This window comes from Nordella sp. HKS 07, from assembly GCF_011046735.1.
GTDB lineage: Bacteria > Pseudomonadota > Alphaproteobacteria > Rhizobiales > Aestuariivirgaceae > Taklimakanibacter.
In genome coordinates this window covers 6,171,553-6,227,713 of the sequence record NZ_CP049258.1, presented here as the reverse complement: position 1 = coordinate 6,227,713, position 56,161 = coordinate 6,171,553, and the positions used below count along the sequence as shown (strand labels likewise).

56 protein-coding genes, 1 tRNA gene and 1 riboswitch (2 of these 58 running past the window's edge) are annotated in these 56,161 nt (G+C 61.8%); of the genes, 37 read left to right on the top strand and 20 right to left on the bottom strand.

Annotated elements, in window-relative coordinates; all coding sequences use genetic code 11:
• The 4 genes from rplQ to G5V57_RS29375 all read left to right on the top strand — a co-directional run.
• Positions 1-254, top strand: partial view of a 50S ribosomal protein L17 gene (gene rplQ / locus G5V57_RS29390; protein WP_165172036.1) — the 3' portion only. 178 nt of this gene lie to the left of the window's left edge; the window shows 254 of its 432 coding nt (coding positions 179-432); the start codon falls outside the window, past its left edge; its stop codon occupies positions 252-254.
• A 555-nt stretch (positions 255-809) separates the two neighbouring features.
• A complete protein-coding gene (locus tag G5V57_RS29385; protein ID WP_165174321.1) occupies positions 810-1,241 on the top strand; it encodes an Lrp/AsnC family transcriptional regulator in 432 nt (143 codons plus the stop codon).
• Positions 1,242-1,250: 9 nt separating this feature from the next.
• Positions 1,251-2,651 (top strand): DegQ family serine endoprotease, encoded by a 1,401-nt coding sequence (locus tag G5V57_RS29380; protein ID WP_165172034.1) that lies wholly within the window; start codon positions 1,251-1,253, stop codon positions 2,649-2,651.
• Positions 2,652-2,901: 250 nt separating this feature from the next.
• Entirely contained in the window at positions 2,902-4,215 is a 1,314-nt protein-coding gene (locus G5V57_RS29375; RefSeq protein WP_165172032.1) for a replication-associated recombination protein A, read from the top strand.
• 114 nt (positions 4,216-4,329) lie between these two features.
• Here G5V57_RS29375 and G5V57_RS29370 read toward each other — a convergent pair whose 3' ends face one another.
• On the bottom strand, positions 4,330-4,908 hold the full coding sequence (locus G5V57_RS29370; RefSeq protein WP_165172030.1) for a TetR/AcrR family transcriptional regulator: 579 nt from the start codon (positions 4,906-4,908) through the stop codon (positions 4,330-4,332).
• 115 nt (positions 4,909-5,023) lie between these two features.
• Here G5V57_RS29370 and G5V57_RS29365 point away from each other — a divergent pair, with 115 nt between their 5' ends.
• Entirely contained in the window at positions 5,024-5,755 is a 732-nt protein-coding gene (locus G5V57_RS29365; RefSeq protein ID WP_165172028.1) for an MBL fold metallo-hydrolase, read from the top strand.
• A gap of 69 nt (positions 5,756-5,824) precedes the next feature.
• Here the strand turns inward: G5V57_RS29365 and G5V57_RS29360 are convergent, their stop codons facing one another.
• Positions 5,825-6,559: an SDR family NAD(P)-dependent oxidoreductase gene (locus G5V57_RS29360; RefSeq protein WP_165172026.1), complete on the bottom strand. Its 735-nt coding sequence runs from the start codon at positions 6,557-6,559 to the stop codon at positions 5,825-5,827.
• A 475-nt stretch (positions 6,560-7,034) separates the two neighbouring features.
• The gene (gene uvrA / locus G5V57_RS29355; RefSeq protein ID WP_165172024.1) at positions 7,035-9,962 is read right to left on the bottom strand and encodes an excinuclease ABC subunit UvrA; all 2,928 of its coding nucleotides are present in this window, start codon (positions 9,960-9,962) and stop codon (positions 7,035-7,037) included.
• A 284-nt stretch (positions 9,963-10,246) separates the two neighbouring features.
• Between uvrA and G5V57_RS29350 the strand changes: the two genes are divergently transcribed.
• A complete protein-coding gene (locus G5V57_RS29350) occupies positions 10,247-10,606 on the top strand; it encodes a VOC family protein (protein WP_165172022.1) in 360 nt (119 codons plus the stop codon).
• A 473-nt stretch (positions 10,607-11,079) separates the two neighbouring features.
• Here the strand turns inward: G5V57_RS29350 and hisD are convergent, their stop codons facing one another.
• The 3 genes from hisD to gcvA are packed head-to-tail and all read right to left on the bottom strand — an operon-like array spanning position 11,080 to position 13,713.
• Positions 11,080-12,405, bottom strand: a complete 1,326-nt coding sequence (hisD, locus tag G5V57_RS29345; RefSeq protein WP_165172020.1) for a histidinol dehydrogenase — start codon at positions 12,403-12,405, stop codon at positions 11,080-11,082.
• Positions 12,402-12,779 (bottom strand): YkgJ family cysteine cluster protein, encoded by a 378-nt coding sequence (locus G5V57_RS29340; RefSeq protein WP_165172018.1) that lies wholly within the window; start codon positions 12,777-12,779, stop codon positions 12,402-12,404. The genes hisD and G5V57_RS29340 overlap by 4 nt, the downstream gene beginning before the upstream one ends.
• 7 nt (positions 12,780-12,786) lie before the next feature.
• The gene (gene gcvA / locus G5V57_RS29335; RefSeq protein WP_165172016.1) at positions 12,787-13,713 is read right to left on the bottom strand and encodes a transcriptional regulator GcvA; all 927 of its coding nucleotides are present in this window, start codon (positions 13,711-13,713) and stop codon (positions 12,787-12,789) included.
• A gap of 120 nt (positions 13,714-13,833) precedes the next feature.
• Between gcvA and G5V57_RS29330 the strand changes: the two genes are divergently transcribed.
• Entirely contained in the window at positions 13,834-13,977 is a 144-nt protein-coding gene (locus G5V57_RS29330) for a hypothetical protein (RefSeq protein ID WP_165172014.1), read from the top strand.
• Between the two features lie 102 nt (positions 13,978-14,079).
• Here G5V57_RS29330 and G5V57_RS29325 read toward each other — a convergent pair whose 3' ends face one another.
• Complete coding sequence (locus G5V57_RS29325) at positions 14,080-14,472, bottom strand: RidA family protein (RefSeq protein ID WP_165172012.1); 393 nt, start codon at positions 14,470-14,472, stop codon at positions 14,080-14,082.
• 187 nt (positions 14,473-14,659) lie between these two features.
• On the opposite strand from G5V57_RS29325, the gene G5V57_RS29320 reads away from it, so the two are divergent.
• The gene (locus G5V57_RS29320) at positions 14,660-15,151 is read left to right on the top strand and encodes a single-stranded DNA-binding protein (protein WP_165172010.1); all 492 of its coding nucleotides are present in this window, start codon (positions 14,660-14,662) and stop codon (positions 15,149-15,151) included.
• Positions 15,152-15,252: 101 nt separating this feature from the next.
• Here G5V57_RS29320 and G5V57_RS34650 read toward each other — a convergent pair whose 3' ends face one another.
• Together G5V57_RS34650 and G5V57_RS34645 are read right to left on the bottom strand one after the other, a co-directional pair.
• Complete coding sequence (locus tag G5V57_RS34650) at positions 15,253-15,429, bottom strand: peptidoglycan DD-metalloendopeptidase family protein (RefSeq protein ID WP_246737421.1); 177 nt, start codon at positions 15,427-15,429, stop codon at positions 15,253-15,255.
• Positions 15,426-16,223: a murein hydrolase activator EnvC gene (locus G5V57_RS34645; RefSeq protein ID WP_246737420.1), complete on the bottom strand. Its 798-nt coding sequence runs from the start codon at positions 16,221-16,223 to the stop codon at positions 15,426-15,428. Before G5V57_RS34645 ends, G5V57_RS34650 begins: the two co-directional genes overlap by 4 nt.
• A gap of 160 nt (positions 16,224-16,383) precedes the next feature.
• On the opposite strand from G5V57_RS34645, the gene G5V57_RS29310 reads away from it, so the two are divergent.
• From G5V57_RS29310 to G5V57_RS29265, 10 genes are all read left to right on the top strand, one after another.
• Entirely contained in the window at positions 16,384-16,935 is a 552-nt protein-coding gene (locus G5V57_RS29310; RefSeq protein ID WP_165172008.1) for a 6-phosphogluconolactonase, read from the top strand.
• The gene (locus G5V57_RS29305) at positions 16,932-17,174 is read left to right on the top strand and encodes a hypothetical protein (RefSeq protein WP_165172006.1); all 243 of its coding nucleotides are present in this window, start codon (positions 16,932-16,934) and stop codon (positions 17,172-17,174) included. Before G5V57_RS29310 ends, G5V57_RS29305 begins: the two co-directional genes overlap by 4 nt.
• Positions 17,171-18,109, top strand: a complete 939-nt coding sequence (locus tag G5V57_RS29300) for an ROK family protein (RefSeq protein ID WP_165172004.1) — start codon at positions 17,171-17,173, stop codon at positions 18,107-18,109. Before G5V57_RS29305 ends, G5V57_RS29300 begins: the two co-directional genes overlap by 4 nt.
• Positions 18,110-18,264: 155 nt before the next feature.
• Entirely contained in the window at positions 18,265-20,985 is a 2,721-nt protein-coding gene (gyrA, locus tag G5V57_RS29295; protein WP_165172002.1) for a DNA gyrase subunit A, read from the top strand.
• Between the two features lie 319 nt (positions 20,986-21,304).
• On the top strand, positions 21,305-22,801 hold the full coding sequence (locus tag G5V57_RS29290; RefSeq protein ID WP_165172000.1) for an HD domain-containing protein: 1,497 nt from the start codon (positions 21,305-21,307) through the stop codon (positions 22,799-22,801).
• A gap of 1 nt (position 22,802) precedes the next feature.
• Positions 22,803-23,336 carry a hypothetical protein gene (locus G5V57_RS29285; protein ID WP_165171998.1) on the top strand — a complete coding sequence of 178 codons (534 nt, stop codon included), beginning with the start codon at positions 22,803-22,805 and terminating at the stop codon, positions 23,334-23,336.
• Between the two features lie 359 nt (positions 23,337-23,695).
• On the top strand, positions 23,696-24,028 hold the full coding sequence (locus G5V57_RS29280; protein ID WP_165171996.1) for a hypothetical protein: 333 nt from the start codon (positions 23,696-23,698) through the stop codon (positions 24,026-24,028).
• Between the two features lie 64 nt (positions 24,029-24,092).
• Complete coding sequence (gene hutH, locus G5V57_RS29275; protein ID WP_165171994.1) at positions 24,093-25,583, top strand: histidine ammonia-lyase; 1,491 nt, start codon at positions 24,093-24,095, stop codon at positions 25,581-25,583.
• 110 nt (positions 25,584-25,693) lie between these two features.
• On the top strand, positions 25,694-26,329 hold the full coding sequence (locus tag G5V57_RS29270) for a LysE family translocator (protein ID WP_165171992.1): 636 nt from the start codon (positions 25,694-25,696) through the stop codon (positions 26,327-26,329).
• Positions 26,330-26,360: 31 nt separating this feature from the next.
• The gene (locus G5V57_RS29265) at positions 26,361-26,978 is read left to right on the top strand and encodes a trans-aconitate 2-methyltransferase (RefSeq protein WP_165171990.1); all 618 of its coding nucleotides are present in this window, start codon (positions 26,361-26,363) and stop codon (positions 26,976-26,978) included.
• Positions 26,979-27,754: 776 nt separating this feature from the next.
• On the opposite strand, the gene bluB is transcribed toward G5V57_RS29265, so the two are convergent.
• Entirely contained in the window at positions 27,755-28,462 is a 708-nt protein-coding gene (bluB, locus tag G5V57_RS29260) for a 5,6-dimethylbenzimidazole synthase (RefSeq protein ID WP_165171988.1), read from the bottom strand.
• A gap of 44 nt (positions 28,463-28,506) precedes the next feature.
• Positions 28,507-28,716: riboswitch (cobalamin riboswitch) on the bottom strand.
• 89 nt (positions 28,717-28,805) lie between these two features.
• Here bluB and G5V57_RS29255 point away from each other — a divergent pair.
• Together G5V57_RS29255 and ilvD are read left to right on the top strand one after the other, a co-directional pair.
• Positions 28,806-29,417 carry a LysE family translocator gene (locus G5V57_RS29255; protein WP_165171975.1) on the top strand — a complete coding sequence of 204 codons (612 nt, stop codon included), beginning with the start codon at positions 28,806-28,808 and terminating at the stop codon, positions 29,415-29,417.
• Positions 29,418-29,539: 122 nt separating this feature from the next.
• On the top strand, positions 29,540-31,384 hold the full coding sequence (ilvD, locus tag G5V57_RS29250; RefSeq protein ID WP_165171973.1) for a dihydroxy-acid dehydratase: 1,845 nt from the start codon (positions 29,540-29,542) through the stop codon (positions 31,382-31,384).
• 49 nt (positions 31,385-31,433) lie between these two features.
• On the opposite strand, the gene G5V57_RS29245 is transcribed toward ilvD, so the two are convergent.
• Positions 31,434-31,856 (bottom strand): VOC family protein, encoded by a 423-nt coding sequence (locus G5V57_RS29245; protein WP_165171971.1) that lies wholly within the window; start codon positions 31,854-31,856, stop codon positions 31,434-31,436.
• A gap of 86 nt (positions 31,857-31,942) precedes the next feature.
• On the opposite strand from G5V57_RS29245, the gene coaD reads away from it, so the two are divergent.
• From coaD to G5V57_RS29210, 7 genes are read left to right on the top strand one after another with little or no spacing between them, the layout of a single operon-like run.
• Entirely contained in the window at positions 31,943-32,446 is a 504-nt protein-coding gene (coaD, locus tag G5V57_RS29240) for a pantetheine-phosphate adenylyltransferase (RefSeq protein WP_165174320.1), read from the top strand.
• Positions 32,447-32,485: 39 nt separating this feature from the next.
• Positions 32,486-33,031 carry a peptidylprolyl isomerase gene (locus G5V57_RS29235; RefSeq protein ID WP_165171969.1) on the top strand — a complete coding sequence of 182 codons (546 nt, stop codon included), beginning with the start codon at positions 32,486-32,488 and terminating at the stop codon, positions 33,029-33,031.
• Complete coding sequence (locus G5V57_RS29230; protein WP_165171967.1) at positions 33,031-33,504, top strand: peptidylprolyl isomerase; 474 nt, start codon at positions 33,031-33,033, stop codon at positions 33,502-33,504. Before G5V57_RS29235 ends, G5V57_RS29230 begins: the two co-directional genes overlap by 1 nt.
• A gap of 7 nt (positions 33,505-33,511) precedes the next feature.
• A complete protein-coding gene (locus G5V57_RS29225) occupies positions 33,512-33,919 on the top strand; it encodes a hypothetical protein (RefSeq protein WP_165171965.1) in 408 nt (135 codons plus the stop codon).
• A 5-nt stretch (positions 33,920-33,924) separates the two neighbouring features.
• Complete coding sequence (queA, locus tag G5V57_RS29220) at positions 33,925-34,998, top strand: tRNA preQ1(34) S-adenosylmethionine ribosyltransferase-isomerase QueA (RefSeq protein ID WP_165171963.1); 1,074 nt, start codon at positions 33,925-33,927, stop codon at positions 34,996-34,998.
• Entirely contained in the window at positions 34,995-36,122 is a 1,128-nt protein-coding gene (gene tgt, locus G5V57_RS29215) for a tRNA guanosine(34) transglycosylase Tgt (RefSeq protein WP_165171961.1), read from the top strand. The genes queA and tgt overlap by 4 nt, the downstream gene beginning before the upstream one ends.
• A 37-nt stretch (positions 36,123-36,159) precedes the next feature.
• Positions 36,160-36,654, top strand: a complete 495-nt coding sequence (locus tag G5V57_RS29210) for a carbon monoxide dehydrogenase subunit G (RefSeq protein WP_165171959.1) — start codon at positions 36,160-36,162, stop codon at positions 36,652-36,654.
• Between the two features lie 3 nt (positions 36,655-36,657).
• Here the strand turns inward: G5V57_RS29210 and G5V57_RS29205 are convergent, their stop codons facing one another.
• From G5V57_RS29205 to G5V57_RS29185, 5 genes are read right to left on the bottom strand one after another with little or no spacing between them, the layout of a single operon-like run.
• Positions 36,658-36,852, bottom strand: coding sequence for a hypothetical protein (locus tag G5V57_RS29205; protein ID WP_165171957.1), 195 nt, complete (start codon positions 36,850-36,852; stop codon positions 36,658-36,660).
• Between the two features lie 6 nt (positions 36,853-36,858).
• Positions 36,859-37,674, bottom strand: a complete 816-nt coding sequence (locus G5V57_RS29200) for an ABC transporter permease (protein WP_165171955.1) — start codon at positions 37,672-37,674, stop codon at positions 36,859-36,861.
• Positions 37,664-38,614, bottom strand: coding sequence for an ABC transporter permease (locus G5V57_RS29195; protein WP_165171953.1), 951 nt, complete (start codon positions 38,612-38,614; stop codon positions 37,664-37,666). Before G5V57_RS29195 ends, G5V57_RS29200 begins: the two co-directional genes overlap by 11 nt.
• Positions 38,611-39,624, bottom strand: a complete 1,014-nt coding sequence (locus G5V57_RS29190) for an ABC transporter ATP-binding protein (protein WP_165171951.1) — start codon at positions 39,622-39,624, stop codon at positions 38,611-38,613. The genes G5V57_RS29195 and G5V57_RS29190 overlap by 4 nt, the downstream gene beginning before the upstream one ends.
• A 37-nt stretch (positions 39,625-39,661) precedes the next feature.
• On the bottom strand, positions 39,662-40,822 hold the full coding sequence (locus G5V57_RS29185; RefSeq protein WP_165171949.1) for an ABC transporter substrate-binding protein: 1,161 nt from the start codon (positions 40,820-40,822) through the stop codon (positions 39,662-39,664).
• 180 nt (positions 40,823-41,002) lie between these two features.
• Here G5V57_RS29185 and G5V57_RS29180 point away from each other — a divergent pair, with 180 nt between their 5' ends.
• The 7 genes from G5V57_RS29180 (at position 41,003) to G5V57_RS29150 (ending at position 47,568) form a co-directional block, all read left to right on the top strand.
• A complete protein-coding gene (locus tag G5V57_RS29180; RefSeq protein WP_165171947.1) occupies positions 41,003-42,340 on the top strand; it encodes an 8-oxoguanine deaminase in 1,338 nt (445 codons plus the stop codon).
• A 71-nt stretch (positions 42,341-42,411) separates the two neighbouring features.
• The gene (locus tag G5V57_RS29175) at positions 42,412-43,191 is read left to right on the top strand and encodes an ABC transporter ATP-binding protein (protein WP_165171945.1); all 780 of its coding nucleotides are present in this window, start codon (positions 42,412-42,414) and stop codon (positions 43,189-43,191) included.
• 113 nt (positions 43,192-43,304) lie between these two features.
• Positions 43,305-44,093: a transporter substrate-binding domain-containing protein gene (locus G5V57_RS29170; RefSeq protein ID WP_371744684.1), complete on the top strand. Its 789-nt coding sequence runs from the start codon at positions 43,305-43,307 to the stop codon at positions 44,091-44,093.
• A 62-nt stretch (positions 44,094-44,155) separates the two neighbouring features.
• Complete coding sequence (locus G5V57_RS29165; protein ID WP_165171943.1) at positions 44,156-44,866, top strand: ABC transporter permease; 711 nt, start codon at positions 44,156-44,158, stop codon at positions 44,864-44,866.
• Between the two features lie 9 nt (positions 44,867-44,875).
• Positions 44,876-45,565 carry an ABC transporter permease gene (locus tag G5V57_RS29160; RefSeq protein WP_165171941.1) on the top strand — a complete coding sequence of 230 codons (690 nt, stop codon included), beginning with the start codon at positions 44,876-44,878 and terminating at the stop codon, positions 45,563-45,565.
• Between the two features lie 135 nt (positions 45,566-45,700).
• Complete coding sequence (locus tag G5V57_RS29155) at positions 45,701-46,879, top strand: M20 aminoacylase family protein (protein WP_246737419.1); 1,179 nt, start codon at positions 45,701-45,703, stop codon at positions 46,877-46,879.
• 62 nt (positions 46,880-46,941) lie between these two features.
• Positions 46,942-47,568, top strand: coding sequence for a LysE family translocator (locus tag G5V57_RS29150; RefSeq protein ID WP_165171939.1), 627 nt, complete (start codon positions 46,942-46,944; stop codon positions 47,566-47,568).
• 94 nt (positions 47,569-47,662) lie between these two features.
• Here G5V57_RS29150 and G5V57_RS29145 read toward each other — a convergent pair whose 3' ends face one another.
• The 4 genes from G5V57_RS29145 to G5V57_RS29130 form a co-directional block, all read right to left on the bottom strand.
• Positions 47,663-49,474: a potassium/proton antiporter gene (locus tag G5V57_RS29145; RefSeq protein WP_165171937.1), complete on the bottom strand. Its 1,812-nt coding sequence runs from the start codon at positions 49,472-49,474 to the stop codon at positions 47,663-47,665.
• Between the two features lie 151 nt (positions 49,475-49,625).
• Positions 49,626-49,988, bottom strand: a complete 363-nt coding sequence (locus tag G5V57_RS29140) for a hypothetical protein (protein ID WP_165171935.1) — start codon at positions 49,986-49,988, stop codon at positions 49,626-49,628.
• 310 nt (positions 49,989-50,298) lie between these two features.
• Positions 50,299-51,594, bottom strand: a complete 1,296-nt coding sequence (locus G5V57_RS29135) for a murein L,D-transpeptidase (RefSeq protein WP_165171933.1) — start codon at positions 51,592-51,594, stop codon at positions 50,299-50,301.
• Between the two features lie 162 nt (positions 51,595-51,756).
• Positions 51,757-51,831: transfer RNA gene (locus tag G5V57_RS29130), tRNA-Lys, on the bottom strand.
• Positions 51,832-52,013: 182 nt separating this feature from the next.
• Here G5V57_RS29130 and glmU point away from each other — a divergent pair.
• From glmU to G5V57_RS29115, 3 genes are all read left to right on the top strand, one after another.
• On the top strand, positions 52,014-53,381 hold the full coding sequence (glmU, locus tag G5V57_RS29125; protein ID WP_165171931.1) for a bifunctional UDP-N-acetylglucosamine diphosphorylase/glucosamine-1-phosphate N-acetyltransferase GlmU: 1,368 nt from the start codon (positions 52,014-52,016) through the stop codon (positions 53,379-53,381).
• A 2-nt stretch (positions 53,382-53,383) separates the two neighbouring features.
• On the top strand, positions 53,384-55,210 hold the full coding sequence (gene glmS / locus G5V57_RS29120) for a glutamine--fructose-6-phosphate transaminase (isomerizing) (protein ID WP_165171929.1): 1,827 nt from the start codon (positions 53,384-53,386) through the stop codon (positions 55,208-55,210).
• Positions 55,211-55,303: 93 nt separating this feature from the next.
• Positions 55,304-56,161 carry the 5' portion of an SPOR domain-containing protein gene (locus G5V57_RS29115; RefSeq protein WP_165171927.1) on the top strand. The gene runs 513 nt beyond the window's last position, so 858 of the gene's 1,371 nt are visible here — the first part of the coding sequence; the start codon lies at positions 55,304-55,306; its stop codon lies beyond the right edge, outside the window.

Here is a 56,161-nt window from a genome sequence, read left to right as displayed (position 1 = left end):
TCGCGGCGCGCCGCCAGGCCATCGCTCAGATCGGCGACGAGGCCCAGGTCAAGAAGCTCTTCGACGTGCTGGCCAAGCGCTATGCCGAACGCAAGGGCGGCTATACGCGGGTGCTCAAGGCCGGCTTCCGCTATGGCGACTCGGCGCCACGTGCCGTGATCGAATTCGTCGATCGCGACGTCAATGCCAAGGGCCTCGATTCGGGTCCGACCATGAAGACGGGCGAAGAAGCGAGCGAAAGCGCCGCCGCCTGATCGACGGCACGTTACCGGAATGAATCAAGCGGGCCTTCGGGGCCCGCTTTTTTGTTGCAACCATCTGGGAAGGGTCACGAATGCCGATGCTAGTGTGCTGAACGCGAAGTTCCTGATATCAGGCGGCTCGCACCGACAGGAACTTCGCGTTCAAAAGCACACTAGAAATATTAGATTTTCTAGTGTCCTTCCGAATCCGAAGTTCGCTCGGAAGGTCACGCTGGCTGTGGCGAACTTCGGATTCGGGACACTAGATCACGATGAGTTGGATTGAAGCAATCCAAACTCATAAACGTGATCGATTCTTATATGTTGGCGCGGGATTCTTACGAAATATCGCTTGAGAGAGGGCCAAGAATCGAAAAGCGGACCAGCGGCCCGCTTTTCTCGCTTTTGCGCCATCACCGCCTTTATGGGCGGATCGCCCGGGCAGCGTGTTGCAAAACCTGGCCCATATGTCCTTCACGGTTGCGCCGGAACGCAGACGGCGTTATGCAGCCAAATGCCGGTTTTATCGTCGATTTGATCAGTTTCCCGGCAAGGTGACGGCACGTGATGTTTACCCAGAAGGACGAGGATCTCCTCGCTTTATTGCGCGTTAATGCGCGGGAGCCCGTGGCCTCTCTGGCCCGGAAGCTCAAACTTTCCCGAACGACAGTTCAGGACCGGATCCCGCGCCTCGAGGAGCAAGGCGTCATTGCCGGCTATGCCGTCCGGCTCGCCAGCGCGGTCGACAAGAGCGGCATTCGCGCTTATGTGACTATTGCGGTTGAGCCGCGCCGGCAGGTTGATGTCGGGCGGGCCCTGAGCAAGCTGCCGCAGATCGAATCCCTGCATACCGTGGCGGGCAAGTTCGATCTCGTGGCCTTGGCGCGTACCGCGACCGCCGAGGACATGGATCGCATGCTCGACGGTGTCGGTCTAATTCCCGGCGTAACGCGGACAGAATCTGCCATTATCCTGTCGACCAAAGTCGATCGGCGTTAGGACTTGAGAATGAAGTCGAAATTTCTTTTTGCTGCTGGCCTCATCCTTGCGAGCCTCGCGGCGCTGCCGGCGGGCGGCGCGCAGACGGTTCCGCAGTCGCGCAGCCAAATCCAGTTGTCCTTCGCCCCCGTCGTCAAGGAGACCTCGCCGGCGGTCGTCAACGTCTATGCCCGCCGTCTCGTCTCGCAACGCGACCAAGGGCTCTTCGCCGATCCGTTCTTCCGCCGGTTCTTCGGTGGCGAAGGGGCCTCCGGGGCGCCGCGCGAACGGGTGCAGAACTCGCTGGGTTCGGGTGTCATCGTCGATGGCAAGGGCCTTATCGTCACCAACAACCACGTCATCCTGGGCGGCAGCGACATCCGCGTCGTACTGGCCGACCGGCGCGAATTTGAAGCCAAGCTCCTGGTCGCCGACGAGCGCACCGATCTCGCGGTCTTGAAGATCGACCCCCAGGACGAGGAACTGCCGGCGCTCACCATGGGCGATTCCGACAATCTCGAAGTGGGCGATCTCGTGCTCGCCATAGGCAATCCCTTCGGCGTCGGCCAGACGGTGACGAGCGGCATCGTCTCGGCGCTGGCGCGCACCCAGGTCGGCATCACCGACTATCAGTTCTTCATCCAGACGGATGCCGCGATCAATCCGGGCAATTCCGGCGGCGCGCTCATCGATCTCAAAGGCAATCTCGTCGGCATCAACACGGCGATCTTCTCGCGCTCGGGCGGCTCGATCGGCATCGGCTTCGCCATCCCCGCCAATATGGTCAAGACCGTGGTGCAGTCGGCCGAGACGGGTGGGCGCATCCAGCGCCCGTGGATCGGCGCCGAGACGCAGGATGTGACGGCGGAGATCGCCGACTCTCTGGGCTTTGCCCGGCCGGAAGGTGCCCTGATCGCCGGGCTTCACCCGAAAAGCCCGCTCGCCGTCGCCGGCCTCAAGCGCGGCGATGTCATCCTGGGCATCGACGGCAAGCCGGTCGAGAACGCCAAGGAACTGACCTACCGGGTCGCAACCGCGCAGATCGGCTCCTCGGCGATCGTCGAGTATCAGCGCGGCAGCGAAAGGCGCGAGACGCGCATCGAGCTCATCGCCGCGCCCGAAACCACCGCGCGCGACGAAACTCTGTTGGGAGGCAATACGCCTTTCACCGGACTTGTTGTCGCCAACCTGTCTCCGGCGGTCGCCGACGAGCTGGGCCTGCCGTCCGGCTCGACGGGAGTCGTCGCGTCCGACGTCAGGGGCGGACCGGCGAAGCGCATCTTCCGCAAAGGCGATGTCATCCTGGAAGTGAACGGGGTGATCATCGACAACGTCGACACGCTGAATTCGGCGGTGAAGACCGGCGACGGTTTCTGGCAATTCGCGGTCAATCGTGGCGGCCGCGTCATTCGTATGCAGCTCGGCGGCTAGCGCGGGATGCGAAAAAGTGGGCACCGGTTTTTCGCAAGAATCCCGCGCCAACATATGGAAATCGATCACGTTAATGAGTTTGGATTGATTCAATCCAAACTCATCGTGATCTAGAGCGCTTCCCGCGAAAGTTGCTCGACTTTCGCGACAAGGAAGCGCTCCAGGTATATTTAATCGAGCCTCTTTATCCCGTTTTGATCGAATCCATTGATTCGATCAAAACGGGAAAGGCTCTAAACGACGGATCGGGATGGCCAATCTCTTCCAGGCGGCCGGATTGGACAAGGAAGCGCCGCGGCCGCTGGCCGATCGCCTCAGGCCGCAGAAGCTCGCCGATGTGGTGGGCCAGGAGCATATTACCGGTCCTGACGGCGTCCTCACCCGCATGATCGCCGCGGGCAGGGTGCCTTCAGTCATCTTCTGGGGGCCGCCCGGCACCGGCAAGACGACGATCGCGCGGCTGCTCGCTGGCGCCACCGGCCTCGTCTTCGAGCAGATGTCGGCGATCTTCTCAGGTGTCGCCGATCTGAAAAAGGCCTTCGATATGGCGCGGTCCCGGCGCGACCAGGGCAAGGGCACGCTACTCTTCGTCGACGAAATCCATCGCTTCAACCGATCACAGCAGGACAGCTTCCTGCCCGTGATGGAAGACGGCACGATCACTCTGGTTGGCGCGACGACGGAGAATCCCTCTTTCGAATTGAACGGCGCGCTGTTGTCGCGCGCGCAGGTGCTGGTACTCAACCGGCTCGATGCGGAAGCGCTCGAGAAACTCATTTCGCGTGCCGAGCTGCATGAAAAGCGGGCGCTGCCGCTCGATGCGGAGGCGCGCCAGGTGCTGGCCGGGCTTGCCGATGGCGATGGCCGCTATCTGCTCAATCTGGTCGAGGACATCTTCGCGACCGTGCCGGAGGGCGGCGGTGCGCTCGATGCGGCGAGGCTCGCCGAAGTCATACAGAAACGGGTGCCGCTTTATGACAAGTCGCAGGACGGCCATTACAATCTGATCTCGGCGCTGCATAAGACGGTGCGCGGCTCCGATCCCGACGCGGCGCTCTATTATCTCGCCCGCATGCTCACCGCCGGCGAAGATCCGCTCTACATCACGCGCCGCATGGTGCGCATGGCGGTCGAGGATATCGGTCTCGCCGATCCGCAGGCGCTGCAGCAGGCCCTCGCCGCGAAGGAGGCCTATGATTTCCTCGGCAGCCCGGAAGGCGAGCTCGCTCTGGCGCAGGCCATCATCTATCTCGCCACCGCGCCCAAATCCAATGCCGGCTATGTCGCCTACAAGGCTGCCATGAAGCGGGCCCGGGAGACGGGGTCGCTGTCGCCGCCCAAGATCATCCTGAATACGCCGACGAAGCTCATGAAGGAGCAGGAATATGGTGCCGGCTATCACTATGACCATGACGAGCCGGATGCTTTCTCGGGTCAAAACTATTTCCCCGAGCAGATGAAACGCGAGCGCTATTACGATCCGCCGGAGCGCGGCTTCGAGCGCGAGATCCGCAAGCGGCTCGACTACTGGAGCAAGCTCCGACGCGACCGCGGGGAGAGCTGACCCCGGTCAGGTAGCGCGGGATGCGAAAAAGTGGACACCGGTTTTTCGCAAGAATCCCGCGCTAACATATAAGAATCGATCACGTTTATGAGTTTGGATTGATTCAATCCAAACTCATCGTGATCTAGCAGCGGCGATGGCCTGGACCATCGTCGCGACAGCTTCGTCGCGCGGCAATTTGCTGTCCCGTGTCAACGTCCGCCAGGTGAAGAAGTCGAAAGCGAGGCCGAGCAGGGCGCGCTGCCGGGCATTCAGCCCTTGTCCCAGCACGTCTTGATAGACCGCCATGGGAGGCCCCATGCGCAGCTGGATGACCTCCTTTGTCAACGCATGATGTTCGGCATCGCGCAGCACGCAGCCGATCAGGCCGGCATTGCGCGCGTACCAGTCATAGAGGGCGCCAAGCCCGGCCTGGAGCCGTTGCCTGGGATCAGCCACGGACCGCCAAAGCTCCGCATCCGGCAAAGGATCGCGATCCGCGGCTAGGCCCGAGCAGGCCAGCAACAGATCCCGCTCCGTGGGAAAATGCGCATAGTAGGTGTGACGCTGAACGCCGGCACGTTCCGCCACCATGCTGATCGTGGTGAAAGCGGGGCCAACGCTGCCATGCAACTCGACCGCGGCTTCCACGATGCGTTGCCGGGTCTGGGCCTGCTGGTCGGCGCGGCGTTTAAGGGTGTAAGTTCGGTTCACGAGATTTTAATTGCACAGTAATGTGCGTCCAATATTGACGGAAGGCAAGAATTTCAGTACACACTATTGTACTTCTAAATCCCGTTCCTGTCGATCCCTGCCAATGGAGGATTTCATGGAAACAAGGATCAACGAGATCGCCGACGGCATTTACCGGCTCTCGACCTTCGTGCCGGATATCGCGCCTCCCGCCGGGTTCACCTTCAACCAGTTTCTCATCCTGGGCGAGGAACCTCTGCTCTTTCACACCGGCCTCAGGACCATGTTTCAGAGCGCTCGCAGCGCGGTCAGCCGGATCATCGCGCCAGCAGAGCTGCGCTGGATCGCCTTCGGACATTATGAAGCCGATGAATGTGGCGCGATGAACGAATGGCAGGCCATCGCGCCCAGAGCCCAGGTGGCGCATGGCCGGACCGGTTGCTACGTCTCTCTCAACGACATGTCGGACCGCCCGCCGCGTGTCCTCGAGCATGAAGAAGTGATCGGGCTGGGGAAGGGCAAAAGCGTGCGCTATCTCGATACGCCGCATATCCCGCATGGGTGGGACGCGGGCGTTCTCTATGAGGAAAGGAGCGGCACCTTGCTGTGCGGCGATCTCTTCACCCAGATCGGAGACGGCGCGCCGCTGACGGAGAGCGACATCGTCGGACCCGCCATCGCCGCCGAAGACATGTTCCGCTTTTCCAGCCTCAATCCCGGCATGGGCAAGACGATCCGCCGGCTGGCAGAGCTTGCACCGAAGACGCTGGCGTTGATGCACGGACCGTCATTTACCGGTGACGGGGCGCAGGCGCTGACGGCCTTGGCCGATGACTATGACCGCCGGATCCGTCTGGCCTTGAGCTAGAGCGCTTCCCGCGAAAGTTGTTCGACTTTCGCGACAAGGAAGCGCTCAAAAAAACGTAAGGAGGCGCGGTTACCAGGGGATCGCCTGGCCGTCGCGGAAGAAGCCGCCGGTCGGCCCGTCAGGCGGCAGCGTCGCCGCCCAGACGATGCCGGCCGCACCTTCCGCCACATCGCGTGTAGCACCTGGGCCGCCCATATTCGTCTTGACCCAGCCCGGGCAGACCGAGTTGACCAATATGCCGCGCGGCCTCAGCTCATAGGCAAGCGTGCGGGTGAACACATTGATGCCTGCCTTGGAGGCGCGATAGCCGTAATAGCCGGGTCCCATTTCGCCGAGCGAAGCCATGCTGGACGAAACGTTGACGATACGGGCGCCGCGCGCCAGGTGCGGCGCCAGCGCCCGGGTGACGCTCCAGGTGCCGATCATGTTGATTGCGATCGTGTCGGTGACGTTCTTCTCCGCACTTCTCAGAACGCTCGCCGTCGAGCCATATTCCGTCTGCGGATCACTGCCCTTGCCGGCCTCGTACATGACACCGGCGCAGTTGATCAGGACATCGATGGGTACGTCCTTTTTCTTCACCTCTTCTACGAGCGACTGGATCGACTGCGGATCCTGCATATCGAAGGCATGCGCGGTGACGAGACACCCGTCGGCGCGCAAGGACTGCGCCGCCTGCTCGAGACTAGGCGATGTGCGGCTGGCGATGAACAGGCGATAGCCGAGCCTTCCCATTTGTCGTGCGGTTTCAAAGCCTAGACCCCGCGAGCCGCCGGTGATCAAGGCGAGAGGCAAGTTGGACATGTAAAACGACATTCCTTCGGGAGTCAGACTTCTATTCAGCCAAGATGTTCCCGGTCAGGTGGCTGATACCCAGAATGGGTTCTACTCAAAAAGCGCTGAAAAGTTGCAAAGCTTTCCAAACAATTTTCTGTTAATTCGAAATGTATGATCAAATCAAGGAGTCTTGTCTCATTACACGAGTTTAATCTAGAGCATCGGACCGAAAAGTGCGAAGCGGTTTTCGGATAATCCGATGCGCAAATCAAAGAGTTAGAGCGCCGGCCCGATTCCATGTGAGCGTCCGGCGCTCTGGCGCCCAGGAAGGCCCGCCATGACAGATCCGTGTCAGGAGGAATTCGACCAATTGGTCAAAGTGACGTTACGATCAGCCCGGTCCTGGCCGTCGTCGCGCGTTAATCGCATCCCGCGCTAAGGCCATATCCGTTCCGTGCTGACCGTTCTCCTGGGCAGTAGCGTTTGCCGCAGGCCGGCGATCTCACTCCGCCGCTTCGGTCTTGGTCCGCGCCCGGCGCAGCACGTCCTTGAGGAACTGGCCGGTATAGGAGCGCTTCTCCCTCACGCAGTCTTCCGGCGTTCCGGCGAAGACGACCTCGCCACCGCCGTCGCCGCCTTCCGGACCCATGTCGATGATCCAGTCGGCCGTCTTGATCACCTCGAGATTGTGTTCGATGACGACCACCGTGTTGCCCTGTTCGACCAGCTCATGCAGCACTTCGAGGAGCTTGCGCACATCGTGGAAATGGAGCCCGGTGGTCGGCTCGTCGAGCAGATAGATGGTGCGTCCGGTGGCGCGCTTGGACAGTTCCTTGGCGAGCTTGACGCGCTGGGCCTCGCCGCCGGAGAGCGTCGTCGCCTGCTGGCCGATATGGATATAGCCGAGCCCCACGCGTTCCAGCGTCTCCATCTTGTCGCGCACCGACGGCACGGCGCGGAAAAACTCGGCACCCTCCGCCACCGTCATGTCGAGCACGTCGGCGATCGATTTGTCCTTGAATTTGATCTCCAGCGTCTCGCGGTTATAGCGCTTGCCGTGGCAGGCATCGCAGGTGACATAGACGTCGGGCAGGAAGTGCATCTCGATCTTGATGACGCCGTCGCCCTGGCAGGTCTCGCAACGCCCGCCCTTCACGTTGAAGGAGAAGCGCCCGGGCTCATAACCGCGCGCCTTGGCCTCAGGCAGGCCGGCGAACCAATCGCGGATCGGCGTGAAGGCGCCGGTATAGGTCGCCGGATTCGAGCGCGGCGTGCGACCGATCGGCGACTGGTCGATGTCGATGATCTTGTCGAGGAATTCGAGGCCCTCGATCCTGTCGTGCTCGAGCGGCTGCTCGCGCGTGCCCATCAGCTTGCGGGCGATGGCGCGGTAGATCGTGTCGATCAGCAAAGTCGATTTGCCACCGCCCGACACGCCGGTCACGCAGGTGAAGAGGCCGAGCGGGATTTCCGCCGTCACATCCTTGAGGTTGTTGGCACGAGCCCCCGTGACCTTGATGCGGCGGCCCTTTTCCGGCCGGCGGCGGCGTTGCGGCACGGGAACCTGCTGCAGGCCTACGAGATATTGCCCGGTGAGCGAGCGCGGATTGGCCATGATCTGGTCGGGGGACCCTTGCGCCACGATCTCGCCGCCATGGACGCCGGCGCCGGGGCCGATATCGACGACATAGTCGGCGAGCCTGATCGCATCCTCGTCATGCTCGACGACGATGACGGTGTTGCCGATGTCGCGCAGATGCACGAGGGTCTCGAGCAGGCGCGCATTGTCGCGCTGATGCAGGCCGATCGAAGGTTCGTCCAGCACATAGAGCACGCCGGTGAGGCCTGAGCCGATCTGCGAGGCGAGCCTGATGCGCTGACTCTCGCCGCCCGACAGCGAACCTGAGACGCGCGACAGATTGAGGTAGTCGAGGCCGACATCGACGAGGAAGCGCAGGCGGGCGCGGATTTCCTTCAGGATGCGTGCGGCGATCTCGCGGTCCTTCGGCTTGAGCTTGCCTTCGAGCTTCTCGAACCAGTCATTGGCGCCGTTGATCGACATGTCGGAGACCTGGCCGATATGCAGCTTGTCGATCTTGACGGCCAGCGCCTGCGGTTTCAGGCGATAGCCGCCGCAGGCATCGCACGGATGATCCGACTGGTACCGCGACAGCTCCTCGCGCATCCATTGCGAATCCGTCTCGCGCCAGCGCCGCTCGATATTGCCGATGACGCCCTCGAAGGTCTTCTTGGTCTTGTAGGTGCGAAGCCCGTCGTCATAGACGAAGGTGATCTCGTCCTCGCCGGTGCCGAAGAGAATGGCGTCGCGCGCCTTTTTCGGCAGATCCTTCCAGGCCGCGGTCATCGAGAATTTGTAAAACTTGGCGAGCGCCTCGAGCGTCTGGGTGTAGTAGGGCGAGGTGTTGCCGGTCTTGGCCCAGGGCAGGATCGCCCCGTCGCGCAGGGACAGCGTCGCATCGGGCACGACGAGCTCGGGCTCGAAGCGCAGCTCGGTGCCGAGGCCGTCGCATTTGGGACAGGCGCCGAAAGGATTGTTGAAGGAGAACAGGCGCGGCTCGATCTCCTCGATGGTGAAGCCCGATACGGGACAGGCGAATTTCTCCGAGAAGAGAATGCGCTCATGCGTCTCGTTCTTCGACTTGTTGGCGCTTTCCTCCGAGGTGCGCGACGGCGGCAGCGGCTTATCGGCATATTCGGCGACGGCGAGGCCTTCGGCGAGCTTGAGCGCCGTCTCGAAGCTGTCGGCGAGGCGGTTGCCGAGATCGGGCTTTACCACGATGCGGTCGACGACCACGTCGATATCGTGCTTGAATTTCTTGTCGAGGGCGGGGACAGCCTCGATTTCATGGAACTTGCCGTCGACCTTGACGCGCTGGAAACCCTTTTTCTGGAGCTCGGCCAGCTCCTTCCTGTATTCGCCCTTGCGGCCGCGCACGATCGGCGCCAGCAGATAGAGGCGGGTGCCCTCGGGGAGTTCCATTACCCGGTCGACCATCTGGGTGACCGTCTGGCTCTCGATGGGAAGGCCGGTGGCGGGCGAATAGGCAACGCCGACGCGGGCGAAGAGAAGCCGCATATAGTCGTAGATCTCGGTGACGGTACCCACCGTCGAGCGCGGATTGCGGCTGGTCGTCTTCTGCTCGATGGAGATGGCGGGCGAGAGGCCGTCGATCTGGTCGACATCGGGCTTCTGCATCATCTCGAGGAACTGGCGCGCATAGGCCGAGAGGGACTCGACATAGCGGCGCTGGCCCTCGGCATAGATCGTGTCGAAGGCGAGGGAGGACTTGCCGGATCCCGACAGGCCCGTGAAGACGATGAGCTTGTCGCGCGGCAGCTCGAGCGAGACGTTCTTCAGATTGTGCTCGCGTGCACCCTGTATCGAGAGGACTTTCTTGTGATCGGCCATGGCGGTTGACTAGACCAAATAGAGAACGCGGGCAAGCTCGATGAAGCGCCCGAAAGCGCCATGCTGCCCTCTTGAAGCGCCAGAACATGTCAGCAGCTTGACCGTTGCCCACATGGGTAGAAATACCGCTGTCCACAAGGGCAGAAATAGTGTCCATGGCGCCCACAGGAAAAGCGGATACCGGTTTTCCGTCCGATGACGCGCTGAACTTTAGATTTCGATCACGCCTATCACTTCGGGTCGAGCTGACCTCAGGTGATCGTGATCCAGGAGGAACTACCCAGATGCCATTGAACCAGATCATTCTCTACGCAAAAGACGTGGAACAAACCGTCGCCTTCTATGAAAAATTCTTTGGATTCAGGGCATCCCGCGAAGAGAGCGATCGGATCGTGGAACTCGTTGCGGCTGACGGCGGCGCCCGGCTGATGATCCATCAGGCCGGAAGGGCACAAAAAGCCGGCCAGTCACAGGTGAAACTGGTTTTCGACGTGGAGGATGTCGAAGCCTTTTGCGCGAACTGCAAGAGGCACGGGCTGGTGTTCAGCGCTCTTCATCAAGGCCAGGGTTATGTGTTCGCCAACGCGCGGGATCCGGACAAAAACTCCATCTCGGTCTCCAGCCGCGCCTATCGCAAATCGTGACGAATACGCAGTCCCTTTTGACTTGACATCACGGGGGATCGGACCAAGATATTTCTATCATCGGTCGCGAGATTGATGACAGAGCAAACAGAAAAGGAGGGAGGCATGAATCCACCGGGCTACCTTCTTCGACTGCGACAGGTTCCGCAGTCACGGCTCTGACAGCGCGCTGCAGCACAATCGACGCCGATCAGGCCGCTCATCTGAAAATCCAACACCACATGCGAGGGCGGACCGCCTAAGCTGGGCAAGTCCAGAGCCTCGAAAACATCCGGTATAACTACCGGAATAGACTTCGAAGAATATCGAATGAAATCTCGTAGGATCGAGTGCCCCGTCGGCGCAGATGAGCGCGGCGGGGTTTCGATTCGTGGATAGAGCATCGGCCCGAAAAGTGCGTGCGGTTTTCGGGCAAGCCGATGCGCAAGAACAAAGAAATAGAGCGCCGGACCGATTGGCCAAACTGTGACTGCTCAGGCCTTCAGATACTTCTCCCGCAACGGCGATACCGCATTGGCATGGGCATCGAAGCCTTCGTAGCGCGCGATGATGTGAGCCTCGCGCGCCAGCGCCGGATAGCCCTCGCGCGTCACATGGCCGATCGATGTGCGCTTCATAAAATCATAGACCGACAGCGGCGAGGCGGTCCGGGCCCAGCCGCCGGTCGGCAATACGTGATTGGGGCCGAGCACAAAATTGCCGAGCGTCGAGGGCGTGTATTCGCCGAGCAGGATCTCACCCGCATTCTTGAATGACGGCAGCCAGGCTTTGGGATCGCGGCTCAGAATCTGCAGATGCTCGGGCGCATAGTCATTGACGAAGGCGATGGCGCTTGCGGCATCGGGACAAAGCAGGATGCCGCCCTGCGGACCTTTCAGCACGGTGCCGGCGAAAGCGGCGCGATCGGGGCTCATCTCCTTCAGGAAGTGGGGCAGGGCATCGCGCGCCGCCTCGGCCACCTCCGGGACATGCGTCACCAGCCAGGCGGAGGAATCCGCACCATGCTCGGCCTCGATCAGAAGGTCGAGCGCGGCCAGACGGCCATCCACCGTCTCATCGGCGAAGATGATGCTTTCGCTCGGACCCGCCGGCGTGCCGGTGTCGATGATATCGGCGACGAGGCGCTTGGCGGCGACCACCCAGGGGCTACCCGGTCCGACGATCTTGGCGCATCTGGGGATCGTGCCGGTGCCGTAGGCGACGGCGGCGACGGCCTGGGCGCCGCCGCATTTGAAAATGTCGGTGACGCCCGCCGCTTCGGCCGCGACCAAAGTGGCGGCATCGACCGACCCGTCGGGCCCCGGCGGGGTGACGATGGCGATTTTCTCGACACCCGCCACCTTGGCCGGGATGCAGGTCATCATCACCGAACTCGGGAAGGAGCCCTTGCCCCTCGGCACATAGCAGGCGACGGAAGCGATGGGGCCGATGCGATCGCCGGCAAAGGCGCCGGGCGATATCTCGTGCAGCCACATTTCCTCAGGCTTCTGGTCCTGATGGAATTTCGTAATGTTGCGGGCCGCGAAGGCGATGGCCGCGCTGATGTCGGGTGCCAGAGATTTCCGGGCATGGCGGAAATCGTCCGGCGTCGCCGCCAGATTGTCGGCGGAGACCGGCGCCTTGTCGAACTGCCGGGTGAATCTCGCCACCGCCTCATCGCCTTCCTGCGCCACGGCCGCGACGATGGGCGCCGCTTTCTCGAGATAGGGCCCGAGATCGCTTTCGGTGCGCGCCAGACAGCGCCGGCGCTCGGCCGCAGTAAGCTCCGCCAATTTGAGGAAATTGGCGGGCCCGGTCATCTCTCGTTGTGGAAGGTGGTCGAGATGTAGTCGTCGTCTTCCTGCGCGTTGCGCTCGAAGGCGAGGAAGTCCCAATAGCCGCAATTGTCCTTGCCGGGATAGTCGCGGCAGGCCCAGGGCCTTGCTTCATAGATGGTGCAGCGGCGCGCCTCGGTGTCGAAGAACTGGCAGATGCGGCCGAAATGCTTGTCCTTCTTGCGCCGCATCACGCGCTTATAGCCGTAGGAAGACTTGAAGTACTTCTTCTCGGCGATCTGTAGGGGAATATCGAAATGCTTGGCGATGCGCGCCGCGTCGCGGTCCTTCACCTCGATGACAGGATAGGAGCAGCAATAGCCGGGGCACTTCAGGCAGTCATATTTCTTTCTGGGCATGGCAGGCCTATTTCTTCGTGGACGCGCTCTTGATGCTCGCGAACTTCCGCTGCGTTTCGGCCATCTCGGCCTGCAGCCACTCGCGGAAGGCGCGCGCCGGGGCTGATTCCTTAGACCCTTTTGCGCGTACGATGAAGTAGCCGCCATGATCCTTGATGTCGAGCGCGAAGGGGCGCGCCAGGCGGCCTTCGGTCATGGCGTCGGTGCACAGGATCATGTCGCCGAGCGCGAAACCCTGACCCGCTTCCGCCGCCTCGATGGCGAGATGGCCCTGGAAGACGGTGCCGCGCCAGTCCTCGACGCCCTTGATGCCCGCCGCGTGGAGCCAGTCGGTCCAATATTGTTTGCGGCTCTCATGCAGCAGATTGTAGTCGGCGAGATCGCCGGGGCTGAGGGGCCCCGCATCCTTGATGAGACGCGGGCTGCAGACAGGAAAAATCTCGACATCCGAGACGAGCTTCTGGATTTCGACATCGGGCCAGCGACCGAGGCCATAGCGGATGCCGAGATCGGCCTTGTCGGAGCGGAAGTCGACGAGACGGTTCTCGGGATCGATGTCGAGCTCGATATCGGGATGGAGCTCATTGAAGCGGCCGAGACGCGGCACCAGCCAGCGCGAGGCGATCGAGGGCTCCACCGAGACATTGAGCGTGCGCACTTTGCCCTGGGCCGCGGCTTCGATCGTCGCTTGCGCCATATTGTCGAAGAGGGGGGTGAGGCGGGCGCCGTAGCGGCGTCCCGCATCGGTCAGCTCGACGCCCCGGCCGGTGCGGTTGAAGAGATCGGTGCCGAGCCATTCCTCCAATTCACGAATATGACGGCTCACCGCCGCATGGGTCACGAACAGCTCGGCGGCGGCGTTCGTGAAGCTCTCATGCCGGGCGGCGGCCTCGAAGGCACGAAGGGCGTTGAGCGACGGCAGGCGCCGGGCCATGGGGTGTCCTGTAAGTTTTCCTTACAGATAGCGTAGGATAATGCCGTTTGTGGTGCAAGCGCGAATTGGCTATTTTCAGACCATACAGAGATTGCTTAGAACAAGAAAAGGAGATTGATCATGAACTGGATTTTCGAAGCTTATTCAAATGTTTACAACGCGGCTATGATGCAGGATCAGAAGCATCCGGCTCATGTTGCAACTGAGAAGACCGGCGCCGAGCCGAAGAGCTTCTCCTTGTTCAAGCCCTTCGTCCGCGGCTGATCTTCGACCTGACCTTGGATGCGGCTCCCGTCACGCGCCATACAAAGTTTTCGATCACGTTTATCGCTTCAGGCCCGAAGCCGGACCTGAAGCGATCGTGATCTATACCGGGGCCGCTGCAATGACGGTAACCTCTACGACCAGCCTGGGATCGGCCAGGCCCGCGACCACCAGCAAGGTCGCCGCCGCTTTGTGGCCCTTGAGCACCTCGTCCCGCACCTGCCGGTAGAGCCCGATCTGCGAACGGTCGGTGATGAAGACGCGGGCATCGACGATCGCTCGGTGGTCCATGCCGGCCGCCTTCAATATGCCCAGCACATTGGCCCAGGCGAGACGGTGCTGCTCCTCGGCGCTGTCGGGAATCTTTCCAGAGGCCGGATCGGCGCCTACCTGTCCGGCGACGAAGAGATGGCGAGCGCCCGGCGCCACCTCGACGGCCTGCGCATAATTGGAGAAGGGTTTCGGGGCCAGGTCGGTTTCGATCTGCTTCAGCATGGGAACCTCTTGTTTGACAGATCACCCCTTATACCGCTTGCGTTTGGAACATAAAGAGAACATATTTGCGGGGGATAACATTCGATCCGCAGTGGAACGGAAAGCGGGTTTGGGTGATCACCGTGCCTGAACAACAATCATGATTGGCGCGCAAGCGCTGGTGCCCGGAAAGCAAGGAGAAGCGGATATGGCCGGATCGGTGAACAAAGTTATTCTGGTGGGAAATCTCGGCAAGGATCCGGAGGTGCGTCACACCCAGGACGGCCGTCCGATCGTCAATCTGTCGATCGCGACGTCGGAAAACTGGAAGGACAAGCAGACGGGTGAGCGCAAGGAGCGCACCGAGTGGCACCGCGTCGTCATCTTCAACGAGAATCTGGCGAAGGTCGCCGAGCAGTATCTGAAGAAGGGCGCCAAGGTCTATCTCGAGGGCCAGCTGCAGACGCGCAAATACACCGACAAGGACGGGGTGGAGAAGTATTCGACGGAAGTGGTGCTGCAGCAATATCGCGGCGAGCTCACCATGCTCGATGGGCGCAGCGGCGGCGGCGACAGCGCCGGCTTCGGCAATGGCGACAGCTTCGGCCAGTCGAGCCCGATGGAGCGTCCGCGCAGCGGTGGTGGCGGCCGGCCGCAGCAGAATTTCGCCCGCGACCTCGACGACGAAGTGCCGTTCTGAACCGAAGGCCTGCCTGCGTTACCGCGGGCAGGCCGACTCTCTTGCTGGTGCAACGGTCCGATCATCGTCGATCCTCCGGTGGCCGACGAATTCCTGACAGATCAGGGCTTGGCCAGATACGCGGCCGGATCGACGGGCGCCGACTTCTTTCGCACCTGAAAATGCAGCATTGGCCGGGGGGCGTCACCGCTCTTCCCGGATTCGCCGATGACTTCGCCACGTCGGACTTGCTGTCCGCGCCGTACCTTTAGCTCGCGGAGATAGCCGTAGACGGTCACCAGGCTGTCCTCATGACGCACCAGAACCGTGTGCCCAGCGCTTTGAGTTCGCCGCCCGCATAGATCACGATACCTTTCGCGACCGCTTTGACTTTGGTGCCTTCCGGCATCGCGATATTGATGCCTTCGGTCGTTTTTGCGTCAAAGAGCTGCAGAACTTCGCCGCGCGCCGGCCACGGGAAATTTCCCGTCCAGACGATCTTCACATCGGATTTCTGTGGGAGTGCCGGAGAATCGGAGGAGGGCGTCTTCGAACTCTCGATCGCGTCTGTCTGGCTGGCGGGCTTTGCCTCGGCAGTGGCGACATCGCCGCAGGTGACGATGCGCGAGGCGCTTGAGCCTGGCCCAGGCATCACAAGTGCAGGGTCGGCGGGAACGCCGTCGCGCCGCAGTTCGAAATAGACGTCCTGCTCTTTCTCTGACGGCTCGGCCAGCATGCCGATCTCTTCACCGAGGCGCACCTTTTGTCCAATGGTCACGGACAACCGCGCGGCCCCGGCAACGACGGTCTGATATCCGCAGCCATGCTTGAGAATCAGCAGCTCGCCATAGTTGCGAAAAGGCCCGGCATAGACGACAACGGCATCCGCGGCGGCGCGGACGGCGCCTTTCTTCGGCGCAAGAGCAATGCCCTGCAGCGTGCCGCCTTCTGTATCGGGCGCGCCGAAACTGCGCTTGACGGCGCCGTCGACAGGCCACGCGAAAGTGAGGGTGTCCGGCGCGGACTCGGCCATCACGTACCATTGCGAGAAGAGAAGAAGCAGAGTTGCCAGCCCGTATGCCTTGGGGTTCATCTGATCCGACCGAAAATGCGACAAGTCTCCTCCGGCACTTTCGGCGCGGGACCTGAGTGCGGTTGCCCCCATCTGTAGCCGCAGAATTGATCTCGGCAAAGCGGTGCGAAATATCTATATCGTCTTGTCACCGAGATCCCTTCCGAGAGATGAGCCTTGCATGAACGCGATCACGCCGCAGATTTTCCATGATGTTGACATTCTGGGACGTGTTTTCGCGGAGCGGCTGCTCGCTCTCATCGATCAGGCGAAAGCGGCCGGCCGGCTCTTCCTGCTGGGCTGTCCGGGCGGCCGTTCGCCGCGACCCGTCTATCAGGCCATGGGACAGGCGCTCGCCAAGCGGCCCAGAGACCTCAGTCACCTGGTCATCGTGATGATGGACGACTATCTGGTCGAGACCGGCTCCGGGCTCGATCATGTGCCGGAGAACAGCCATTTCTCCTGCCGGCGCTTCGCGCAAGTGGAAATCGTCGGCGTACTGAACGAAGCGCTTGCGGAAGGGTTCCGTATCCCCGCGGCGCAAGTCTGGTTTCCGGATCCACGGGATCCTCAGGCCTATGATGCGCGGATAGCCGAGGCGGGGGCATCGACCTTTTCATTCTCGCCTCGGGAGCGAGCGACGGCCATGTGGCCTTCAATCCAAAAGGGAGCGCGCGCGACAGCCGTTCGCGCATCGTGCCGCTGGCCGAAGATACCCGGCGCGACAACATGAAGACCTTTCCCGATTTCCGGAGCCTCGACGAGGTGCCGCGGTTTGGCGTGACGGTCGGCATCGATACGATCGCACGCCACTCCAAGGCGGCTGCGATGATCGTCTGGGGCGACGGTAAGCGTCTGGCTTTCGAGAAGCTTGCAGCGGCGCACGACTACGATCCCGACTGGCCCGCCAGCGTGGTCTGCATATGTCGGGGAGCCGAAATACTCGCCGACACATCGGCAGCCGGAAAATGACGCGCTGGGCCATCGGCGCCGATGTAGGCGGCACCAAGATTGCTGCCGGCCTCGTGGAGCTCGATACCGGCCGGCTCATCGAGCGCATGGAATTGCCGACACCACGCGGGCAGGGCGCTCAGGCCGTGATCGCTGCCATCGGTGACGCCGTCCTGCGGATCGACGACGCGGCGACACGTTCGGATGTCCGGTGGCAGGGCCTGGGCATCGGCTTGCCGGAACTGGTCCGGCTCGATGGCACGCCGGCCAGCCAATGGATTGCCGACTGGCGTGGCGTCGACCTGCCGCAAGCCCTGTCCCGCTTCGCTCCGGTCAGGGTCGAGAGCGACGTGCGCCTAGCGGCCTTGGCCGAATTGCGGTACGGGCATGGCCGCTCATTGCCGAGTTTCATCTTTGTGTCGATCGGCACGGGTTTGAGCTGCGCGGTCTGCCGCGGCGGCCGCATCGAGCGCGGTGCTCGTGGTTTCGCGATCCATTTCGCCTCGAGCGATCTCGTTTCCTTTGCCGCGACGACCGGCCAGCGCACGACATTCAATCTTGAGGCCTTCGCCTCCGGGCTCGGCATGAGTGAGGCCTATGAAGCCCGCACCGGGCGTGCCGCCACCGCCCGCATGATGGTTGAGGCGGAAGCGGGGCCTGAAGGAGAGGCGCTGCTGGACGAGGCGACCACAGCGCTCGCCAGCGCCATCGGCCAGGTGATCAATCTGATCGATCCCCATGGCGTGGTGATCGGCGGGGGGGCTCGGCACGGCGCCGCGCTACTTCGCCATGCTCAAGGACAAGATACCGGCCTATATCTGGGCCGAGGAGTGCCGGGATCTCCCGGTTCTGTCGAGTCAGCTCAGAGCTTCCGCAGGGGTCGTCGGGGCAGCCGCCCTGCATGCTGGCGAGGCCGTCGCAAGGCCTTGATTTCAAGGCCTGATTCAGCCCCGTAAAACCGGTATTTTTGGCCCAGTTTTCATGTGCTTGGCATTGCTTCTGACAGGTCTGGGCGGCTAATATGCTTAGCCGCTCGAGATCGTTTCCAGAAACGAGGCCTCCCAGGCCTTCTCGGACGGTTTATGCAGAGCGTTATTCCTTCAGGATTCCCGTGGCCGACAACGACGACAAGAACGATCCGAATTCTTCCGGCAATCCGGGTGAAATCACGCCTATCTCCATCGAAGAGGAGATGAAGAAGAGCTATCTCGATTACGCGATGAGCGTGATCGTGTCGCGTGCACTTCCCGACGTGCGCGACGGCTTGAAGCCGGTGCACCGGCGCATCCTCTACACGATGCATGAGAACGGGTTCACGCCCGACAAGGCACATAAGAAGTCGGCGCGCGTCACCGGCGACGTGATGGGTAAGTACCATCCGCACGGCAATCTCGCGATCTATGACGCGCTGGTGCGTCTGGCGCAGGATTTCTCTTTGCGTCTGCCCTTGATCGACGGGCAGGGCAATTTCGGCTCCGTCGACGGCGATCCTCCGGCGGCCGAACGCTACACCGAAGCCCGCCTCGCCAAGGCCGCCATGCCCTTGCTCGACGATCTCGACAAGGACACGGTAAATTTCGTCGCCAACTATTCCAACGAATTCCACGAGCCGACGGTCCTTCCGGCGAAATATCCCAATCTGCTCGTCAATGGCTCGGGCGGCATCGCGGTCGGCATGGCCACCAACATGGCGCCGCATAATCTGGGCGAGGTGGTCGACGGCACCATCGCCACGATCGACAATCCCGGCATTACCATCGACGAATTGATGAACATCATCCCGGGACCCGATTTCCCGACCGGCGCCATCATCCTCGGGCGCGCCGGCATCAAGTCGGCGATGCATACCGGGCGCGGCTCGATCGTCATGCGCGGCAAGGTCACGACCGAGGAACTGCGCAAGGAGCGCGAGGCTCTCATCATCCACGAGATCCCCTATCAGGTGAACAAGGCGACGATGATCGAGAAGATCGCCGAACTGGTACGCGAGAAGAAGATCGAAGGCATCTCAGACATCCGCGACGAAAGCGATCGTCACGGCATGCGCGTCGTGGTCGAGCTCAAGCGCGACGCGATGGCGGACGTGGTGCTGAATCAGCTTTATCGGTTCTCGCCGCTGCAGACGACGTTCGGCGTGAACAATATCGCGCTGATCGGCGGACGGCCCGAGCTGCTCAACGTCAAGGACCTGATCCAGGCCTTTATCGGCTTCCGCGAGGAGGTCGTCACCCGGCGCACGAAATTCCTCCTGAACAAGGCGCGCGACCGCGCCCATATCTTGGTCGGCCTCGCCATCGCGGTCGCCAATATCGACGAGGTGATCGCGCTCATCCGCCGTTCAAAGGACGCCGCCGAGGCGCGCGAAGCCTTGATGGCGAAGGCCTGGCCCGCCAAGGACATGGCGCCGCTCATCGCGCTCATCGCCGATCCCCGCCACAAGCTCGGCGCCGACGACACCTACAAGCTCTCGGAAGAGCAGGCGCGTGCCATCCTCGATCTGCGCCTGCAGCGCCTCACGGCGCTGGGGCGCGAGGAGATCGCCGAAGAGCTGGAAAAGCTCGCCAAGGAAATCTCCGACTATCTCGACATATTGCGCTCGCGGGCGCGCGTCTTCGCCATCATCAAGGACGAGCTCACGGCCATCAAGACCGAGTTCGCGACGCCGAGGCGCACCCAGATCGTCGACAACGAAGGCGAGGTCGAGGACGAAGACCTCATCCAGCGCGAGGACATGGTGGTGACGGTGAGCCACACCGGCTATGTCAAGCGCGTGCCGCTCTCGGCCTATCGCGCGCAAAGGCGCGGCGGCAAGGGCAGGGCCGGCATGCAGACGCGCGAGGAGGATTTCGTCACCAAGCTCTTCATCGCCAATACCCACACGCCGATCCTGTTCTTCTCCTCGGCTGGCATGGTCTACCGCATGAAAGTGTGGCGGTTGCCCGTCGGCAACCCGCAGGCGCGCGGCAAGGCGCTCATCAACCTGCTGCCCTTGGCGCAGGACGAGCGCATCACCACGGTGATGCCGATGCCCGAGGACGAAGCGACCTGGGGAGCGCTGCAGCTCATGTTCGCCACCCGCTCGGGCAATGTCCGGCGCAACGAGCTCTCCGATTTCGAGAGCATCAACCGCAATGGCAAGATCGCCATGAAGCTCGACGCGGGCGACCAGATCGCCGGCGTCGATATCTGCACCCTCGCCGACGACGTGCTGATGACCACGGCGCATGGCCAATGCATCCGCTTCCCCGTCGAGGACGTGCGCATCTTCAAGGGCCGGGATTCGACCGGCGTGCGCGGCATCAGGATCGACGGTGACGATCACGTGATCTCGATGGCGATCCTGCGCCATGTCGAGGCCTCGGCTGACGAGCGCCTGGCCTATCTCAAGATGGCGCGCGCGGTTTCGGGCGACGAGGGCGATGAGAATGGCGCCTCCGAGGAAGAGGTGACGCAGGCGCAAGAGGCGATACTGACGCAGGAGCGCTACGCCCAGATGGGTGCCGCCGAGCAGATCATCCTCACCGTCTCCTCCAACGGCTACGGCAAGCGCACCTCGAGCTACGAATACCGCGTCACCGGGCGTGGCGGCAAAGGCATCACGGCCATGGCGGTCAATGACCGCAACGGCCCGCTGGTGGCGTCCTTCCCGGTCGAGGACGCGGACCAGATCATGCTGGTGACCGATGGCGGCCAGCTCATCCGCTGCCCGGTCCACGACATCCGCAAGGCCGGCCGCGCGACGCAAGGCGTGATCGTGCTCGACACGGCCGATGACGAGCATGTCGTCTCGGTCGAGCGCATCAGCGAGGAAGAGGAAAACGGCGAGGGGTAAGCCTTGCTCTATCCATTTCCTGAGGATCTGACGCGAAGATGGCGAATGCGCCTGAACTGACCTTTGTGCCGGGGAAGCTGTTCGTTGCATTTTTTTGAAGCGCCGCCCCGCACGCTCCGGTTAAGCCGGCGGGCGCCGAACGTCGTTTCGTTCCAGCTGCTTGCTGAACGCAATTGACTGCCAATTTAGGGAGTTAGCTACCCGCTGGTCCTTATTGATTATTCGTTGAGCAGAAATTGTTCGCTTTTTGTTCCGATTGCGATATAACGGCATTTCAGCCTGCAGTTTGGTGGCAACGTCCTGAAGTAAGAAATTTTCAATGCGCTCAACCCAATCATTTTCTATTCCAGATGAAGTAGAAATATCTGATTCGTTAATTGCTGGACGGGCGCTTGGGGGGATGAGCAGTCAGGTTAAGTCTCAGCGTATTCGCGATCCACTGCACAATCTGATCGAATTCGATGTCGATCAATTCGAGCAGACCATGTGGCGTGTCCTGCAAACACGGCCATTTCAACGTCTCCGGCGAATTCGTCAACTCGGCTTTTCAGAATTTGTGTTTCCGGGGGCAACCCATTCGCGTTTCGCGCATTCAGTTGGGGTATTTCATATCGCGCGGTCATTGATGACCATAATCGAGCGCGACCCTTCCAAGCGAACTCATCAATCGCATGTGGCACTTGCTGCCGCACTTGTGCATGACTTGGGACATGGGATGTTCAGTCACTCCTTTGAGGATGTTGGTAAACAGCTCAATCTACCAATGGCCATTCATGAAAATGTCAGCGATGCGCTGATCAGGAATTCAGAGGTGAGCGAGGTCTTTAATTCTGAATTGGGCCGTAGTTTCTCTGATGAAGTTGCGGATGTAATTCGGATTAAGAAGCCCGGGAATTTGATTGATTCAGTTGTGTCAAGCCAATTCGATGCCGATCGTCTCGACTACATGCAACGTGATCGCTTGATGACCGGGATTCAAGGAAGTGGTGTGGACGCGACCTGGATTCTTGCTAACTTGGAAGTGGGGACCGTTCCTCTAAACGCGGACGAAGAGTCGGCCGGTGAGGTGAAGACCCTTGTTTTGGGTCCGAAAGCGTTTCACGCAGCAGAGCATTATGTCCTCTCCCTGTTTCAACTTTACCCCAATGTTTATCTTCACAAAACAACACGGGGAGCTGAGAAGATTTTCACTTCTCTTATAGTGAGGCTACATTCGCTTATTGAAAGTGGACATCAAAGTGCATGTGGACTTCCAGATTTGCATCCTTTGATGCTTTTTCTCTCTGATCCCGGAAAAATTGAAAATGCAATTCTTTTGGATGATTCCGTTTTCTGGGGAAGCTTGTTTTTCCTATCTCAGGCGAAGGATAGGCTTGTGTCAGAATACGCAACCAGGCTTCAAACCAGAAGGCTGTTGAAGTGCATAGATCTCAGGAGGATGATAGAAGGACGCACTCCTATTAGGAGAGGCATGACAATTGATGACCGACGTGAGCGAGAAGCAAGAATATCTTTGAGCGTAAAGTCGATTTTGAAAGAATTGGAGGAGCGTGCCGCTCACCGGAAGAAGACTGGAGGGCATGAAATCCTTATAGATGAGTATCGTCGCTCTCCTTACAAAAAGTTCCAAGACTCGCAAACTCCATTGAACCAAATACTAATACGCAAGGGTAATGAAATAGAGGATATGGCTCACCTTTCGTCCGTAGTATTTGGAGCGGAGTCTTTTGAAATCAGTCGTGTGTATGTCAGCGAAGATGACTCTGAGGGAAAATCTATGATTTTGCAGATCATAGATAAATCAACGGGAGAATGAAATGTCAGCTTATGATTTGCACGAGAGAGCTGCCTCCCTTGTCTTGGACGCGGGTGGAGAGCTAGTCGGACGCACTCGCTTACAGAAGGTTGCTTATCTAAGCAGCCTTGCAGGCCTTCTGGATGATTTCGAGTTTGAGTATAGGCATTATGGCCCGTTTAGTGAGGAGCTTGCAGACGCAATTAAGTTAGCTATTGGCCTTCGATTGGTTCAGGAAGAGGAGCGGCGAACCGATTGGGGGGGCTGGTATTCGGTTTTTACTATCCCTCAGCGGAAAAGTCTGGCGCCTTCTGCTCGTGCTTCGTTTGTGTCTGCGGCAGCCGGAATTGGTGCGATTGAATTGGAGTTGGCTGCTACTGCAGCGTTTCTTTTTATTGTAGAAGGATTCGGTAGAAACGGCCAAGGCGATCCGTGGGAAGAGACAAAGCATAGAAAGCCTGAGAAGGCTGGTGAAGGTCGGCTGGAACGGGCAAAGGCGGCGTATCGTAAACTTAGGGAAGTGCCGACGCCGAATCCTCTTCCCGCGATTGTGTAGCGCTAGCTAATGGCCTTCTTCGAGGATTAGCGCCAAGATTTTTCGTAGGTACGCTTCGTCATTCCCTCCCACGGAGCTGAGTTATGATATTGAGACCCATCTGCCTAGCAGCGGCGACTCTAAGGATGGAAGACATTGCAGCCGCCCCGTTCGGTTCGGAACCTTGTCTGATTCACGCGCGACTCCAGGCGAGTAGCGCAGTGGTGGCGCGACACTCAGCCGAGACGTGAAGGGTCCATAACCTGACTACGGCGCATGGCCAAGGCAATCGCTTTTCAGTCGAGCGCGTCATCGATGATGAAGAAAACGGCGAGCGGTAGATCTTGCTTTATGTCTTTCCCGATGGTCTAAAGGCAAAGGTGGCGCATGATTATCAGCGGCCCTATGCCGATCCGGTCAAGGGCAGAGCAGGTGATCTCCTCGCTCCCGACTATTTGCAGGAGACGGATCTCTTCGGATGGATCTGGTGCCGCAATGAAGCGGGCCAGGAAGGTTGGGCGCCGCGCAATTGGCTCGAGCCCGCGGGCAACAATCTCCGTCTGATCCGGGATTTTGACGCGATTGAGCTTACCGTCGCTCAGGGGGAGAGCGTGGCGCTGCATTTCTCCGAAAGTGGCTTCTGTTGGGTCACTGGAGCTTCCGGCGAAACGGGATGGGTACCGGACGCGTTCCTCGAGCTGTCGGGCGCGTGAACGGAATTGACTCCGCTCTTCGGGAGCGGGATTCTGCAACAGCAGACAACTAGCAGGACGCGTCATGACAACGATGCCCATCCGCCTGACCGCGGCGCCGCTCCGGGCGGAAGACATTGCGGCCATTGCGCGGCGTCGTTCACGGGTCGAAATCTCACCTGACATTCATGCGAGGATCCGCACCAGCCGCGCCGTGGTGGAGCGCCATGCCGCGCAGAAGCGTCCGATCTACGGACTGACCACGGCGCTGGGCGCCGCCGTGGATACGCCGCTCGGTGAGGAGGACCTGATCGCCTATCAGCGGCGCATCGCCTTCGGTCACGCCGTCGGCTTCGGGCCGGCTTTGCCGCGCGATGCCGTGCGCGCCATGATGGCGGTCAGGATCGCCGGCATGGCGGCGGGCGGCACCGGCATTTCGCCTTCTGTCTTCGAAGGGCTCGTCGCGGCGCTCAATGCCGGGCTGCATCCGGTGGTGCCGGCGCTGGGCTCGCTGGGCGCCGCCGATCTATCGCCGCTGGCGCATATGACTCTCGGCCTCATGGGACATGGTCAGGCGGAATATGGCGGCGAGATCCTGCCGGCGGCCGAGGCGCTCAAGCGCGCCGGCCTGCCGCCGCTCGAGATCCACGCCAAGGACGGTCATGCCATCATCGTCGCCAACAGCCTCTCCGTAGCGCAAGGCTGTCTCGCGCTGGAGGATGTCGAGCGGGCATATCTGTGGTCGCTGAAGGCCATCGCGCTCAATCTGGAAGCCTTCCGCGGCAATGTCAGCGCGCTCGATGACGGCGCGATGGCTGCGCGTCCGGCCTTCGGACAACGGGAGGTGGCGGCGCAACTGCGCGATCTTCTGGCGGGCAGCGCGCTGTTCGCCGACGGCGCCGCCCGGCGCATCCAGGATCCCTTGAGCTATCGCTGCGTACCGCAGGTCTGGGGCGCGCTCAGTCACGCGATCGAAGAGGCGCGCGCCGCGACCGAAATCGAGCTCGCCAGTTCCGGCGACAATCCGGTCGTGCTGGCCGCCGAGGACCGGATCGTGTCGCACGGCAATTTCGACATGACCGCTTTCGTCCTGTCCTGGGAACGGCTCGGCCAGGCGCTCGCCCATGCGGCGGCGGCCATCGCCAACCGGACGATCAAGCTCATGTCGCCGGTGGTCGCGGGCCTGCCACGTTTCCTGGCGTCGGAGGGTCAGAACCGCATCGGCCTCGCCATACTGCAGAAACCGATCGCGGCGCTGGAAGCCGAGATCCGCTTTCTGGCGAACCCGATGTCGCTGACCCCGATCGCCGTTTCGGACTGGATCGAGGATCAGGCGTCGATGGCGCCCGGCGTGATCGCCAAGCTGAGCCAGATCATCGACCGGCTCCGCTATCTCATCGCCATGGAGCTTATCGCCTCGGCCCATGCCCTGGAGATCAGGGGCGTCATGCCGGAATTGGGCCGCGGCGCCGCCGAGGCCTACGCGGCCGTGCGCGGTTATGTTGCTCCTCTGACCGAGGACCGGGAGCTCGGCAGCGACACGGCGCGTATCGCGGAGATGATCGCCGCGGGCTGAGCGGGCAGCGTGCCACCCGGCCGATTTGGACGTTTGAAGCAGGAACTTGCGCTGCAAGCCGGAAATGTGGGAAGTCAGGGCCAGCGGGGCATCGGGCCAGGTCGAAGACCTTGGCGGCTCCGGACAATGTGCTGAAGGTCCTTATGCCGCTCGATCTCTTCCTTGCTTTCCTTGCCGCCAGTGCGCTGCTCTTCGCCAAGCCCGGGCCGGCGATGTCGGTCATCGTGGCCAACAGCATCGGGCAGGGGGTGCGCGGCGGCCTCGTCACCGTCGCCGGCAATGTCATCGGCTTCGTTCTCCTGATTTCGCTTGTCGCTCTCGGCCTCGCCTGGATCGCGGACGCCATGAAGACCTGGTTCGACTGGATCCGGCTCGGCGGTGCGGCTTTCCTGCTCTATCTCGGCGTCACGCGCTTGTGGTTCGCGGGCAGGGCCGGGCTGTCGGGACCGCAGCCCACCGGTCGGCTGTTCCGTGACGGCTTCCTCGTCGCCGTCGCCAATCCGGAGGTCATCCTTTTCCTCGCCGCTTTCCTTCCGCCTTTCGTCGATCCGTCGCGGCCGGCCGCACCCCAGCTCTCGATCCTCGGCGTCACCTTCGTCGCGGTCAGCGCCATTTTCGGCGCGCTGCTGGCGATCCTGGCAGCTCAGGCGCGTAATTTCCTTGCGGGCGAACGCCTCGTCTGGCTCGACCGCGTCAGCGGCGGGCTCCTGGTGATCGCCGCTCTCTGGCTGGCCTGGCCAAGATAAAAAGACAAACACAAATACAAAGACAAATAGAATGTCAGATCGTCGCGCACACTGGGATCATGCCTACACCGTCAAATCCGATACCGCCGTCAGCTGGTATCAGGAGGTGCCGGAGCGCTCGCTCGCCTTGATCAGGCAAGCGGGCGGCGGCTCCGTTATCGATATCGGGGGCGGCGCCTCGCGCCTCGTCGACCGGCTGCTGGCGGAGAGTTATGCCGACCTCGCCGTGCTCGACATTTCCGATGTGGCGCTGAGGCGCTCGAAGGAACGGCTCGGCGCCCTAGCCGACAAGGTCGCGTGGATCGTCGCCGATATCACGCGCTGGCAACCGGCGCGGCAGTGGAACGTCTGGCACGACCGCGCCGTCTTCCATTTCCTCACCGAGGTAGATGCCCAAGACGCCTATATCGCGGCGCTGAAAGCCGGCACCCGGCCCGGATCTCACATCGTGATCTCGACTTTCGCGCTGACCGGTCCTGAGAAATGCAGCGGCCTGCCGGTGCAGCGCTACAGTGCCGACACGCTGGCCGCGCGTCTCGGAGCGGATTTCGAACTCATCGACGAGGCCGGCGAGACGCATCCGACGCCCTTCGGAACGACCCAGGCCTTTACTTATGCGGCTTTCAGGCGGTCCCGATCAGCGCTGTGAGCCCGTCCTCGCCGCCGCCTGCCGGACGAGCGCGCAATCCTTAGCAATGTCTCCCTCTCGGTGAAAGTTGTGGGGGCGAGCGTCGCGGCAGACGCGCCACCACTCAATCCGTCATCCCAATTTCGGTGACAGTGCACTTAATAGTGTCCCAATTTCGGTGACAGTGCTTAATAGTGGTTGCGCAGAAACAACAATATTGAATGCACTGTCACGAAATTCCGCAGAAACAACAATATTGAATGCACTGTCACCGAAATTCCTAATAGTGGTTGCGCAGAAACAACAATATTGAATGCACTGTCACCGAAATTCCACTGTCACCGAAATTCCGAAATTCCGAAATTCAACAATATTGAATGCACTGTCACCGAAATTCCTAATTCGTCGTCAGCAAATGGATTTCGTCAAAAACGTAGATAGAGTTTTATCTGGTAAAGCGGCACAGGACGTAAAGCGTCTACGCGAAATGGGCCAGCTCCCGTCCACAGAAAAGTAAAAGCGACTCGGTGTATCTAGCTTTGTGGCCTGCTGGTAGTTGGTGCTTAGAATTTCGGTGACAGTGCATTCAATTTCGTCGTTTCGGCGCAGCCGATCTATTAAATGCACTGTCACCGAAATTTTCTGAAATTTCGAAATTTCTTATTGATCTATTAAATGCACTGTCACCGAAATTTCTATTAAATGCACTGACACCGAAATTTCGAAATTGTGTGTCACCGAAATTGAGCCCCATCCGACGCCCTTCGGGACGAGCCAGGCCTTTACCTATGCAGCTTTCAAGCGCTCCTGATCAGCGCTTTGAGCGCATCCTCGCCGCCGCCTGCCCAGCTCTCAGCTGATATGAGCTCGTCGAGGGCCAGGCGCTTGCGCCAGCCCTTGCTTTCGAGCTCGGGCCTGTCCGCGAAATCCGAGACATAGCCGAGGCAGAGATAGGCAACCGGGGTGACATGCGCCGGAAGGGCGAGCAGGGCCTTCAGCGCATCCTTGTCGAGAATGCTGACCCAGCCGAGCCCCAACCCTTCGGCGCGCGCCGCGAGCCAGAGATTCTGTACCGCGCAGACGGTGCTGTAGAGATCCATCTCGGGGTTGTGCCAGCGTCCCAGCGGCGATCCTTCGGCACGGCTCCTGTCGCAGGTGATGCAGAGATTGACCGGCGCTTCGACAATGCCGTCGAGCTTCAGGGACCGGTAGAGCGCCTGCCGGTCATCCGCGACGTGACGAACCTCCTCGGCCCGGGCCTGGCGGACGAGGTCGCGTATCTGCGCCTTGCGCCCCGCATCGCGAATGACGATGAAATTCCACGGCTGCATGAAACCCACCGAAGGCGCGTGATGGGCGGCGGTGAGGAGGCGCGCCAGGACCGGATCGGGAACCGGGCAGGGCAGGAACTGGCCACGTATATCGCGGCGGGTGAAAATGGCCCGATAGACGGCGTCGCGCGCCGCCGCGTCGAAATCGCCGGCGGAAACAGGTTCGGTCTGCATCGCTCTTCCCCTTGCGTTGCATCGCCGCCACCCGCCTGTCCACGCGGATAGCCATCCTGCCTGGCCGGTCTTCTGGCTCGGATTCACCTTCTCCCAGCGCCTTCCCGGTTAACCCAGTGGCCTCACACTTCAGCGTAAAAAACTGAAATGGCTGGAAAAATCTTCCTTACAGCGTTGGGCACGCCACGGCGTCGCACCGTGTTTCCGATTCTCCCTCGCCGCGTGGCGAAGGCACCGGGCAGTAAGGCGCAAGGTAGAAGAGCATCAGGCCAGCTGTCCAGAATCCTCTTGCATGCGTGTGCGCGATTATGGCTTGCTCGATGGCCAGGAACGGGAGAGAGCCATGACCATCGAAGCCTATGTCGCCTTCTGCATTGCCGCCATCGCCATCGTCATTGTGCCGGGCCCGACCGTCACCATCGTCATCGCCAACAGCCTCAAGCACGGCGCCCGCGCCGGTCTTCTCAATGTCGCCGGCACCCAGGCGGGCCTCGTGGTCTGGATGGCCATCGCCATTGCCGGACTTGCTTCGGCCATCACCTATATGGGCGTCTGGTTCGATGTGCTGCGCCTTGCGGGTGCTGCCTATCTCATCTGGCTCGGCATCAAGCTCTTGCGCTCCAAGGGCGACGTGTTGACCCAGAGCGCGCCCGCGGCGCCGAGAGGTGGCTTTTTTCTGCAGGGCTTCGTCGTCATCCTGTCCAACCCGAAAGTGCTGCTCGTCTTTGGCGCGCTCATCCCGCAATTCATTTCGCCCAATGGCGATTACCTGAACCAGCTGATCCTGCTGGGCTTGAGCTTCATGGTCATCGCCACCGTCTTCGACAGTCTCTATGCTTTCGCCGCCGGCAATGCCGGGTCATGGCTCTCGCAGAAGCGGGTGCGCTTCGTCGAGATGTCGAGCGGCCTGTGCCTGATCGGCGGCGGCATCTGGCTGGCTTTGCGCGGCCGCTGAGCGTCGGCCAAGGTATCCCCACGTAAGCACATTCGAGCCATGCCATCTGACCGGTTGACAGGGCAGGCAAGCACGCGCACGAAGGCATCGTCCTGAAAGCATTAGGAAAAGACCGAGAAACCATGCCCAGCTATCGTTCCCGCACCACCACCCATGGCCGCAACATGGCCGGCGCCCGCGGCCTCTGGCGCGCCACCGGCATGAAGGACAGCGATTTCGGCAAGCCGATCATCGCCGTGGTCAACTCATTCACCCAGTTCGTGCCGGGCCATGTGCATCTGAAGGATCTCGGCCAGCTCGTCGCGCGCGAAATCGAGGCGGCGGGCGGTGTCGCCAAGGAGTTCAACACCATCGCGGTGGATGACGGCATCGCCATGGGCCATGACGGCATGCTCTATTCGCTGCCGTCGCGCGAGCTCATCGCGGATTCGGTCGAATACATGGTCAACGCCCATTGCGCCGACGCGATGGTCTGCATCTCCAATTGCGACAAGATCACCCCCGGCATGCTGATGGCGGCGCTGCGCCTCAATATCCCGGTCGTCTTCGTCTCGGGCGGGCCGATGGAGGCCGGCAAGGTGGTGCTCAAGGGCAAGGAAGTCGCCCTCGACCTCGTCGACGCCATGGTGGCGGCCGTCGATGACAAGGTGTCCGAGGAGGACATGAAGGTCATCGAGCGCTCGGCATGCCCGACCTGCGGCTCGTGCTCCGGCATGTTCACGGCCAATTCGATGAACTGCCTCACCGAGGCGCTCGGCCTGTCGCTGCCCGGCAACGGCTCGACGCTCGCCACCCATGCCGACCGCCGCCGGCTCTTCGTCGAGGCCGGCCATCTCGTCGTCGACCTGGCGCGGCGCTATTACGAGCAGGACGATGCGAGCGTGCTGCCGCGCTCGGTCGCGAGCTTCGCCGCCTTCGAGAATGCCATGACCCTCGACATCGCCATGGGCGGCTCGACCAATACGGTGCTGCATCTGCTCGCGGCCGCGCATGAGGCCGAACTCGATTTCACCATGGCCGATATCGACCGGCTGTCGCGCCGCGTGCCGGTGCTGTGCAAGGTCGCCCCTTCCAAGTCGGACGTGCATATGGAGGACGTGCACCGCGCCGGCGGCATCATGGCGATCCTCGGCGAGCTCGATCGCGCCGGTCTGATCGACACCTCTGTCGGCTCCGTCCATTCGGAAACGCTGGGTGTCGCGCTCGAACAATGGGACGTGATGCGCACCAGGAGCGCCAAGGTGAGCGACTTCTTCCGCGCCGCGCCGGGTGGTGTGCCGACCCAGGTCGCCTTCAGCCAGGAGCGCCGCTATGACGATCTCGATCTCGACCGCAAGACGGGCGTGATCCGCTCGGCCGAGCATGCCTTCTCCAAGGATGGCGGGCTGGCGGTGCTCTACGGCAACCTGGCCGAGCTCGGCGCCATCGTGAAGACGGCGGGCGTCGATGAATCGATCCTGGTTTTCTCAGGGCCGGCCGTCGTGTTCGAAAGCCAGGATTCGGCGGTAAATGGCATTCTCACCGGCAAGGTCAAGGCCGGCGATGTCGTCGTCATCCGTTATGAAGGCCCGCGCGGTGGTCCCGGCATGCAGGAGATGCTGTATCCGACGAGCTATCTCAAATCGAAGGGGCTCGGCAAAGCCTGCGCCCTCATCACCGATGGGCGTTTCTCGGGCGGCACATCCGGCCTTTCCATCGGCCATGCCTCGCCCGAAGCGGCGGAAGGCGGGTTGATCGGCCTCGTCCGGACCGGCGACAGGATCGAGATCGACATCCCGAAGCGCAAGATGCATCTGGCCGTCGATGAGGCCGAGATCGCCAGGCGCCGCGCCGCCAAGACGGCACACGACGGCGCCGTCTGGAAGCCGGAAGAGAAGCGCAGTCGCAAGGTCACGACCGCCTTGCGCGCTTATGCGTCGATGGCGACAAGTGCCGCGAAAGGCGCCGTCCGCCACGTGCCGGAATGAGTTTTGGCTCCCTCCGGCGCATCGCAAGATGCGCGGGAGGGAGAGCAGATCAGCCCATGCCCAACTTTTTGGCGAGCTCTTCGTCCCAGTAAGTGGCTTCGATCTTGTGGCCATCGAGGTCGCGCAGGAAACAGCCATAATAGGGTTCGCCATACTCCTCACGCGGACCGGGCTTGCCGTCATCGCTGGCGCCGGCGGCGATCGCCGCCTTGTGGAAGGCGTCGACCTCGGCCTTCGAGCCCGCCATGAAGCTGACATGGGTGCCGTTGCCGACGGTGGCCTTCTTGCCGTCGTGAGGCGCCCCCACCCAGAATTCGGGGAACTGCTTGCCGAAGGCGGCGACGCCCGGATGCTCCATGATGATCTTGCAGCCGAGGGTCGCGAGCACCTTCTCGTAGAAAGCCCTGGCTTTGTCATACTGGTTGGTGCCCAGGGACACATGCGAAATAGTCGAAGGATTGTCGTTGGCCATTATGGTTACTCCCGCTTGATTTGGGGATCTTACTGCCTTCTGCTGACAGGTTGCGGCAGGAGCGCGATCGGGCTATGGCTGGCGCCATGGCGCGCACAGGCTTCTATCCCGGCAGTTTCGACCCCGTCACCTATGGCCATCTCGACATCATCGCGAGAGCGGCGCGGCTGGTGGACAAGCTCGTTCTTGGGGTCGGAACGCATCACGGCAAGAAGGGGCTGATCGATGCCGAGACGCGCATCAAGCTGCTCGAAACCGTGACGGCGCCGATCGCCCAGCATACCGGCATCAAGATCGTGGTCGAAGCCTTCGACGATCTCGCCGTCGATGCGGCGCGGCGCGCCCAGGCCGGCCTCATCATCAGGGGCCTGCGCGATGCGAGCGATTTCGACTACGAGGTCCAGATGGGCCAGATGAACGGTTCAATGGCGCCCGACATCGAGACCGTGTTCCTGGCCGCCAGCCCGGCGACGCGGATGATCGCATCCTCGCTCGTCAAGCAGATCGCCGCCATGGGCGGCGACGTCACATTGTTCATCCCCAAGGAAGCGCTTGCCGCCGTCAAAGCTGCCCTCAAAAAGCCCGCCTGAGGGGGAAAACCCGCTGCATTCAACTCAAGGAGACCCCACATGAGATTCAAACTGGGCCTTGTCGGCCTGATCGCCGCCGTGGCGCTCGGCAGCCTGCCGCTCGCGGCGCAGGAGCTCGACCCCGAGAACACCCTGGTGATCAAGACCTCCGACAAGTGCGACATCACGATCAAGCTCCGGCCCGACCTCGCGCCCAAGCATGTGGCGCAGATCAAGAAGCTGGCGCGCGCCAAATATTATGACGGCGTCCCGTTCCATCGCGTGATCGAAGGTTTCATGGCGCAGACCGGCGACGGCCAGAATGGCGACGGCACCGGCGGGTCGAACGAACCCAATTTGCCGGCTGAATTCACCAACACGCATTTCGCGCGTGGCGTGGTCGGCATGGCGCGCACCTCCGATCCCAACTCGGCGAACAGCCAGTTCTTCATCATGTTCGCCGATGGCGGCTTCCTCGACGGACAATATACGGTGTTCGGCGAAGTCGCGTCCGGCATGGACTGCGTCGACAAGGTCGCCAAGGGCGAGCCGCCCGCGAAACCAGATAAGATGGTAACTGTCAGAGTCATGAAGGATATCAAGTGATGGCTAGCGATCTCGAAAACACGATCTATATGGACCTCGGCAAGGGCCGCGTGGTCATCGAGCTCCGTCCCGATCTCGCCCCCAATCACGTGGCGCGCATCAAAGAACTGGCGCGCGAGGGTTTCTATGACGGCGTGCCGTTCCACCGCGTCATCGAGGGCTTCATGGCGCAGGGCGGTGATCCGACCGGCAGCGGCATGGGCGGCTCGAAGAAGCCCAACCTCAAGGCCGAGTTTTCGCGCGAGCCGCATGTGCGCGGCGTGTGCTCGATGGCGCGCTCATCCAATCCGGATTCGGCCAACAGCCAGTTCTTCATCTGCTTCGGCGATGCCACCTTCCTCGACAAGCAATATACGGTGTGGGGCAAGGTGAGCTCCGGCATGGAACATGTCGACGCGCTGAAGCGCGGCGAGCCGGTGCGCGAACCCGATCGCATCGTGAAGATGCAGGTCGCGGCCGACGCGACGGCCTGATCGCGACATGCTGCTGATCGGAAAACGGGGGGCACTGGCGGGTGCGATGCTGCTGATCTCGGCGGGCGAGGCTCTCGCCACCGAGAATATCGTCTGCACCGCGCCCAATTACGATACGTCTTTCAGCTTTCTGGTCGGCACCACGCCGGGTCTCAAACCCTTGAGCCTCAGCATGGAGGCCAAGGGCAGGAAATGGGCGACGTCGGCCGAGGCCGGCGTCACTCCCATCCTCGTCGCCCAGTCTTTCTCCGACGAAGGGGGCATGAAGATCGATGTCACCGATGGCAATGCCGAGGCTATCATCGCCAAGCTGCGCGTGAGCTATGCGCATGAAGAGGGGACCGACGGCATCTTCTCCGGCACCCTTCATATCGTCGGTGTCGGTGCCTGGCCGGTTACCTGCCTGGGAGAGTAGCTCCCATGCGCGTAGCCGATTTCGATTTCAATCTTCCCGACGAGCGCATCGCGCTCAGACCCGTGCATCCGCGCGACGCGGCGAAGCTCCTGGTGGTGCGTCCGACGGCGCTGGAAGACCGGGTGGTGCGGGATCTATCGTCGCTTTTGCGTCCCGGCGACGTTCTGGTCTTCAATAATACCAAAGTCATCCCCGCCGCGCTGACCGGCAACCGGATCGGACGCGGCGAGGCGACGCCCCGGATCGAGGCGCTCCTGCATCAGCGTCTCGACGGGTCACGCTGGAAGGCCTTCGCCAAGCCCGGCAAGCGGCTCGCCGTCGGCGATCGCATCCGCTTCGGCGCCGAAGGCCGGGTCTGCCTCCTGGGTGTCCTCGACGCTACCGTCGAGCAAAAAGGCGAGGGCGGCGAGATTACATTGGCGTTCGACTTCCATGGGCCAATTTTGGATGAAGCCATCGCCGCTTTGGGCGACATGCCTCTGCCGCCCTATATCGCCGGCAAACGTGAGTGCGACGAGCAGGATCGCGTCGATTACCAAACCGTCTTCGCCGAGACGGAAGGGGCGGTGGCTGCGCCGACGGCTGGCCTGCACTTCACGCCGGACTTGATGAAGTCTCTTCAAGAGTCTGGAATTAAAGAAGAATTTTTAACGCTCCACGTCGGGGCTGGTACTTTCCTGCCGGTCAAGGCGGAGGATACGGCCGAGCACCGGATGCATTCGGAATGGGGTGTGGTGCCCGCCGATGTGGTGGCCCGGCTAAAGGAGGCTCGGGCCAGAGGCGGACGCATCGTGCCGGTCGGAACGACGTCGCTCCGGCTCCTCGAAAGCGCCGCCCGCTCGGGCGAGCTCGCGCCTTTCGAGGGCACGACTGATATTTTCATCACCCCCGGCTACCGCTTCAGGGTCGCCGATCTGCTGCTGACCAATTTCCACCTGCCGCGCTCGACGCTGTTCATGCTGGTCGCGGCCTTTGCCGGGCTCGAGCGGATGAAGAGCGCTTATGCCCATGCCATTGCGGGAAACTATCGGTTCTATTCCTATGGCGATGCCAGCCTGCTATTCCCCGCGCCATCATGAGCGAAGGCTTTTCCTTTACCCTGCATAAGACCGACGGCGCGGCGCGCCGCGGCACCATCACCACCGGACGCGGCGAGATTCGCACGCCCGCCTTCATGCCCGTCGGCACTGCCGGCACGGTAAAGGCCCTTTACCCTGAGCAGGTACGCGAGACCGGTGCCGACATCATCCTCGGCAATGTCTATCACCTGATGCTCAGGCCTGGTCCCGAGGAGGTGGCGAAGCTTGGCGGCCTGCATCGCTTCGCCAACTGGCCGCGACCGATCCTCACCGATTCCGGCGGCTTCCAGATCATGTCGCTCGCCAAATTGCGCAAGATCTCGGAAAAGGGCGCCGTCTTCCAGTCGCATATCGACGGACGGAAATACGAGCTCACCCCCGAGCGCTCGATGGAGATCCAGAGGCTGCTCGGATCCGACATCCAGATGCAGCTCGACGAGTGCCTGATGTATCCCCATACCGACAAGGATGCCGAACGCGCCATGCAGCTGTCGCTGCGCTGGGCCGAGCGCTCGCGCCAGGCTTTCGGCACGCAGCCGGGACGCGGCAATTTCGGCATCGTGCAGGGTGGCGTGAATGAGAGGCTGCGGCGGATCTCGGCCGAAGGCCTCCGCTCAATCGGCTTCGAGGGCTATGCGATCGGCGGCCTCGCCGTGGGTGAGGGCCAGGCGCTGATGCTGCAGACGATCGAGAGCACCGTCCCGCATCTCCCCGCCGACCGGCCGCGCTATCTGATGGGTGTGGGCACGCCCGAGGACATCCTGGAAGCGGTGGCGCGCGGCGTCGACATGTTCGACTGCGTGATGCCGACCCGTTCCGGCCGCCACGGCCAGGCTTTCACACGCTTCGGCAAGATCAATCTGCGCAACGCCAGGCATGCCGACGATCCGCGCCCGCTCGATCCCGAAAGCCCATGCCCGGCGCTGTCCGTCTACTCCCGGGCCTATCTGCATCATCTCATCCGCTCAGGCGAGATTCTCGGCATGATGCTGCTCACCTGGGCCAATGTCGCCTATTACCAGTCGCTGATGCAGGGCATCCGGGACGCCATCGACCAGGACCGGTTCGAGGATTTCCGGCTTGCGACCAAGGAACAGTGGCAGCGAGGGGATGTTTCCGCCTAGATTTCCTCATCAGGTCACCCCGAGGAGGCAGCGTCCGATGAAAATGAGTGGCGAAGAGATCATTCCGGCATCGCGAGAGACGGTCTGGAAGGCGCTGAACGACCCGGAAATCCTGAAGCAGTCGATCCCGGGTTGTGAGGCGATCACCAAACATTCGGACACCGAACTCGAGGCGAAGGTGACGGTGAAGGTCGGACCGGTCAAGGCCGCCTTCACCGGAAATGTCAATCTGACGGATCTCAACCCGCCCGCGAGCTACCGGATTTCGGGCGAGGGCAAGGGCATTGCCGGCCTCGCCAATGGCGGGGCGGATGTGCGCCTCGAAGAGGTCGACGGCGGCACGAAGCTCTCCTATGACGTCGATGCGCAAGTGGGCGGCAAGCTCGCCATGCTGGGCTCGCGCCTCATCGATTCCACCGCGCGGTCGCTGGCGACCCAGTTCTTCGACAAATTCGCCAAGATCGTCGGCGGCGTCACGGAAGAGGAGGCGCCCAAGAAAGGCGCCAAGAAAGCAAAGAAATCCAAGCGCTGAGTCTCACAGCTGGTAGCCGAAGAGACGCAGGGCGAGGAAGATCGCCGCGAAGATCGCCATATAGGCAAGAGCACCATAGAAGACGGCCATATGCAGGATGCGCAGCCAGGGCGGCGCCGCTTTGAGGCGGCGATTGAGCCCGAATAGCAGCGACAACAGCACGATGGCGATGGCGAGAATCGTCAACCTGATCAGCATCGTCGGCTATTTACCGCTTCCCGCGACATGGTCGCCGTCGCGTGTCAGGTAATAGGCAAAAAGAATCGGCAGGAAAGTCACCGCTATCACGAAAATGGCGACCACATTGGTCACCGGGCGCTGGCGCGGCCGGATGAGCTCGGTCAGCATCCAGATCGGCAAGGTCGCCTGCTGGCCGGCGGTAAAGGTCGTCACGATCACCTCGTCGAATGAGAGCGCAAAGGCCAGCATGCCGCCCGCGAGCAAGGCTGAGCGGATGTTGGGCAGCACCACATAGCGGAAAGTCTGGAAGCCGTCAGCGCCGAGATCCATCGAGGCTTCGATGAGGCTTCCTGATGTTCGCCGGAAGCGGGCCAGCGCATTGTTGTAGACGACGACGATGCAGAAAGTGGCATGGCCAAGCACGATCGTCCAGAAGGAGAAGTCGAAATTCATGATGTTGAAGGCCGAGCGCAGCGAGATGCCGGTGATGATGCCGGGGAGCGCTATCGGGAGGATGAACAGGAGCGAGATGTAATCGCGACCAAAGAAGCGGGCGCGCGCGACCGCCGCCGCGGCGCAGGTGCCGAGCACCAAGGCGATGGCCGTGGCGATCGTCGCGACCTTCACGGATAGCCACAGCGCGTTCCAGATGTCCTGGCGCTCCCACACGGCGCCGAACCATTTGAGGGTCAGTCCCGGCGGCGGAAATTGATAGCTCTTCTCCTCGGTGGTGAAGGCATAGAGGAAGATCAGCAAGAGCGGCACATGCAGGAACAGGAGCCCGGCGATTGCTGCGAGGCTCAATGCACGGGGCGCCGGCTGACCGTGATCAGAGCGCATCGAAGGCCCCCATGCGCTTGGCGATGGTCAGATAGATGCCCATGATCACGATCGGCACCACGGTGAAGGCGGCGGCGAGCGGGATGTTGCCGGCGGTGCCCTGCAGCGTATAGACGACCTGGCCCAGGAAGTAGCTCGACGTGCCGACGATCTGCGGGATGATGTAATCGCCCAAGGTGAGCGAGAAGGTGAAGATCGATCCGGCGATGAGACCCGGCAGCGCCAAGGGAAAGATCACCGTCCAGAAGGTCTGGCGCGGCATGGCGCCGAGATCGGCCGATGCCTCGAGAAGATTGGCCGGCACGCGTTCGAGCGCCGCCTGCGTCGGGAGGATCATGTAAGGCAGCCACACATAGAGAAATACGAGGAAGGTGCCGATATAGCTGATGCTGAGCGAGGGGCCGCCGATGACTGGGATGGCCAGGATAGCGTCCAGGAGCCAGGTCAGATAGAGCTTGCCCGCGAGCCAGGTGATGATGCCTTCCTTGGCGAGGATGAGTTTCCAGGCATAGACGCGCACCAGGTAGCTTGACCACAGCGGCAGCATCACCGCCAGATAGAAGAGCGCCTTCCAGCGTCCGCGCGCATAGCGTGCCGCGTAATAGGCAATCGGGAAGGCGATAAGGGCGGCCGCCAGCGTAACCGCGACCGCCATGAGGAGGCTTCTCAGGATGACGTCGATATTGGCGAGATTGAAAAGCTCGGCATAGGTGGACAGCGTGAACTCGCGCTTCACCATGCCGGAGAATTCGTCGATCGAGAAGAAGCTCTGGACCAGGAGCGCCAGCAGCGAGCCCAGATAGACGATGCCGAGCCACAGAAGCGGCGGCGCGAGCAACAGCGCCAGCAGAAGATGCGGATGCCGGAACAGCGTGTCGGATATCCGCCGCAGGACACCGCCGCGCCGGTCATGGACGGTGCCGGCGACGACGTCGGTCACGCCTCGTCCTCCATGGCATGGAAGGCGCTCGCCGGCCACTGCAAGGTCACCGTGTCGCCGACATTGAGCGCGCCGAACGAGGAGGGTGCGGAGACCGCGATCGACTGGCCGGCGGCATCGGTATTCACCCGCGTCACCGCGCCTTGATAATGGACCGAGGTGACCTTGGCCTCGACCGCATGGGGTGCGGCGTTCGTTCTGCCGGTGCCGGCGGAGAGAACGATCTTCTCGGGTCTGAGGCTCACCCATTTGCCGGGGCCGCCCGTTCTTTGCGAGAAATCGGGCGGCAGCACATTCGAGGAACCGACGAAGTCGGCGACGAAACGGGTGCGCGGGCGCTCATAGATGTCATGCGGCGCGCCGACCTGGACGATCTTGCCCTGGTTGAAGATGGCGACCCGGTCAGCCATCGACAGAGCCTCACCTTGATCATGGGTGACGAAAACGAAAGTGATGCCGAGATTGCGCTGCAGGGTCTTGAGCTCGACCTGCATCTGCTCGCGCAATTTGAGATCGAGGGCGCCCAGCGGTTCGTCGAGAAGCAGCACTTTCGGTTCGTTCACGAGGGCGCGGGCGAGCGCCACACGCTGGCGCTGGCCGCCCGACAGCTGCGAGGGCCGGCGCTTCTCGAAACCCTTGAGCTCGACGAGGTCGAGGGCCTTCAGCGCCTTCGTTACGCAGTCTTGGCGAGCCACGCCCTTGACCATCAGTCCATAGGCGACATTGCCGAGGACGGTCATATGCGGGAAGAGCGCATAGTCCTGGAAGACGGTGTTCACGTTGCGCCGGTAGGGCGGCAGGCCTTCGGCGGTCTCGCCGAAAATCTCGATATGGCCGCTGGTCGGCTGCTCGAAGCCGGCGATGAGGCGCAGGCAAGTGGTCTTGCCCGAACCGGACGGGCCCAGCATGGCGAAGAACTCGCCCGGCGCGATGTCGAGCACAACGTCGTCAACCGCGCGCACGGGACCGAAATGGCGCGAGACATTCTGGAAGGAAACTGCCGTTGTCATAAGGAGGACTCCCGCCGCCGGCGGGAGCTTCTGTCGTTCAGCGGCCGCCGAGCACGGCGATATAGTCGGAGACCCAGCGATAATAGGGCACACAGCCGGCGCTCTGGCTCGCGCATTTGGCGACCGGCGTACGCCAGAAGTGGATCTTGTCGAAATTGCCGAAACCGTTGGTCTCGCAGCCGGCATCGGTCAGGAGCGCATTGCCCGTGCAGGCTGCGGGGACGGCCGGCACGGAGCCGAACCAGGCGGCGAGATCGCCCTGCAGCTTCGGGCTCAGCGAATGTTCGAGCCACATATAGGCGCAGTTCGGATTGGAGGCTTCCGAGTGCATCATCGTCGTATCGGCCCATCCGGTGGCGCCTTCCTCTGGGAAGGTCGAGGCGATCGGCTGCTTGTCGGCGATGAGCATGTTCACCTGGAATGGCCAGGAGGAAGATGCGGCGACACCTTCATTCTTGAAATCGTCGACCTGGATGAAGGCGTCATGCCAGTAGCGGCCCACCAGCTTGCGCTGGGCGCGCAGCAGTTCGAGCGCGGCCTTGTACTGATCCTCGTTGAGCTCATAGGGGTCCTTGATGCCGAGCTCGGGCTTGTGCTTCATCAGATAGAGCGCGGCATCGGCGATATAGATCGGTCCGTCGAAGGCCTGGACGCGGCCCTTGTTGGACTGGCCGTCGGGAAGATTCTGTTCCTCGAAGACGACGCTCCAGCTTTTCGGCGGTTCCTTGAATACGGTGGTATTGTAGGCGAGGACATTCGGTCCCCATTGATAGGGAACGCCGTAGTGGACGCCTTCGACGGTAAACCACGGCGCGTTCTGCAGTCGCTCGTCGACCGTCTTCCAGGACGGAATCAGATCGGTGTTGATCGGCTGCACGCGCTTGCCCGAGATGAGGCGCAGCGAAGCGTCACCCGAGGCGGTAACGAGATCGAAGCCGCCTTCGTTCATCAGGGCGACCATTTCATCCGACGTGCCGGCCGTCTTCACATTGACTTTGCAGCCGGTCTTCTTCTCGAACTCTGTGACCCAGTCGTAATTCTTGTCGGACTCGCCGCGTTCGATGTAGCCTGGCCAGGCGACGATGTTGAGCTGGCCCTCGCCGGGGCCGATTTCCTTCTTCATCTCGGCCGCGGCAGCCAGGCCGGAGAGTGCGGCAATCGCTATCAGGGAAACGAAAGTACGCTTCACGGAATTCATGATTTCCTTCCTCCTGCGAGCCAGTATGATTGTAACGCGCACCGGATGGCTCTCTTCGATGTGCCGCGCGCTTCTCAGCGCGCCGCCGAATTCGCCGCGTACTGAGTTCTAGTTGCTGCAACGTTAGCTTGTCTGCCAAATGAAGGGAAGTGGGTCTTAAACCTTTGTTAAGGATGAGCAATGGCACTGTGGCTTAAGGATCCGCTGGCCATTCTGGCGGAAAATGCTGAACGCGGCGTCGTTGTCGAAGGGGCGCGCATCGTCGAGCTGGTGGCGAAGGGGGCAGAGCCCGCCACGGTGATCGACGAGATATTCGAGGCGGGACGGCATGTAATGTTGCCGGGCCTCGTCAACACGCATCATCATTTCTACCAGACCCTGACGCGCGCACATCCTGATGCGATCAACAAGGAGTTGTTCGCCTGGCTCAAAACATTCTACCCGGTCTGGGCGAGACTCCGGCCGGAAGACCTCGCGGTCGCCACGAGGCTCGCCTTGACCGAGCTCCTTATGTCCGGCGTCACCACGACATCTTACCATCATTACCTGTTTCCCGATGGTCTCGATGACGCCGTTGATATCCAGGTCGCGGAAGCGCGCCGCACGGGCCTCAGGATGACGGTCACGCGCGGCTCGATGAACCTATCGGTCAAGGATGGCGGTCTGCCGCCCGATTCGGTTGTGCAGGATGAAGATGCCATCCTGGCCGATTGCGAGCGCGCCATCGCGCGCCATCACGAGCGCGGCGAGGGCGCCATGGTTCAGATCGCGCTGGCGCCATGTTCGCCCTTCAGCGTTACCAGGGAGCTGATGCGCGCGACGGCCCGGCTTGCCGAGACGCATGATTGCCGCCTCCACACCCATCTCGCCGAGACACGGGACGAAGATGCCTTTTGCCGCCAGATGTTCGGCATGTCGCCGCTCGACTACCTCGAGGATACCGGCTGGCTCACGGCGCGCAGCTGGCTCGCCCATGGCATTCACTTCTCCGACAGCGATATAGAGCGGCTGGGCCGGCACGGCGTTGGCATATGCCACTGTCCGACCTCGAACATGCTGCTCGCATCGGGGCGCTGCCGCACCTGCGAACTCGAGGCGGCCGGCGTGGCGGTCGGCCTCGGCGTCGACGGCGCGGCCTCCAATGACAGCTCCAATCTGATGGAGGGCGTGCGCCATGCGCTGCTCGTCAACCGTCTGACCTATGGCACGAAGGTCACCCATCTCGATGCCTTGCGCTGGGCGACATCGGGTTCGGCCCGCTGCCTCGGACGCAACGATATCGGCGTGATTTCAATGGGCAAGCAGGCGGACCTGGCGCTCTTTGATCTGGATGAATTGCGCTTCTCGGGCGCCGGCGATCCCTTGGCGGCGCTGATTCTCTGTGGGGCGCATCGGGCGGACCGGGTCATGGTCGCCGGAAAATGGAAAGTGACGGCCGGAATGCCGGTCGGTGTCGATCTGGAGTGGCTCAAGGCCGAGCACGGAACGGCCGCTCGCCGGCTCGTGATGTTGGATTGACCAAAATTTTAATTGCATGATAAGCTTTTATCCAAGAAGAAATATAAGCGTGGGAACGTTAAGGGGTGAGCATGGGCAGTTCTAACGGACAGCCGGCGGTCGTTGTTGAGGGATTGCACAAGAGCTTTGGTGATCTTGAAGTATTGAAGGGCGTGTCGCTCACCGCCCACGAGGGCGATGTGGTGTCGATGATCGGCGCCTCCGGCTCGGGCAAGAGCACGTTCCTGCGCTGCATCAATTTCCTCGAAATGCCGACCCAGGGCCGCATCCAGGTCACCGGCGAGGAGATCAGCCTCAAGACCGGGCATGACGGCAATCTGCACCCGACCGACCGCAAGCAGCTGGAGCGCATCCGCACCCGCCTCGGCATGGTGTTCCAGTCCTTCAATCTCTGGCCGCATCTGAACGTGCTGGAGAATGTGATCGAGGCACCGGTGCATGTGCTCAAGGTGCCGAAGGCGGAAGCCATCGAGCGCGGCGACGCGCTGCTCCAGAAGGTCGGCCTCTACGAGAAGCGCACACAGTATCCGGCCTTCCTGTCGGGCGGCCAGCAGCAGCGCGCGGCCATTGCGCGGGCCCTGGCGATGAATCCCAAGGTGATGCTTTTCGACGAGCCGACCTCGGCCTTGGACCCTGAACTTGTCGGTGAGGTGCTCAGGGTCATACGCGATCTCGCGCTCGAGGGGCGGACGATGATTCTCGTGACCCATGAAATGAAGTTCGCCCGCGATGTGTCGAGCCATGTGATCTACCTGCACAAAGGCCTGATCGAGGAGGAGGGCCCCCCGACCCAGGTCTTCGGGTCGCCGAGGAGCGACAGGTGCAGGCAGTTCGTCTCCGGAATTCACTAACCCGTTTGCAACGTTTGGACGACGTGCTTTAGTTGACCGCGCTTCGAATACGAGGCGTCGGGGCTTTCACAAAAACCGGATCGAATGATCCAATACTAGGGAGAGAAGAAACCATGACATTCACCCGCCGCTTGATGATGGCCGTCGCGGTCACCGCGCTATGCGGTTTCGCCGCTGAGGCCAAAGCCGATTTGAAGTTCGGTGTAGCCGCCGAACCTTATCCGCCCTTCACCTCCAAGGATGCTTCCGGCACATGGGTCGGCTGGGAAGTCGACCTGATGAACGCCGTCTGCGCCCAGATGAAGGAAAAATGCGAACTGGTCGAAGTGGCCTGGGACGGCATCATACCGGCCCTGACCGCCAAGCAGATCGACGTGATCTGGTCGTCGATGTCGATCACCCCCGAACGCAAGCAGACGATCGACTTCACCAAGATGTATTACAATACGCCCACCGTCATTATCGGCGCCAAGAACGGCGATACCGACATTACGCCGGAGCATCTCAAGGGCAAGACGATCGGCGTCCAGGTTTCGACCATCCACCAGAAATACGTCGAGAAGTATTTCGGCGCCGACTCGACCATCAAGACCTATCAGACGCAGGACGAGGCGAACAACGATCTCGCCGCCGGCCGCCTCGATTATGTGCAGGCGGATGGGAGCGCGCTCGATACTTATCTCAAGACCGATCAAGGCGCCGCCTGCTGTGAGTTGAAGGGTGCGGTGCCGGAGGATCCCGAAATTCTCGGCGAAGGTGTCGGCGGCGGTGTCCGCAAGGAAGATACCGAACTCAAAGCGAAACTCGACACCGCGATCGACGCGCTCGCCAAGTCGGGTGAGATCAACAAGATCACTGAAAAATATCCCGAACTCGTCGGAAAGATGATACTCCCGCAGTGATCGGCTGTGGCTGCTTCCAGATTCCCCTGGAGGCAGCCAGGCTTTCCATTACGAGGTGCTAGATGAGCGGGCTGGAGCTGCTGGCGTGGAGTCCACCAGGGTGGGGGAGAAACCTCTTCAACGGCGCCATCAGCACCCTGCAGATTTCCGCGCTCGCCTACCTGCTCGGCCTCGGGATCGGTTTGTTCGGCGCGATCGGCAAGCTCACAGGCGGCAAGCTGACCCGGCAGTTGCTTGACGGCTACACCACGATCGTGCGTTCGGTGCCCGAGCTCGTGCTGATCGTGATCCTCTATTACACGGGCACGCAGGCCATCAACAATGTGCTGGTCGGCATGGGCTACGGGCCGGTCAGGATCAATGGCTTCGTGGCTGCGGTGGCGGTGCTTGGCGTCGTGCAGGGCGCCTATTCGACCGAAGTTCTGCGCGGCGCGATTCAGGCCATTCCCATCGGCCAGATCGAGGCGGCGAAGGCCTATGGCATGTCGCCTTTTCTCCTGTTCCGGCGCATCACCTTGCCCGCCATGCTGCCCTTCGCCATTCCTGGCCTCTCCAATCTGTGGCTCAATGCGACCAAGGACTCCGCGCTGATTTCCGTTGTCGGTTATCTCGAATTGACCAAGATCACGCAACAGGCGGCGGGCGGCACGAAGTGGTACTTCCTGTTCTACACCGTCGCGGCGGCCATCTATCTGTTGATCTCTCTCGTCTCGCTCAGAGCGTTCGGTGCGCTGGACCGCTATGTCCGGCGCGGCCAGCCGAAAGTAGGGTGAGGGCGGCGCATGGATTTCACCGTCCTCATAAAGTTTCTGCCGCTTATTCTCACCGGGCTCTGGTACACCATCGTCCTTCTCGTTCTTTCGGTCTTTTTCGGGATGATTCTCGCCATCCCGATCGGACTGGTGCAGGTCACTGGTCCGCGGCCGCTGGCTTGGCTGGCCTCCGCCTTCTGCACCACGATCCGCGGCACGCCGCTCCTGATCCAGCTTTATATCCTCTATTACGGACTGGGATCGCTCTTTCCGCAGATCCCGTGGATCCGCGAAAGCTTCGTGTGGCCGGTCCTGAGGGAAGGGTTCTTCTATGCCGTGCTGGCCTTCACGCTGAGCTTCGCCGGCTATGAAGGGGCGATCATGAAGGGCGCTTTCGCCAGCGTGCCCAAGGGCGAGTTGGAGGCGGCGCGCGCCTTCGGCATGTCGCCCTTCACGGTGCTGCGACGGATCTGGTTCCCGCGCGCCTTCCGTATTGTCCTGCCGACTCTGGGCGGCGAGACCATTCTGCAGCTCAAGGCGACGCCGATCGCGGCGCTGGTGACCGTCATCGAGCTCTATGGCGCCGCCGGACAGATATTCCGCTCCACCTTGGACTTCTTTCCGCCGATGATCATGGTGGCGGTGATCTATATCCTGCTCACCTTCGTCATCACCCGCCTGTTCAACATGATCGAGCGCCAAGTGCCGCAAGGGCGCTGATATTATCTTTTAAAATCATATGGATGTGCCGGTTTAATGAAGCGGCATGGAAGCTGCGTGTCGTTTCAGGTCGCGCTTTCACAGGCAATCGTCTAAAGCAGGCGCAACACCTAGATCAATCAATGGATTAGAGACTTGACGACTGTGACGGCCCACGACCGGCTCGCGAGCCATGCCGGTGAACTTCGCGCCATCAGGCATGACCTGCATCAGCATCCGGAACTCGCTTTTGAGGAGACGCGCACCAGCGAGATCGTGGCGCGGGAGCTTGCCCGGCTCGGCTATGAGGTGACGCGCGATATTGCCGGCACCGGGGTCGTCGGCACGCTGTCTTTGGGACACGGTCGCCGGAGCATCGGGTTGCGCGCCGACATGGATGCCTTGCCGATCATCGAGACCACCGGCCTTGCCTATGCCAGCAAGACCCTCGGCAAGATGCATGCCTGCGGCCATGACGGCCACACCACGGTACTCCTGGCAGCGGCGCGCTATCTGGCCGAGACGCGCGATTTCAACGGCACGGTGCATCTCATCTTCCAGCCGGCGGAGGAGAATATCGGCGGCGCCCAGCGTATGATCGAGGAGGGGCTGTTCAAGCGCTTCCCCTGCGATGCGGTCTTCGCCTTCCACAACTGGCCGGGCCTGCCGACGGGCCAGTTCGCCGTCAGACCCGGCACCATTATGGCCGCAGTCGATACGCCGACTGTGATCATTTCCGGCCCCGGCGGCCATGGCGCGTTGCCTCATAAGAGCGCCGATCCGATCGTTGCGGCGTCGGCGGTGGTGACGGCGCTCCAGACAATCGTGGCGCGCAATGTCGACCCGACGGAGCCCGCGGTCGTCACTGTCGGCACCTTCAATGCCGGCACGGCCTGCAATGTCATTCCAGAAAGCGCCAAGCTCGAGTTCAGCGTACGCAGTTGTTCGGCCGCCGTGCGCAAGCTCCTCGCCGAACGCATACCGGCGATCGTCAAGGGCGTGGCCGAGGCGCATGGCTGCAAGGCCGCGATCGACTACGAATTTGGCTATCCTGCCACCATCAACACGCCGGATGAGACGGCTTTCGCGCGTGCTGTAGCGCTGGAGCTCAAGGGCGATCACCCGCTCATCGACCTCGCGGCGCCGACCATGATCTCGGAGGACTTCGCCTATATGCTCGAAGCCAATCCCGGCTGTTATTTCATGCTCGGTAATGGCGACGGACCCGACCGCAAGATGCTGCACACGGCCGGCTACGACTTCAATGACGAGCTCCTGGTGATCGCGGCGGCACAGTTCGGTCGGATGGCGGAGCGCTTCCTCCTCAAGGTCTAGCTGGCGATTGCCGGCCAGCACGGGGCGGGGTAGGAGAGAGGCATCGCATCCCGAGATTGCCAATGCCGCTTGAGACCTTCCTGCTGTTCGCGCCGGCCTGTTTCGCCATCAACATGGCCTTCGGGCCGAACAATCTCCTGTCGCTCACCAATGCGGCGCGCATCGGTGTCGCCCCGGCGATCCTTGCCGCGGCCGGGCGGATTGTGTCCTTTGCCGCCATGATCGCCATTGCCGGTGTCGGGCTCGGCGCGGTCCTCGCGGCCTCGGAAACGGTGTTCACGCTCGTCAAATATGCGGGTGCTGCCTATCTCGTATGGATCGGCATCAATCTCATCCGCGCCGGTGCGCCCTTGATGCGCGAGGAGCCGGGGGTGCCCAGAGCGTCGCTGCGCAAGCTGACACTGCAGGAATTGTGGGTGGCGGCCGGTAATCCCAAGGCGATCCTGGTGTTCACCGCCTTCTTTCCGCAATTCGTCGACCCCACGTCCTATGCACTGAGCTTCACGATCCTGGGCGCGACATTCCTTGCCTTCGAGACCGTCGCCATCGTGGTCTATTCCTTCATCGGCGCCAAGCTCGGCCGCTATATGCGCGACGGGCGTGCTCTCAAATGGTTCAACCGGACGAGCGGCGCCATGATGATCGGCTTCGGCGTGATGCTCATGTTCACCCGCAGGCCTGCGGCTTAGAGCGTGATGGCTTTAGGACGAGTCGCTATCACGCTTTATCTTGTTTGCGCATGATCTTTTCGGAAAACCGCTTCGCACTTTTCCGGATCATGCTCTAATCCTTTCGAAGACGCTCGGCGAGCTTCGCCACGAAGGCCTGAAGCCGGCCATAGAGGCCGAAATCGTTCAATCGCGCCGTCGCCTTGCCAGGCGGCAGCTCGACTTCGTCGATCTCGAGGGACGCCTGTTTCACATCCTCGCCGTCGAGCTCCGACACGGTCAGCGAGGCGGGTCCCATCTGGATGCGGTCGCCCATGCCGATGCGGTCCTCGCAGCGCAGACGGAAGGCTTCGGTGATCGTCAGGCCCTTCAGATCATCGGGAACGGCCAGGCCATAGGCGCCGGCAAGCTCATCCAGCGAAATGGCGCCGGTGAATTCGAAGGAGGCGACCGGATGGTGTGATTGGATGGCGTCGGAAGCGGCGAACAGGCGGTCGAGGCGTTGGGCGCGTTCGGTCGGCACCAGGAAATAGGCGTAATCACCCGGGGTGAGGGCCTTGGCCTCGGCCCACGTCATCACGCGCTCGTCGCGCGCCACCATGATGGGCTGGATCCACGAAGGCAGGTCGGTCCGGGTCAGGATCGGGCTGTCCGCGATGATCGGAAAGCCCACCATTTCGCGGTTGGTCTGGCCGGGTAGGTCGATCTCGACACGCTGTGTATCGGGGGCCGTCTCGGTGAGGGCGACGCCGAGGCCGCGCGCTACGGCGGTGAGCGTCCAGCCCTGAACCAGAAGCGAGATGAAGACGGCGACATAGGCGACGTTGAAATAGAGTTCGGCATTGGCGACGCCCGACAAAGTCGGGATGGCGGCGAGAAAGATCGACACTGCACCGCGCAGGCCGACCCAGGAAATGAAGGTCTTCTCGCGCACGGTGAAGGGAAAGCGCCACAGGCAGAGCCAGACCGCCACCGGCCTTGCGATGACGATGAGCGCCACCGCGAGCAGGATGGCGGGCAGGAGATAGCCAAGCAGTTTCGAGGGCGTGACCAGGAGTCCCAGCACCAGGAACATCACGATCTGGCAAAGCCAGGTCGCGGCGTCGTGGAAGGTCAGGATCGACGGGAAGGCACGCGCCGGGCGATTGCCGAGCACGAGGCCCGCCAGATAGACGGCGAGGAAGCCCGACCCCTCGACGGTGGCGGGTGCGGCGTAAATGGCGAGCGCCGCGGTCATGGCAAAAAGCGGGTGGAGGCCGGCGGGCAGCGACATGCGGTTCAGGGCCTGCACCAGGAGATAGCCGCCGACAAGCCCCGCCACGGAACCGATCGCCACCTGACGGACGAGCAAGTTGATGACATCCATCGTGGAGCCCTGCGGCCCAAGCAGGATGAGCTCGACCAGGACGATGGTGAGGAAGACGGCGAAGGGGTCGTTGGTGGCCGATTCGATCTCGAGCGTGGCGGATACTTTCCGGCGCAATTGCAGGCCGCCGGCCCGCATCAGGAAGAACACGGCGGCGGCGTCGGTCGAGCTGACGATGGCGCCGAGCAGCAGGCCCTCGAGCCAGGAAAGGCCGAGGACCAGGCAGGCGAGCAGGCCGGTTATGGCGGCGGTGAGGAAGACTCCGACCGTCGCCAAGACGCTGGCGGGCAGGAGGCTGCCGCGGAAAGCGGAGAGCCTGGTCCTGAGGCCGCCGTCGAACAGGATGATCGCCAGCGCCACGGTGCCGACCATGTAGGTGAGACGGTAGTCGTTGAAGACGATGCCGCCGGGGCCATCCTCGCCGGCCAGCATGCCGATGATGAGGAAGACGAGCAGCAAAGGCGCGCCGAATCGCGTGGCAATCAGGCTTGAAGCGATGCCGACGAGAATGAGGACCGAGAGAAACAACAGTCCGAGATTGATGAGGCCGATCTGCTCCATCCTCGTGCCTTAGCAGAGGCTCAGGCGGCTGACCAAGCGCTCTGTAAGTGATGCTGCTATAATTGCATACTGACCTGGCAGGGGGCACCGGCGAAAGCTGATTGATCGGGAGCCGATTCGCCGGGTACGGGCCGGGAAGTGAGCGCAGATCCTAGGATTTCTCGAAACGGATACCGCAGTTCTTCTTGATCGAGGCCTCCTTGATGGCCTTTTTCTGACCCTTGAGCTGCGCCAATTCCGCGGCGGTCTGCCCGTCGCCCTCATTGGCGAACAGGATTGGCCAGAACAGGATGAGGCCGACAGTGGTCTTGATCGTGTCATTCTGGCGGTTTTTGTCTTGAACGCCGGCCACCTGGGCGGCGCGGGCGGAAATCCTCTGACCCTCCGCGGCCAGCTGCTCGCAGGTGTAAGGCTCGTAGACCATCGGTGAAATATAGCTCGCCTGGATATTCTCGGACTTGGACGCGCATCCCGCGACCAAGATCATGGCCACAAGAGCCACATTGATTTTCATTTGCTGTTTTCTCCCCAACCCGGTCGCCCGGGTCAGCGTTGCATAACGCAAACAAAATCAGTGGGAAATACAATGTAGAGGCGGGCGTCCTCGCCGACCGGCTGCTGGTCTACCAGGTCTGGATAGGCTGAGGGCCCTCTTGCCGGTTCCTGGGCGTGCCCGAGCCCAAAGATGCATTTTCACGCACGAACAGCCGGGAGGAGTTCTGGGTTCGTCTCGCCGGCACGGATTGACGGCCAGCGGTGGCGCACAAGTGCCTGATGCCCGCAAGTTCCGCTGCGATCTCGACAAGATTGAGATCGATCACGGGTCAATTCGTTGATGGGGCGCCTCGCGGTTCCGGCTGGCCGAGGACGAAGCCCTTGCCATCCAGATTATAGATATCGGGCCGGAAATTGATCGCGCCTTCAGGCGTCGCCCAGGCGGTCAGATACATGAAGCGAACGCTTGGCGGTGTCTGCACTTTCAGTTCATAGGGTTGCCGGGTTCCGATGATCTGGCCGTACTGATCGGGGCTGTAGTCCGCCTGATCCCGTAGCACCCAGTCGACGACCGTTTGCACCTGATCGACACGGATACAGCCCGAGCTTTCGAAGCGCGCATTGCTGCCGAACAGCTCACGGTGCGGCGTATCGTGCATGTAGACCATGAACTTGTTGGGGAAGTTGATCTTGACAGTGGCAAGGGCATTGTTCTCGCCCGGGTCCTGACGGAAGAAATAGCGCTCCGGCGGCGTATTCGCCCAGTCGATCGTCGAGGGATCGATTTCCGGGCCATCTACGCCGTCGAACACCCGGATTTGCATTTTTGCCAGATAGCTGCGGTCCTTGAGATAGTGTGGAACGATGTCGCGTTCGACGATCGAGGCTGGAATCTTCCAATAGGGATTGAAGGTCACGTCGCTGACCGTGCTCACCAGTGTCGGCGACGGGCGATCGAGCTTTCCCGCCACGATGTTGTGACGCGAGAAGACCCGGCCATCTTCAACGGTCTCGAGCTGCAGCGACGGGATGTTAACGAGGATGGACCGCCGTCCGAGGTCCTGCGCATAGGCCGAGACGCGGGGCTGATTCTCGAGCAGCGTAGCGAGGCGGATCTCGGCGGGGATGTTGAGCTCGGTCAGCGTGCGGTCGCCGACCGTGCCGGTCGGTGCCACGCCATGATTGACCTGAAACGCCTTGACCGCGTCGACCATCGCGGCGTCGAACAACGAGCCGTTGGGTCCGCCAAGCGTGTCGAAGGGGAGATAGTTCTCGAAGATCAGTCGCTGACGCAGCAAAAGGACCTGCTCGCCTTTGGCGCCCTTGGACAGCTTCTTGCTGGTGATCTGGGGCCAGCCGCCATTCTTGACGATCTGCTTGTAAAGCACGATGGCGTCGGCAAGGGCCTGTTCCGAGCCTCCTGTTAGCATCGCCAGCTCATCATTGTTGGCGACGATCTGGGTACGGGTCGCGAGCTTGCCGGGTGCGGAAACCTGAGGAGCGACCGAGGCAGCTGACCCATTATCTTGCGTGTCCTGCGCGAAAACCGGCGCGGATGCGAGACTGAGCAGCAGCACGGCGATGCCCGCTCCATGTCGGAAGCCAAGTTGCCGGGGTGATTCCATTATGGACCTAGGCCTCCTTGCAGCAGCGAATCCATTGATCCAGTCGACGGACTGTTCACAAATGTTGTGTTTTCTGGGACATTTCCCCGATAGTCCGAGTGCTATCTCGTAATAATGCCGAGATTAAGGTCGGGCGGGGTTTTAGTAACTACTTGATTTCGTTGGTGAGCCCGGATGGGTTCGAACCATCGACCCTCTGATTAAAAGTCAGATGCTCTACCACTGAGCTACGGGCCCACATCGAAAGGCGGGCGGACCATAGTTGCGCCGGAACGGCCGGTCAATAGAAAGCCGTTGATGTTCTGGTCCGGTCTTTGGAAAAGGGTACGGTTTTTGCCTAAAAGCCCTTGTAACAGACTGTTCAGCCTTGCCACCTAGTTTGCCGGCCGTCCGACGCCCCCTGGAGATCCTGACCGACCATGCCCAAATCCCAGCCTATCGCTGTCGTCGTCCTTGCCGCCGGGAAGGGGACGCGCATGCGTTCCGACTTTCCGAAAGTGCTGCACAAGGCGGCCGGGCGGACCTTGCTCAGCCATGTGCTGCACGCCGCGGCCGGGGCCAGGCCGCAGCGAACCGTGGTCATTGCCGGGCCGGACATGTCGGCGGTCGGCGCGGAGGCCCGCCAGGTGATTCCCGACGCCGTCATCGCCATCCAGGAGAAGCGGCAGGGCACCGCCCATGCGGTCGGCATGGCGCAGGACGGGCTCAAAGGCTTCGAGGGCACCGTGCTCGTCCTCTATGGCGACGTGCCGCTCATCCGGACCGAGACCATCAGGGCGCTGGCGGAGGCGGTGAACGATGAAAGTCCGCTCGCCGTTCTCGGCTTCCGGGCTGCCAATCCGACCGGCTACGGCCGCCTCATCCAGAATCGCTCCGGGAGGCTCATCGCCATTCGCGAGGAACTCGACACAACGGTCGACGAGCGCCGCATCGACCTGTGCAATTCGGGCTTCATCGCCGTCACCGCCAAGTTCCTCTGGCAACTTCTGCCCCGGATCGACAACAACAACGCCAAGCACGAATATTATCTGACCGACCTCGTCGGCCTTACCGTCGCCGAGGGCAGTCAGGTGGCGCTGGCCGAATGTCCTGAAGCCGAGGTCCATGGCGTCAACACAAGGGCGCAGCTCGCCCAGATCGAGAGCCTGCTGCAGGCACGCTACCGGCAAAGTGCTATGGACAATGGCGCGACGCTCATCGATCCTCCTTCGGTTTTTCTTTCGGCCGACACCGAGATCGGCAAGGATGTCACGATCGAGCCGCATGTCATCATCGGGCCGCAGGTCAGGATCGGCGACAATGTGGAGATCATGGCCTTCTCGCATCTCGAAGGTGCGAAGATTGCCGACGGTGTGCGGATCGGCCCATATGCCAGGCTCAGGCCCGGCGCCGAGATTGGCCGCAATGCCCATATCGGCAACTTCGTAGAGATCAAGAAGGCGACGATCGGCGAGGGCGCCAAGGCCAATCATTTGACCTATATCGGCGACGCGACGGTCGGCGCGCGCAGCAACATCGGCGCGGGGACCATCACCTGCAATTATGACGGTTATGACAAGCATCTGACCGAGATCGGCGCGGATGTCTTCGTCGGCTCGAATACGGCGCTGGTCGCGCCGGTCAAAGTCGGAGACGCGTCTAATATCGCGGCCGGAAGCGTCATCACCGAGAATGTCCCCGAGCATGCGCTCGCCATCGCGCGCGGACAGCAGGCGGTGAAGCCCGGTTGGGCGAAACGCTACCGCGAGATGAAGAAGGCCAGGAAAGAGAAGAAGGGTAAGGCGTAAACATGTGTGGCATAGTCGGCATCCTGGGCACCGAGCCCGTCGCCCATAGCATCGTCGAGGCGCTGAAGCGCCTGGAATATCGTGGCTACGATTCAGCCGGCATCGCCACCATCGAAGGCGGCAAGGTCGAGCGGGTGAGAGCGCCCGGCAAGCTCCACAATCTCGCGGACAAGCTGAAGGCGACGCCGATCCGGGGCACGACCGGCATCGGCCATACGCGCTGGGCCACCCATGGCGTTCCCAACGAAACCAACGCGCATCCGCATGTGTCGGGCGATGTCGTCATCGTGCATAACGGCATCATCGAGAATTTCAAGCCGCTCAAGGAGGAACTGCAGAAGGAAGGCTATGTCTTCACCTCGCAGACCGACACCGAGGTGGTGGCGCATCTAATCGCGCGCGAGCGGGCGAAGGGGCTCAAGCCCAGGGACGCCGTGGCCAAGGTGCTGGGCCGGCTCGAAGGCGCCTTTGCGCTCGCCGTGCTGTTCAGCGGCGAGCACGACCTGATGATCGGCGCCCGCATGGGCGCGCCGCTCGCCGTCGGCCATGGCGAGGGGCAGATGTATCTGGGCTCGGACGCGATCGCGCTGGCGCCCTTCACCAATCGCGTCACCTATCTCGAGGATGGCGACTGGGTGGTGCTGACGCGCAAGTCGGCCGAGATCTTCGATGCCGAAGGTCGCGAGATCACCCGGCCGATGAATTTCACGCAAGCCTCGGCCTTCATGGCAGACAAGGGCAAGCACCGCCACTTCATGGCCAAGGAGATCGCCGAACAGCCGGAAGTGGTCGGCCGCACGCTCGCCGAATATGCCGACTTCTCGGAGCGCGCGACGCGGCTGCCGGAGCAGATGAAGATCGATTTCGGCAAGCTCGACCGCCTCACCATCACCGCCTGCGGCACCGCCTATCTCGCCGGCCTCACCGCCAAATACTGGTTCGAGCGCTATGCGAGGCTGCCGACCGAGGTCGATATCGCGTCGGAATTCCGCTATCGCGAAGCGCCGATGCCGAAGCGCGGCGCCGCCATCGTCATCTCGCAATCGGGCGAGACCGCCGACACGCTGGCGGCGCTTCGTTATTGCAAGTCGCAAGGCCAGGACACCGTGGCGCTCGTCAATGTGCCGGGCTCGACCATCGCGCGCGAGGCGGATGCGGCCATCTTCACCTATGCCGGCCCGGAGATCGGCGTCGCCTCGACCAAGGCCTTCACCTGCCAGCTTACCGTGCTGGCGGCGCTCGCTGTCGCCGCCGCCAAGGCGCGCGGCGCGATTACCCGCGAGCAGGAGCGCGAATTGATCGGTGCGCTGATCGAAGCGCCGCGGCACATGGCCGAGATTCTGAAGGACGAGAAGCACATTGCCGATGTGGCGCGCGAAGTGGCGCATGCCCAGGACGTGCTCTATCTGGGGCGCGGCGTGAACTTCCCGATCGCGCTCGAGGGCGCGCTGAAGCTCAAGGAGATTTCCTATATCCATGCCGAGGGCTATGCGGCGGGTGAGCTCAAGCATGGCCCGATCGCGCTCATCGACGAGAATGTGCCGGTCATCGTCATCGCCCCCAGGGACGATCTGTTCGAGAAGACCGTCTCCAATATGGAGGAGGTGGCGGCCCGAGGCGGAAAGATCGTGCTGATCACCGATGATCAGGGGCTCGAGGCCCACGGCCAGCGCACCTTCCAACGCATCCGGGTGCCCCGGGCGCATGGGATTCTGAGCCCCTTGCTCTATGCCCTGCCGGTGCAGCTTCTGGCCTATCACGCCGCCGTGTTCATGGGAACGGATGTAGACCAGCCGCGCAACCTGGCAAAATCAGTAACGGTCGAGTGAAGAGGGGCGCCTTTAGCTAAGCTTTAACCTTAATCCTCCACTCTCTGTCCCATGAGAGTCCGGTCAGTTTTGCTTGCGTGTGTATGTACCGCTTTGCTTGCCGCGCCTGCGGCGGTTGGCGGCACCATTGCCACGAGCCAGAGTTCATCCACCAGTCTTTCCACGGCGGCGCGCACCGCGCTCCAGGCGGGAGACCTGCAGACGGCGATCGCCGGCTATTCGGCGGCGATCGAGGCGCGCGATCTCCATCCCGAACAGCTGGCCAATGCGCTGATCAACCGCGGCTATGCCTATCAGCAGTCGGGCGATCATTCGCGGGCGGTCGACGATTATACCGCGGCGCTCAGGGTGGACGCCATGAACGGCAAGCTGCGCGCCACTACGCTCTATAATCGCGGCCTCTCGCAGCAGAAACTCAATCACCCCGTCCTCGCCATCGAGGATTTCACCAGCGCTCTGTTCCTCGATCCGGAATTCTCTTACGCCTACTATCTGCGCGGCACCATTCTGCGCGAGAACGGCCAGCTTCTCTTCGCGCTGAGCGACTATGAGAAGGCGCTGCGTTTCAAGCATCCGCAACCGTATCTCGTTTATTACGGCGAGGCGCTCGCCTTCGAGCAACTGCACCGCCTGCCGGAAGCTCAAGCCGCGCTCAACAACGCGGTCAGTGCCAATCCGAACTACAAGCCGGCGCGCGACAAGCTCGCGGCACTCGGCGCCTTGCCGGCGGCGGCCGTCGCGGCGGCCCAGCCCGACGCCAAGCTGATCACCGCCTCGATCACCACATCACCCGAGCAGGTTGTGCGCAAGGATGCGCTGCCTGATGCGGTGAATCCGCCGATGCAGCTTGTCGGCGAACTGCCGGTGCAGATGGTCAAGGCGGTTCCGGTCAAGCCGGTCAAGGAAATCGACGACCGCATTCCTCCCGAGGACGGCCCGCAGCTCGCGGCG

Excerpts from the sequence above, each read along its gene's own strand:
- G5V57_RS29385 (WP_165174321.1), top strand. The coding sequence starts at position 810 with ATGTTTACCCAGAAGGACGAGGATCTCCTCGCTTTATTGCGCGTTAAT.
- G5V57_RS29380 (WP_165172034.1), top strand. The coding sequence starts at position 1,251 with ATGAAGTCGAAATTTCTTTTTGCTGCTGGCCTCATCCTTGCGAGCCTC.
- G5V57_RS29375 (WP_165172032.1), top strand. The coding sequence starts at position 2,902 with ATGGCCAATCTCTTCCAGGCGGCCGGATTGGACAAGGAAGCGCCGCGG.
- G5V57_RS29365 (WP_165172028.1), top strand. The coding sequence starts at position 5,024 with ATGGAAACAAGGATCAACGAGATCGCCGACGGCATTTACCGGCTCTCG.
- G5V57_RS29360 (WP_165172026.1), bottom strand. The coding sequence starts at position 6,559 with ATGTCCAACTTGCCTCTCGCCTTGATCACCGGCGGCTCGCGGGGTCTA.
- uvrA (WP_165172024.1), bottom strand. The coding sequence starts at position 9,962 with ATGGCCGATCACAAGAAAGTCCTCTCGATACAGGGTGCACGCGAGCAC.
- G5V57_RS29350 (WP_165172022.1), top strand. The coding sequence starts at position 10,247 with ATGCCATTGAACCAGATCATTCTCTACGCAAAAGACGTGGAACAAACC.
- hisD (WP_165172020.1), bottom strand. The coding sequence starts at position 12,405 with ATGACCGGGCCCGCCAATTTCCTCAAATTGGCGGAGCTTACTGCGGCC.
- G5V57_RS29340 (WP_165172018.1), bottom strand. The coding sequence starts at position 12,779 with ATGCCCAGAAAGAAATATGACTGCCTGAAGTGCCCCGGCTATTGCTGC.
- gcvA (WP_165172016.1), bottom strand. The coding sequence starts at position 13,713 with ATGGCCCGGCGCCTGCCGTCGCTCAACGCCCTTCGTGCCTTCGAGGCC.
- G5V57_RS29330 (WP_165172014.1), top strand. The coding sequence starts at position 13,834 with ATGAACTGGATTTTCGAAGCTTATTCAAATGTTTACAACGCGGCTATG.
- G5V57_RS29325 (WP_165172012.1), bottom strand. The coding sequence starts at position 14,472 with ATGCTGAAGCAGATCGAAACCGACCTGGCCCCGAAACCCTTCTCCAAT.
- G5V57_RS29320 (WP_165172010.1), top strand. The coding sequence starts at position 14,660 with ATGGCCGGATCGGTGAACAAAGTTATTCTGGTGGGAAATCTCGGCAAG.
- G5V57_RS34645 (WP_246737420.1), bottom strand. The coding sequence starts at position 16,223 with ATGAACCCCAAGGCATACGGGCTGGCAACTCTGCTTCTTCTCTTCTCG.
- G5V57_RS29310 (WP_165172008.1), top strand. The coding sequence starts at position 16,384 with ATGAACGCGATCACGCCGCAGATTTTCCATGATGTTGACATTCTGGGA.
- G5V57_RS29305 (WP_165172006.1), top strand. The coding sequence starts at position 16,932 with ATGAAGACCTTTCCCGATTTCCGGAGCCTCGACGAGGTGCCGCGGTTT.
- G5V57_RS29300 (WP_165172004.1), top strand. The coding sequence starts at position 17,171 with ATGACGCGCTGGGCCATCGGCGCCGATGTAGGCGGCACCAAGATTGCT.
- G5V57_RS29290 (WP_165172000.1), top strand. The coding sequence starts at position 21,305 with ATGCGCTCAACCCAATCATTTTCTATTCCAGATGAAGTAGAAATATCT.
- G5V57_RS29285 (WP_165171998.1), top strand. The coding sequence starts at position 22,803 with ATGTCAGCTTATGATTTGCACGAGAGAGCTGCCTCCCTTGTCTTGGAC.
- hutH (WP_165171994.1), top strand. The coding sequence starts at position 24,093 with ATGACAACGATGCCCATCCGCCTGACCGCGGCGCCGCTCCGGGCGGAA.
- G5V57_RS29265 (WP_165171990.1), top strand. The coding sequence starts at position 26,361 with ATGTCAGATCGTCGCGCACACTGGGATCATGCCTACACCGTCAAATCC.
- bluB (WP_165171988.1), bottom strand. The coding sequence starts at position 28,462 with ATGCAGACCGAACCTGTTTCCGCCGGCGATTTCGACGCGGCGGCGCGC.
- G5V57_RS29255 (WP_165171975.1), top strand. The coding sequence starts at position 28,806 with ATGACCATCGAAGCCTATGTCGCCTTCTGCATTGCCGCCATCGCCATC.
- ilvD (WP_165171973.1), top strand. The coding sequence starts at position 29,540 with ATGCCCAGCTATCGTTCCCGCACCACCACCCATGGCCGCAACATGGCC.
- G5V57_RS29245 (WP_165171971.1), bottom strand. The coding sequence starts at position 31,856 with ATGGCCAACGACAATCCTTCGACTATTTCGCATGTGTCCCTGGGCACC.
- coaD (WP_165174320.1), top strand. The coding sequence starts at position 31,943 with ATGGCGCGCACAGGCTTCTATCCCGGCAGTTTCGACCCCGTCACCTAT.
- G5V57_RS29235 (WP_165171969.1), top strand. The coding sequence starts at position 32,486 with ATGAGATTCAAACTGGGCCTTGTCGGCCTGATCGCCGCCGTGGCGCTC.
- G5V57_RS29230 (WP_165171967.1), top strand. The coding sequence starts at position 33,031 with ATGGCTAGCGATCTCGAAAACACGATCTATATGGACCTCGGCAAGGGC.
- G5V57_RS29225 (WP_165171965.1), top strand. The coding sequence starts at position 33,512 with ATGCTGCTGATCGGAAAACGGGGGGCACTGGCGGGTGCGATGCTGCTG.
- queA (WP_165171963.1), top strand. The coding sequence starts at position 33,925 with ATGCGCGTAGCCGATTTCGATTTCAATCTTCCCGACGAGCGCATCGCG.
- tgt (WP_165171961.1), top strand. The coding sequence starts at position 34,995 with ATGAGCGAAGGCTTTTCCTTTACCCTGCATAAGACCGACGGCGCGGCG.
- G5V57_RS29210 (WP_165171959.1), top strand. The coding sequence starts at position 36,160 with ATGAAAATGAGTGGCGAAGAGATCATTCCGGCATCGCGAGAGACGGTC.
- G5V57_RS29205 (WP_165171957.1), bottom strand. The coding sequence starts at position 36,852 with ATGCTGATCAGGTTGACGATTCTCGCCATCGCCATCGTGCTGTTGTCG.
- G5V57_RS29200 (WP_165171955.1), bottom strand. The coding sequence starts at position 37,674 with ATGCGCTCTGATCACGGTCAGCCGGCGCCCCGTGCATTGAGCCTCGCA.
- G5V57_RS29190 (WP_165171951.1), bottom strand. The coding sequence starts at position 39,624 with ATGACAACGGCAGTTTCCTTCCAGAATGTCTCGCGCCATTTCGGTCCC.
- G5V57_RS29185 (WP_165171949.1), bottom strand. The coding sequence starts at position 40,822 with ATGAATTCCGTGAAGCGTACTTTCGTTTCCCTGATAGCGATTGCCGCA.
- G5V57_RS29180 (WP_165171947.1), top strand. The coding sequence starts at position 41,003 with ATGGCACTGTGGCTTAAGGATCCGCTGGCCATTCTGGCGGAAAATGCT.
- G5V57_RS29175 (WP_165171945.1), top strand. The coding sequence starts at position 42,412 with ATGGGCAGTTCTAACGGACAGCCGGCGGTCGTTGTTGAGGGATTGCAC.
- G5V57_RS29170 (WP_371744684.1), top strand. The coding sequence starts at position 43,305 with ATGACATTCACCCGCCGCTTGATGATGGCCGTCGCGGTCACCGCGCTA.
- G5V57_RS29165 (WP_165171943.1), top strand. The coding sequence starts at position 44,156 with ATGAGCGGGCTGGAGCTGCTGGCGTGGAGTCCACCAGGGTGGGGGAGA.
- G5V57_RS29160 (WP_165171941.1), top strand. The coding sequence starts at position 44,876 with ATGGATTTCACCGTCCTCATAAAGTTTCTGCCGCTTATTCTCACCGGG.
- G5V57_RS29150 (WP_165171939.1), top strand. The coding sequence starts at position 46,942 with ATGCCGCTTGAGACCTTCCTGCTGTTCGCGCCGGCCTGTTTCGCCATC.
- G5V57_RS29145 (WP_165171937.1), bottom strand. The coding sequence starts at position 49,474 with ATGGAGCAGATCGGCCTCATCAATCTCGGACTGTTGTTTCTCTCGGTC.
- G5V57_RS29140 (WP_165171935.1), bottom strand. The coding sequence starts at position 49,988 with ATGAAAATCAATGTGGCTCTTGTGGCCATGATCTTGGTCGCGGGATGC.
- G5V57_RS29135 (WP_165171933.1), bottom strand. The coding sequence starts at position 51,594 with ATGGAATCACCCCGGCAACTTGGCTTCCGACATGGAGCGGGCATCGCC.
- glmU (WP_165171931.1), top strand. The coding sequence starts at position 52,014 with ATGCCCAAATCCCAGCCTATCGCTGTCGTCGTCCTTGCCGCCGGGAAG.
- glmS (WP_165171929.1), top strand. The coding sequence starts at position 53,384 with ATGTGTGGCATAGTCGGCATCCTGGGCACCGAGCCCGTCGCCCATAGC.